The organism is Limnohabitans sp. TEGF005, assembly GCF_055394835.1.
The window spans coordinates 114,675-167,500 of sequence record NZ_AP029226.1 but is presented as its reverse complement, the minus strand read 5'-3'; the positions used below and the strand labels follow the sequence as shown (position 1 = coordinate 167,500).

The 52,826-nt window shown below is 59.8% G+C and carries 46 protein-coding genes (2 of these 46 cut by a window edge); 24 read left to right on the top strand and 22 right to left on the bottom strand.

Going from position 1 to position 52,826, the window contains the following annotated elements; all coding sequences use genetic code 11:
- On the top strand, positions 1 to 1,825 hold the 3' portion of the coding sequence (locus ACZ5RG_RS00735) for an ATP-binding cassette domain-containing protein (protein WP_464447548.1). 101 nt of this gene lie to the left of the window's left edge; the window shows 1,825 of its 1,926 coding nt (coding positions 102-1,926); its start codon lies beyond the left edge, outside the window; the stop codon is at positions 1,823 to 1,825.
- Positions 1,826 to 1,860: 35 nt separating this feature from the next.
- Here ACZ5RG_RS00735 and ACZ5RG_RS00730 read toward each other — a convergent pair whose 3' ends face one another.
- Positions 1,861 to 3,267 carry an aminotransferase-like domain-containing protein gene (locus ACZ5RG_RS00730; RefSeq protein WP_464448223.1) on the bottom strand — a complete coding sequence of 469 codons (1,407 nt, stop codon included), beginning with the start codon at positions 3,265 to 3,267 and terminating at the stop codon, positions 1,861 to 1,863.
- A 112-nt stretch (positions 3,268 to 3,379) separates the two neighbouring features.
- On the opposite strand from ACZ5RG_RS00730, the gene ACZ5RG_RS00725 reads away from it, so the two are divergent.
- The 6 genes from ACZ5RG_RS00725 (at position 3,380) to ACZ5RG_RS00700 (ending at position 9,099) form a co-directional block, all read left to right on the top strand.
- Positions 3,380 to 3,997, top strand: a complete 618-nt coding sequence (locus tag ACZ5RG_RS00725) for a LysE family translocator (RefSeq protein ID WP_464447547.1) — start codon at positions 3,380 to 3,382, stop codon at positions 3,995 to 3,997.
- A gap of 29 nt (positions 3,998 to 4,026) precedes the next feature.
- Positions 4,027 to 4,971: a DMT family transporter gene (locus ACZ5RG_RS00720; protein WP_315138374.1), complete on the top strand. Its 945-nt coding sequence runs from the start codon at positions 4,027 to 4,029 to the stop codon at positions 4,969 to 4,971.
- Entirely contained in the window at positions 4,968 to 6,164 is a 1,197-nt protein-coding gene (locus ACZ5RG_RS00715) for an aminotransferase-like domain-containing protein (RefSeq protein ID WP_315138377.1), read from the top strand. Before ACZ5RG_RS00720 ends, ACZ5RG_RS00715 begins: the two co-directional genes overlap by 4 nt.
- Positions 6,165 to 6,201: 37 nt before the next feature.
- Positions 6,202 to 7,125, top strand: coding sequence for a PhzF family phenazine biosynthesis protein (locus ACZ5RG_RS00710; protein ID WP_464447546.1), 924 nt, complete (start codon positions 6,202 to 6,204; stop codon positions 7,123 to 7,125).
- Positions 7,126 to 7,174: 49 nt separating this feature from the next.
- Positions 7,175 to 7,849, top strand: coding sequence for a histidine phosphatase family protein (locus tag ACZ5RG_RS00705; RefSeq protein ID WP_298600966.1), 675 nt, complete (start codon positions 7,175 to 7,177; stop codon positions 7,847 to 7,849).
- 86 nt (positions 7,850 to 7,935) lie between these two features.
- Positions 7,936 to 9,099, top strand: coding sequence for a hypothetical protein (locus ACZ5RG_RS00700; protein WP_312260282.1), 1,164 nt, complete (start codon positions 7,936 to 7,938; stop codon positions 9,097 to 9,099).
- Positions 9,100 to 9,112: 13 nt separating this feature from the next.
- Here the strand turns inward: ACZ5RG_RS00700 and ACZ5RG_RS00695 are convergent, their stop codons facing one another.
- Complete coding sequence (locus tag ACZ5RG_RS00695) at positions 9,113 to 9,940, bottom strand: creatininase family protein (protein ID WP_464447545.1); 828 nt, start codon at positions 9,938 to 9,940, stop codon at positions 9,113 to 9,115.
- 96 nt (positions 9,941 to 10,036) lie between these two features.
- On the opposite strand from ACZ5RG_RS00695, the gene ACZ5RG_RS00690 reads away from it, so the two are divergent.
- The 3 genes from ACZ5RG_RS00690 (at position 10,037) to priA (ending at position 16,115) form a co-directional block, all read left to right on the top strand.
- Complete coding sequence (locus ACZ5RG_RS00690) at positions 10,037 to 12,421, top strand: protein-disulfide reductase DsbD family protein (RefSeq protein ID WP_464447544.1); 2,385 nt, start codon at positions 10,037 to 10,039, stop codon at positions 12,419 to 12,421.
- Positions 12,422 to 12,500: 79 nt separating this feature from the next.
- Positions 12,501 to 13,619 (top strand): uroporphyrinogen decarboxylase, encoded by a 1,119-nt coding sequence (gene hemE, locus ACZ5RG_RS00685; protein WP_298600954.1) that lies wholly within the window; start codon positions 12,501 to 12,503, stop codon positions 13,617 to 13,619.
- A gap of 399 nt (positions 13,620 to 14,018) precedes the next feature.
- The gene (priA, locus tag ACZ5RG_RS00680) at positions 14,019 to 16,115 is read left to right on the top strand and encodes a replication restart helicase PriA (protein ID WP_464447543.1); all 2,097 of its coding nucleotides are present in this window, start codon (positions 14,019 to 14,021) and stop codon (positions 16,113 to 16,115) included.
- A gap of 25 nt (positions 16,116 to 16,140) precedes the next feature.
- Here the strand turns inward: priA and ACZ5RG_RS00675 are convergent, their stop codons facing one another.
- Positions 16,141 to 17,109, bottom strand: coding sequence for an AEC family transporter (locus tag ACZ5RG_RS00675; protein WP_298600948.1), 969 nt, complete (start codon positions 17,107 to 17,109; stop codon positions 16,141 to 16,143).
- A 157-nt stretch (positions 17,110 to 17,266) separates the two neighbouring features.
- Here ACZ5RG_RS00675 and ACZ5RG_RS00670 point away from each other — a divergent pair, with 157 nt between their 5' ends.
- The 6 genes from ACZ5RG_RS00670 (at position 17,267) to ACZ5RG_RS00645 (ending at position 22,351) form a co-directional block, all read left to right on the top strand.
- Positions 17,267 to 19,354 (top strand): ATP-dependent helicase, encoded by a 2,088-nt coding sequence (locus ACZ5RG_RS00670; RefSeq protein WP_298600941.1) that lies wholly within the window; start codon positions 17,267 to 17,269, stop codon positions 19,352 to 19,354.
- Complete coding sequence (locus tag ACZ5RG_RS00665; protein WP_315236746.1) at positions 19,351 to 19,842, top strand: hypothetical protein; 492 nt, start codon at positions 19,351 to 19,353, stop codon at positions 19,840 to 19,842. Before ACZ5RG_RS00670 ends, ACZ5RG_RS00665 begins: the two co-directional genes overlap by 4 nt.
- Positions 19,843 to 19,937: 95 nt before the next feature.
- Positions 19,938 to 20,615 carry an energy transducer TonB gene (locus tag ACZ5RG_RS00660; RefSeq protein ID WP_464447542.1) on the top strand — a complete coding sequence of 226 codons (678 nt, stop codon included), beginning with the start codon at positions 19,938 to 19,940 and terminating at the stop codon, positions 20,613 to 20,615.
- Positions 20,616 to 20,680: 65 nt separating this feature from the next.
- Complete coding sequence (locus ACZ5RG_RS00655; RefSeq protein ID WP_464447541.1) at positions 20,681 to 21,475, top strand: MotA/TolQ/ExbB proton channel family protein; 795 nt, start codon at positions 20,681 to 20,683, stop codon at positions 21,473 to 21,475.
- A complete protein-coding gene (locus tag ACZ5RG_RS00650; RefSeq protein WP_298600930.1) occupies positions 21,475 to 21,903 on the top strand; it encodes an ExbD/TolR family protein in 429 nt (142 codons plus the stop codon). Before ACZ5RG_RS00655 ends, ACZ5RG_RS00650 begins: the two co-directional genes overlap by 1 nt.
- A gap of 19 nt (positions 21,904 to 21,922) precedes the next feature.
- Entirely contained in the window at positions 21,923 to 22,351 is a 429-nt protein-coding gene (locus ACZ5RG_RS00645) for an ExbD/TolR family protein (RefSeq protein ID WP_464447540.1), read from the top strand.
- A gap of 28 nt (positions 22,352 to 22,379) precedes the next feature.
- Here the strand turns inward: ACZ5RG_RS00645 and ACZ5RG_RS00640 are convergent, their stop codons facing one another.
- The 10 genes from ACZ5RG_RS00640 to ACZ5RG_RS00595 form a co-directional block, all read right to left on the bottom strand.
- Positions 22,380 to 23,747 (bottom strand): MATE family efflux transporter, encoded by a 1,368-nt coding sequence (locus ACZ5RG_RS00640; RefSeq protein ID WP_464447539.1) that lies wholly within the window; start codon positions 23,745 to 23,747, stop codon positions 22,380 to 22,382.
- A gap of 27 nt (positions 23,748 to 23,774) precedes the next feature.
- Entirely contained in the window at positions 23,775 to 25,490 is a 1,716-nt protein-coding gene (locus ACZ5RG_RS00635) for an alpha-glucosidase (protein WP_464447538.1), read from the bottom strand.
- A gap of 48 nt (positions 25,491 to 25,538) precedes the next feature.
- The gene (locus ACZ5RG_RS00630) at positions 25,539 to 26,678 is read right to left on the bottom strand and encodes an ABC transporter ATP-binding protein (protein ID WP_464447537.1); all 1,140 of its coding nucleotides are present in this window, start codon (positions 26,676 to 26,678) and stop codon (positions 25,539 to 25,541) included.
- Positions 26,679 to 26,711: 33 nt separating this feature from the next.
- Complete coding sequence (locus ACZ5RG_RS00625) at positions 26,712 to 28,376, bottom strand: alpha-glucosidase family protein (RefSeq protein ID WP_464447536.1); 1,665 nt, start codon at positions 28,374 to 28,376, stop codon at positions 26,712 to 26,714.
- A 19-nt stretch (positions 28,377 to 28,395) separates the two neighbouring features.
- Positions 28,396 to 29,232, bottom strand: coding sequence for a carbohydrate ABC transporter permease (locus ACZ5RG_RS00620; RefSeq protein WP_298600916.1), 837 nt, complete (start codon positions 29,230 to 29,232; stop codon positions 28,396 to 28,398).
- The gene (locus tag ACZ5RG_RS00615) at positions 29,232 to 30,140 is read right to left on the bottom strand and encodes a carbohydrate ABC transporter permease (RefSeq protein ID WP_464447535.1); all 909 of its coding nucleotides are present in this window, start codon (positions 30,138 to 30,140) and stop codon (positions 29,232 to 29,234) included. Before ACZ5RG_RS00615 ends, ACZ5RG_RS00620 begins: the two co-directional genes overlap by 1 nt.
- 76 nt (positions 30,141 to 30,216) lie before the next feature.
- On the bottom strand, positions 30,217 to 31,497 hold the full coding sequence (locus tag ACZ5RG_RS00610; protein ID WP_298600910.1) for an ABC transporter substrate-binding protein: 1,281 nt from the start codon (positions 31,495 to 31,497) through the stop codon (positions 30,217 to 30,219).
- Positions 31,498 to 31,668: 171 nt separating this feature from the next.
- Positions 31,669 to 32,688: a LacI family DNA-binding transcriptional regulator gene (locus tag ACZ5RG_RS00605; protein ID WP_298600907.1), complete on the bottom strand. Its 1,020-nt coding sequence runs from the start codon at positions 32,686 to 32,688 to the stop codon at positions 31,669 to 31,671.
- 135 nt (positions 32,689 to 32,823) lie between these two features.
- Complete coding sequence (locus ACZ5RG_RS00600) at positions 32,824 to 33,501, bottom strand: hypothetical protein (RefSeq protein ID WP_464447534.1); 678 nt, start codon at positions 33,499 to 33,501, stop codon at positions 32,824 to 32,826.
- A gap of 36 nt (positions 33,502 to 33,537) precedes the next feature.
- On the bottom strand, positions 33,538 to 33,729 hold the full coding sequence (locus ACZ5RG_RS00595; protein ID WP_464447533.1) for a hypothetical protein: 192 nt from the start codon (positions 33,727 to 33,729) through the stop codon (positions 33,538 to 33,540).
- 533 nt (positions 33,730 to 34,262) lie between these two features.
- On the opposite strand from ACZ5RG_RS00595, the gene ACZ5RG_RS00590 reads away from it, so the two are divergent.
- The 4 genes from ACZ5RG_RS00590 to istB are packed head-to-tail and all read left to right on the top strand — an operon-like array spanning position 34,263 to position 38,150.
- Positions 34,263 to 34,913, top strand: a complete 651-nt coding sequence (locus ACZ5RG_RS00590; RefSeq protein WP_298600902.1) for a response regulator transcription factor — start codon at positions 34,263 to 34,265, stop codon at positions 34,911 to 34,913.
- Positions 34,914 to 34,917: 4 nt separating this feature from the next.
- Positions 34,918 to 35,763, top strand: a complete 846-nt coding sequence (locus tag ACZ5RG_RS00585) for a histidine kinase dimerization/phospho-acceptor domain-containing protein (protein ID WP_464447532.1) — start codon at positions 34,918 to 34,920, stop codon at positions 35,761 to 35,763.
- Positions 35,764 to 35,821: 58 nt separating this feature from the next.
- Positions 35,822 to 37,333 carry an IS21 family transposase gene (gene istA / locus ACZ5RG_RS00580; protein ID WP_298596769.1) on the top strand — a complete coding sequence of 504 codons (1,512 nt, stop codon included), beginning with the start codon at positions 35,822 to 35,824 and terminating at the stop codon, positions 37,331 to 37,333.
- Positions 37,326 to 38,150, top strand: coding sequence for an IS21-like element helper ATPase IstB (gene istB / locus ACZ5RG_RS00575; protein ID WP_464446705.1), 825 nt, complete (start codon positions 37,326 to 37,328; stop codon positions 38,148 to 38,150). The genes istA and istB overlap by 8 nt, the downstream gene beginning before the upstream one ends.
- A gap of 304 nt (positions 38,151 to 38,454) precedes the next feature.
- Here istB and ACZ5RG_RS00570 read toward each other — a convergent pair whose 3' ends face one another.
- The 9 genes from ACZ5RG_RS00570 to ACZ5RG_RS00530 form a co-directional block, all read right to left on the bottom strand.
- Positions 38,455 to 38,790 carry a hypothetical protein gene (locus tag ACZ5RG_RS00570; RefSeq protein ID WP_298600896.1) on the bottom strand — a complete coding sequence of 112 codons (336 nt, stop codon included), beginning with the start codon at positions 38,788 to 38,790 and terminating at the stop codon, positions 38,455 to 38,457.
- A 195-nt stretch (positions 38,791 to 38,985) separates the two neighbouring features.
- On the bottom strand, positions 38,986 to 39,972 hold the full coding sequence (locus ACZ5RG_RS00565) for a tripartite tricarboxylate transporter substrate-binding protein (protein WP_298600893.1): 987 nt from the start codon (positions 39,970 to 39,972) through the stop codon (positions 38,986 to 38,988).
- A gap of 133 nt (positions 39,973 to 40,105) precedes the next feature.
- Entirely contained in the window at positions 40,106 to 41,359 is a 1,254-nt protein-coding gene (locus tag ACZ5RG_RS00560) for a phenylacetate--CoA ligase family protein (protein ID WP_315138426.1), read from the bottom strand.
- Between the two features lie 118 nt (positions 41,360 to 41,477).
- Positions 41,478 to 42,287, bottom strand: coding sequence for an ABC transporter ATP-binding protein (locus tag ACZ5RG_RS00555; protein WP_298600887.1), 810 nt, complete (start codon positions 42,285 to 42,287; stop codon positions 41,478 to 41,480).
- 134 nt (positions 42,288 to 42,421) lie between these two features.
- Positions 42,422 to 43,759, bottom strand: a complete 1,338-nt coding sequence (locus tag ACZ5RG_RS00550) for an ABC transporter substrate-binding protein (protein WP_298600884.1) — start codon at positions 43,757 to 43,759, stop codon at positions 42,422 to 42,424.
- Positions 43,760 to 43,812: 53 nt separating this feature from the next.
- Complete coding sequence (locus tag ACZ5RG_RS00545) at positions 43,813 to 44,889, bottom strand: branched-chain amino acid ABC transporter permease (RefSeq protein WP_315138430.1); 1,077 nt, start codon at positions 44,887 to 44,889, stop codon at positions 43,813 to 43,815.
- 11 nt (positions 44,890 to 44,900) lie between these two features.
- Positions 44,901 to 45,830 (bottom strand): branched-chain amino acid ABC transporter permease, encoded by a 930-nt coding sequence (locus ACZ5RG_RS00540; RefSeq protein WP_298600878.1) that lies wholly within the window; start codon positions 45,828 to 45,830, stop codon positions 44,901 to 44,903.
- Between the two features lie 12 nt (positions 45,831 to 45,842).
- The gene (locus ACZ5RG_RS00535) at positions 45,843 to 46,625 is read right to left on the bottom strand and encodes an ABC transporter ATP-binding protein (RefSeq protein ID WP_019429635.1); all 783 of its coding nucleotides are present in this window, start codon (positions 46,623 to 46,625) and stop codon (positions 45,843 to 45,845) included.
- Positions 46,622 to 48,568 (bottom strand): AMP-dependent synthetase/ligase, encoded by a 1,947-nt coding sequence (locus tag ACZ5RG_RS00530; RefSeq protein WP_464447531.1) that lies wholly within the window; start codon positions 48,566 to 48,568, stop codon positions 46,622 to 46,624. The genes ACZ5RG_RS00535 and ACZ5RG_RS00530 overlap by 4 nt, the downstream gene beginning before the upstream one ends.
- Before the next feature lie 155 nt (positions 48,569 to 48,723).
- Here ACZ5RG_RS00530 and ACZ5RG_RS00525 point away from each other — a divergent pair, with 155 nt between their 5' ends.
- From ACZ5RG_RS00525 to htpG, 4 genes are all read left to right on the top strand, one after another.
- Complete coding sequence (locus tag ACZ5RG_RS00525) at positions 48,724 to 49,434, top strand: Crp/Fnr family transcriptional regulator (protein ID WP_298600869.1); 711 nt, start codon at positions 48,724 to 48,726, stop codon at positions 49,432 to 49,434.
- A gap of 119 nt (positions 49,435 to 49,553) precedes the next feature.
- A complete protein-coding gene (locus ACZ5RG_RS00520; protein ID WP_298600866.1) occupies positions 49,554 to 50,462 on the top strand; it encodes a pseudouridine synthase in 909 nt (302 codons plus the stop codon).
- Positions 50,463 to 50,528: 66 nt separating this feature from the next.
- Positions 50,529 to 51,554: an ABC transporter substrate-binding protein gene (locus ACZ5RG_RS00515; protein WP_464447530.1), complete on the top strand. Its 1,026-nt coding sequence runs from the start codon at positions 50,529 to 50,531 to the stop codon at positions 51,552 to 51,554.
- An 81-nt stretch (positions 51,555 to 51,635) separates the two neighbouring features.
- On the top strand, positions 51,636 to 52,826 hold the 5' portion of the coding sequence (htpG, locus tag ACZ5RG_RS00510) for a molecular chaperone HtpG (protein ID WP_464447529.1). It continues 801 nt past the right edge of the window; 1,191 of the gene's 1,992 nt are visible here — the first part of the coding sequence; the start codon lies at positions 51,636 to 51,638; its stop codon lies off the right edge, out of view.

Sequence of the window (52,826 nt, the reverse complement as noted above, 5' to 3'; positions counted from 1 at the left end):
GATTGGTCGAAATGGCACGGGCAAATCGTCTCTGCTAAAGATTTTGGCGGGCATGGAGCGCCCGGATGATGGTGCATTGCACCTGCAGCAAGGCGTTCGCATTGCCTATGTCGCGCAGGAACCGCTCTTGGTCCCTGAGCACACGATCTTTGAGTCTGTGCGCGAAGGCTTGGCCGAAGTGGTGCAGTGGATCGATGATTACACGCACAGCCGTGGGGACCTGGACACTTTGCAGGGTCAAATCGAATCACGCGATGGCTGGGGCTGGGAACAACGGCTGGACGAGACGCTGCAACGCCTGCAGCTGGACCCTAACGCGGTGGTGCAATCGCTGTCCGGCGGTATGCGCAAGCGTGTGGCCTTGGCCCAGGCCTTGGTCACCCGTCCTGATGTGCTCTTATTAGACGAGCCCACCAACCACCTGGACCTGAACGCCATCACTTGGCTGGAAGACCTGTTGATTGACTTCAAGGGCAGCGTGATCGCCATCACGCACGACCGGGCGTTTCTGGACCGCATTGCGACCCGCATTGTGGAGTTGGACCGGGGCAAGCTTCGACCCTATCCCGGCAATTTTGCGCAATACCAAATTCAAAAAGAAGAGCAGTTGGCGCAAGAAGCCGTGATTCAGGCCAAGGCCGACAAGTTGCTGGCCCAAGAAGAAATCTGGATTCGCAAAGGCGTCGAAGCTCGACGCACCCGCAGCCAAAGCCGCATCACACGCCTGCAAAACTTACGTGGCGAACGTGCGGCGCGCCGCGAAAAAGTGGGCAATGTTCGGATGGAAGTGGCTTCAGGCGTGCCGAGCGGCAAGCTGGTGGCCGAGCTGACCGACGTCAGCAAAAGCTTCACCCAACCCGATGGCTCGGTGCGCACCGTGATCCAGAAGTTCACCGGCACCTTGCTGCGTGGCGACAAGATTGGCCTGCTGGGCCCCAACGGCGCGGGCAAAACCACCTTGCTCAAACTGATTTTGGGCGAACTCGAAGCAGACAGCGGCGAAGTGCGCCGTGGCACCAAACTCGAAGTGGCTTACTTTGACCAGATGCGCGATGCACTGGACCTGGACGCCACACTGGAGGACTTCATCAGCCCCGGCAGTGAGTGGATCGAGATCGGCAACAAACGCCAGCACGTCAAGAGCTACCTGGGCGACTTTTTGTTCTCGCCCGCACGCGGCACGTCGCCCGTGCGCTCCTTGTCGGGTGGTGAGCGCAACCGCTTGCTGCTGGCGAGGTTGTTTGCGCGGCCTGCCAACGTGTTGGTGCTGGACGAACCGACCAACGACTTGGACATCGAAACTTTGGAATTGCTGGAAGAACTGCTGCAAACCTACGAAGGCACCGTGTTCTTGGTCAGTCACGACCGCGCCTTCATGGACAACGTGGTCACCGGCATCATCGCCTGCGAAAGCGCACCAGACCAGCCCGGTTTCTGGCGCGAATACGAAGGCTCGGTGCAAGACTGGTTGGTGCAGTCCAAACGCGCCCAAGCCATTCGCGCTCAAACCGCGCAACGCAGTGCAAGCGCACCGCAGGCCACCACAGCCACAAGCACCGCTGCAACGCCCACACCTGCAGCGCCCGCAACCGCCGCACCGGCCCGCAGCAAGCTCAGCTACAAAGAGCAACGCGAACTGGCCGAGCTGCCCGGCAAGATCGAGGCACTGGAGAAAGAACAAGCCCTCACGCGTGCGCAACTGGCCGATGGCAGCGTTTACCAACGCGACCCTGGGCTGGCGCAACAACTGTTCAGGCGCGATACCGAGATCGACGATCTGCTGCTGACCGCGATGGAGCGCTGGGAAATCCTCTCTAACCGCTGAGAGCAAGCGCTGAAATCAGACGCTTAATTTCAGCGTCACAACAGGTCCGCACGCGTCTTGGCCAAGGCGCGCCAGAACCTGTCATCTTGCGTGCTGGCAAAGTTCACCCGCATGAACGAGCCCGGCCTGCGGTCAGCATGGAACAAGGAGCCGGGGGCCAGCAGGTAGCCGGCGTCGTGCATGCGCAAGGCCAGCAGATCGGTGTCCACGCCCACATCGACCCAGCCAAACAGGCCCTGGGGCGGTGCCACAAACTGGCAACCGTGCGCCAGCGCCAGCTTCACGCTGCGGCTGCGGGCGGCGTCCAGCAACTGCGACAAGCGCTCGGTGTGCCGCCGGATGGCACCCTGCTCCAGACACAGCGCCAGCGCCTTTTCAAACAACACGGGCGTGGTAAGCGTGGACAAGAGCTTGGTGTCCAAAAACGCATCCTTCAGATCAGCCGGAGCCGCCAGGTAGCCCACACGCCAACTGGGCGCGAGGATCTTGGCGTAGCCGCTGACGTAAATGGTTTTTTGCAGCCCATCGAGCACCGACAAGCGCACCGCATGCACCGGGGCCATGTGCCCGTAGGTATCGTCTTCAACCACATGAAAGTTGTAGCGGTGCGCCAGGTTCACCAACTGGTGCGCCACCGGCAAAGACAAGCCATAACCCGTGGGGTTGTGCAAAACCGACACGCTGACCATCATCTTGGGCGCATGCATCTGGGCATAGCGTTCCACCACTTCTAAATCGGGGCCCGTCTCGAGGCGCGGCACGGGCAGGATGCGAACACCCAGGTTTTGCAGCCGGGCAAACTCAATGGCCCAGCCAGGTTCTTCGACCATCACACAATCGCCCGGACGCAGCAAAGTCCGGCTGATGATGTCCAGCGCGTGGGTCGCGCCCACCGTGGTGATCAGCTGCCCCGGTGCGGCGTGCAAGCCCATGCTGGCCAGTTTTGTCGACAAGATGTCGCGCAAACCCGTATCCCCTTGCGGCTCGCCGTAGCGCAAAGAGGACTCACGCAAAGCCGGGCTGCTGACCACTTTGCGCAAAGCGGCCGACAAAAAATCGGCGTCCAGCCAGTCCGGCGGAAACACCCCCATGCCCGGCTGCGGCTCGGCACTGGGTTGGTGGAACATGCCCCGAATCAGGCTGGCGGCATTCACAGGCGGCGGATGGGATGCCGCGCCTGCGGCCAGGGACGCTGCAGGCGGCATGCGCTGCGTCCGGTCCCGTACAAAAAAACCCCGGTTCGGGCGCGCCTCGACCCAGCCCTGCGCCACCAGCCAGTCGTAAGCGGCCACCACGGTCGATGCGCTCACCCCGTGCATTTGGGCGCACTGCCGCACCGAAGGCAAACGCGCACCCGAGACCAGCAACTGATCTCGCATGCGCGCCACAAAGCGCTGGGCGAGCTGTTCGGTCAGAGGCTGGCTGGATTCACGGCTGAGCAAAGACATGGGCGGCATTCCAACAAGTGTGCGGTCAGGCAGGGCGATACAGTTTCCAAAATGATCTCACAAACTGTATTGGTACTGTACTCATTTCAGCACTACATTCAAAGCCATGACTTCTTCTGAACTCAGCGCCCTCTTGGTGCTCGCCACCGTGAGCAGCTTCACCCCCGGGCCAAACACCACCCTGTCGACTGCCATGGCCGCCAACCACGGCTTGCGGCACGCCATGCGCTTTGTGCTGGCCGTGCCGGTGGGCTGGGGCATTTTGTTCATCCTGTGCGCAACAGGCCTGGGCGGTTTGGTGGTGGCCTTTCCGCCCTTGCGTTGGGGCATCGTGGTGTTGGGCAATGCTTATTTGCTGTGGCTGGCCTCGCGTTTGTGGCGCAGCGGCAGCTTGCAACAGGCCGACAGCAGCAAACTGCAGGTGGGCTTTGTGCAGGGCGTGGGTTTGCAGTTTCTCAACATCAAGGCCTGGATGCTGGCCCTGGCCATCGTGGCCGGGTGGATCGCCGGTCGGGATGACGGTGCCGAGCGCACGCTGCTGCTTTTGCCCATCATGGTGGCCTATGGTTTTGTCAGCAACTTGGTCTATGCCGTGGCGGGGTCGATGCTGCGGCATTGGCTGGCGCATGGCCGCCGCTTGTTGATGTTCAACCGCTGCATGTCGGCGGCACTGGTGGCCACAGTGCTGTGGATCCTGAACGGCTTGCGCCAAAGCGCAGCCTGAATCGCACCACCACTCACGCCTTGAATCACATGACCGACGCACACACACAACGCGAAAATCGGGGGCTTTGGCTCGGTTTGCTGGGCGTGGTGATTTTTGCCCTCACCCTGCCCATGACCCGCTTGGCCACCGGCACGGTGGACGCACCGCAGCTGTCCCCCTGGTTTGTCACTTTCGGACGCGCGGCGCTGGCGGGTGGTTTGTCGGCGCTGTACCTGCTGGCCGTTCGCGCACCTTGGCCGAAAGCAGCACAACGCGGCTCTTTGTGGCTGTCGTTGGCTGGCAACGTGGTGGGCTATCCCTTGCTGCTGGGCTGGGCGCTGCGCCATGTGACCGCCAGCCACGCCGCCGTCATCACCGCCTTGCTGCCGCTGGCCACTGCAGCGGCAGCCGCCTGGCTCATGCACCAGCGGGCACGCTGGGGGTTTTGGGTGTTTGCCGGTTTGGGCAGCGCGCTGGTGGCGGTCTACAGCGTGTTGCGCGCCATGCAAATGGGCTACGGCGTTGGCCTGAGCTGGGCCGACACCCTGCTGCTGGGCGCGGTGGTGGCCGCATCGCTGGGTTATGTGGCCGGGGCCAAAGTCACGGCCAGTCTGGGGGCCGAAAAAGTCATCAGTTGGGTCTGCGTCATGGCTTTGCCCATCACCTTGCCCGGCGCTTGGCTCACCTGGCCCGAACACGCCATTGCCCCCACCGCGTGGCTGGCATTGCTGTATGTCGGCGTGTTCTCAATGTGGGCGGGCTTTTTTGCCTGGTTTCGCGGTCTGTCGCTGGGCGGGCCGCTGCGCGTCAGCCAGACCCAATTGCTGCAACCTTTCATATCCATCCTGGCCGCCGTCCCTTTGCTGGGAGAATCGCTGGATGCGATGACGCTGGGCTTTGCCCTGCTGGTGGTGTTGACCGTCTTCATGGGGCGGCGCATGGCCAGCACACCAGCCACACCAACAACCACAGTTTCAAGGAGCACAACATGAACTGGACCCTGGCCCAACGTGCCGAAAAAATGAACCCCTCGGTGATCCGCGAGATCCTCAAGGTCACCGAACTGCCCGGCATCATCAGCTTTGCAGGCGGCCTGCCATCGCCCCAGACCTTCCCTATTGATGCCATGCGCGAAGCCAGCGAACGCGTACTCAGCCAGGACGGCAAAGCCGCCTTGCAATATGCGGCCAGCGAGGGCTATGCGCCCTTGCGCGAATGGGTTGCACAAGACCTGCTCAAGCAAGGCATGAACGTCAGCCCCGACCAAGTGCTCATCACCACCGGCAGCCAACAAGGTCTGGACCTGGTGGCCAAGATCCTGATCGACGCAGGCAGCCGCATCTTGGTCGAAACCCCCACCTATTTGGGCGCCCTGCAAGCCTTCACCCCGATGGAGCCCACCGTGGTGAGCGTGGACAGCGACGAGCACGGTGTGGACGCCGCCGATCTGCGGGCCAAAGTCGGCACTGGGGCCGATAAAGCCCGTTTTGTGTATTTGCTGCCCAACTTCCAGAACCCCACCGGTCGCACCATGACCGAAGAGCGCCGCGCTGCCGTGGCCCAGTTGGCCATCGAAACCGGTCTGCCCATCATCGAAGACAACCCCTACGGCGACCTGTGGTTTGACGCACCGCCTGCGCCCTCGCTCAGCTCGCGCCACCCTGACGGCAGCGTGTACCTGGGCTCATTTTCGAAAATCCTGGCCCCCGGCCTGCGCCTGGGCTATCTGGTTGCGCCTAAAGCGCTCTACCCCAAACTGCTACAAGCCAAGCAAGCGGCCGACCTGCACACGCCCAGCTTCAACCAACGCGTGGTGGCAGAAGTCATCAAGGACGGCTTCATTGACCGCCATGTGCCCACCATCCGTGCGCTGTACAAACAGCAGTGCGAAGCCATGCTGGCCGCACTGGACCGGGAAATGGCGGGGCTGGGCCTGACATGGAACCGCCCAGCCGGCGGCATGTTCCTGTGGGTGCAATTGCCAGCAGGCCTGAAAGCCATTCCCTTGCTGGACAAAGCCGTCAAAAAGGGCGTCGCCTTTGTGCCCGGCTCGGCTTTCTACGCCACCCACGAAGAAGGCGGTGCCAACGAAAGCACCCTGCGCCTGTCCTTCGTGACCGCCACTGTGGACCAGATCAACACCGGTATGGCGGCACTGGCCGCTGCGATTCGCGAGTCGCTTTAAAGCGCTCGCCAGCCCAAGATCAACCCAAACCACCGCCATGAAACAACGCGCATTTCGACAAGTCGACGTCTTCACCGACACCGCCTTTCTGGGCAACCCGCTGGCCGTGGTGCTGGACGGTGAGGGGCTGAGCGACGCGCAGATGCAGGCCTTTGCCGCATGGACGCAACTGAGCGAAACCACTTTTGTCCTGCCGCCCACGCCCGAAGGGGCCGCAGGCGGTGCCGATTACCGGGTGCGCATCTTCACGCCCGGCGCCGAATTGCCTTTTGCCGGGCACCCCACACTGGGCACGGCCCACGCCTGGCGACAAGCTGGCGGCCAGCCCCGGCAAAGTGGTCAATTGGTGCAGGAGTGCGGCGTGGGTTTGGTCACCTTGAAATCGGTCGATGGGCGTTGGGCGTTTGCAGCGCCGACTTTGCAACGCCAGACACCCGCGCCAGCGCTGCTGGCCGATGTGCTGGTGGCACTGGGCCTGCATGCCAACGAAGTGCTGGCCGCGCAAGACCTGAACAACGGGCCGCACTGGATGGGCCTGTTGATCGACTCGGTGGACAGTTTGCTTGCACTGGAGCCAGACCATGCGGCGCTCAAACGCCTGAACACCAAGGTCGGCGTGGCGGCCAAGCGCGAAGCCGACGCAGGTGGCCTGATCCGCCGCGCCAACCGCGAAGCCCGCGCCTTTGCCGCTTCAACCCGCATCCCCAACGACCCGACCGGTCTGGAGGTGCGCGCCTTTGCTGCCCCTGTCGGGATCGCAGAAGACCCGGTGACAGGCAGCCTTAATGCATCGCTCGCGCAATGGCTGATCGCCGATGGCCACATGCCAGCGGCGTACAGCGCCCGCCAAGGTACGGTGCTGGGTCGCGCCGGGCAGGTGTTCTTGTCGCAAGACGCACAAGGGCAGGTTTGGGTGGGTGGCGATGTGGTCGGATGCATCGAGGGCTCGGTGACGATCTGATCACCCCAGCGACAGCCGAAAAGGCCCATGCTGCGCACAATGGCAGCCCATGGGAACACTCTATTTGGTCCGCCACGGACAAGCCTCTTTCGGGGCCGATGACTACGATCAACTCAGCCCGCTGGGCCACCAACAATCGGTGCGTCTGGGCGAATACCTGCGGGCCAAATTGCAAGGCCAGCCCATTGAGGCCGTGATGATGGGCAGCCTGAAGCGCCACCGCCAAACCTGGGAAGGCATTGCCGAAGGCGCAGGTCTGCACCACACGCCTTCGGTCTGGCCGGGTCTGAACGAATACGACAGCCACGCCCTCATCGAGGCCATCCACCCCGAACCCCTGGCCAAACCCGACACGCCCGAGCTGTACCGCCACCACTTTCGCCTGCTGCGCGACGCCCTGCAGGCCTGGATGGCCGGGCGCACGCAACCACGCGGCATGCCCAGCTATGCCCACTTTGTGGGCGGCATCGAAGCGGCGCTGGACCATGTGCGACAACACCATTCGGGCGCTGTGCTGATCGTTTCTAGCGGTGGCCCCATCTCGACCGCAGTGGGCCGTGTGCTGGGCACACCGCCCGAGACCACCATCGAGCTGAACCTGCGCATCCGCAACACGGCGCTGACTGAATTCGTGTTCACCCCCAAGCGCCACATGCTGCTGACCTACAACACCCTGCCGCATCTGGACAGCGACGCACACAAAGGCTGGATCACGTTCGCCTGAAACGTGGGGTGCGCTTGCGGCCAAGTGCCTTGCCACAGGTACATTCCCTAGGAAAAACCCCTTCGGTTTGCGGGCACAATAAATCGATGAACAGTTCGACCGCCTGGTTGGCCCTCAAGTCTTTGGAGGGTGGCATCCAGCTCACCACCACACAAGCTGCTGACGCCTACCAGCTGGCGGGTGAGTTGACGGCGCTGCTGGACAATTGGGCGCTGGCCTCGGCGGTTCAAACCTTGGTGGTGCCCATGCAAGGCACCCAAGTTGCCCTGATCTGCAACCTGCGGCCTGAATTTCGACAGCACTGCATGCCCGGGCACGACACCTTGGCCTTGCACGACCGACTCGGCCACAGCCAGAACACCGACAAAGCGTGGGCTTTAGAGCGAGAAATCTGGGTGGCCTTGCTGGGCTCGCCACACCGTTTTCAGTTTGCCAACCTGGCATCGCTGACATCGCACATCCGGGTGCGGCGCAACATGGCGCTGGCCGCCCGAAAAACCACGCTGGCCTTCAAGACCGAAGCGGCCGAACGGCCTCAGGCCTATTGGCAAGATGGCGGTGACGATGCGGGCTTCATTCTCCAACCCGGCCGCTGTTTGGTGGATGCGCTGACCGCAGCCACACAACCCGACGCCACGGGAAAACTCTACGATTTTTCTTGCTACCGGGCCACCGAGTACGTGATCTTGCTGGGCATCGCACAAGAGCTGAAAACAGCGCATCCCGAACTGCTGGCCCAGTTGCAAAGCCTCAATGAAGTCCATGCCGTGCGCTCGGGTCAATTCCATGAGGTCTATCTGATCGAGTACGGCAGCATGGATGCGCCTTTGCCCGCCCGCTTTTATGTACCCGGCGATCGGCTGTGGTTTCGCAACCCGGATGAGCGCTCATCCGACGTCACAGGCTACGAGGGCTCTTGGGTCATGTACATGGGCAGCGGCTTGTTCAGCAACTTCTGGAAGCGCGACACGCCCTTCACGCTAGAGTCCAAAGCCATCGAAATCTTCCACTGGAAAGACGGCGTTTACACCGATGCCCAAGGCGAGCTGCAAATGGATGAATCGGTGGTGGAGGCGCATGTGACCCAAACCCAGGCCAACCCCCAAGCCACCGCCAAAGTGTTGGAGCGCATGCTGCGCATGCGCGACCCTAAAGGGGTTTATGCACAAGGCGGTTGCATCGACACCACCCGCGAATACCCCAAAAGCGTGAGCCGCGACCACTGCGAACTGGTGCCGCCCACATTCTGAGCGCCCGACCCGCTCAGCCGGTCTGATCGGTCAGCGTGTCGGAAGGCAACCGATCAATTTCACCCAACAACTGCGCCAAGGCCCGGCCCGAGGCGTCCAACAATGCCTGGCCTTTTTGCACGGTGGCGGCGGCCGCATTGCCAGCAGCACCGTGGCGGTTGTAATCCTGCATTTGCCAGCCCAGCTTGGCACTTTTGCCGTTGCCCAGAATCTCGAAACGCTCAGCGCGGTCTTGCGAGGTGGAGCGGAAGTTTTGCGCTTGGTCCATGCGCACACACTCGGGGCGCAGCGCCAGCATCATCGAGGTTTCGGTATCCCCCGCGTGCACGCCAAAGCGGTGTTCGTCGGCGCTGAACAGCGCGTTCACATCGCCGCCCTGCGCATCTCGCAGCGGCAAATTGAACCAACTCACGCTGTAAACCAGCATGCCCAACCGGGCCCGCAGGTCACGCGCCACGATGTCCATGACGCTGACTTGTCCACCGTGGGCATTGAGCAAGACCAGTTTGCGGATACCGCTGGCCGCGACCGACTCACCGATGTCGGTCCACAGTCGGATGACGGTTTCGGCCTTCAGCGTCAAAGTGCCGGCAAAGCGGGCGTGCTCAGGACTCAGGCCTACCGTTTGGGTGGGCAAAAACAAGGCGGGCAAGTCGGAGGGCAAGTGCGGCAAGCAAGCCGCCACCACGCCGTTGACCAAGTCAGTGTCGACCGACAGCGGCAGGTGAGGGCCATGTTGCTCGGTCGCCGCGACGGGCAGCACGGCAATGGCCCGGTCCAGCGCCAGCGCTTGGAAATCGGTGGTGGTCCAGTCGGCCCAGAAACGCGAAGGGTTTTGCATGGGGCCATCTTAATTGAGCTTTGGTACGCCGGGGCGGTGTACAGTGCCCTTCTCAGGGCCCCCGCCTGCGGTGATGGGGGCTGAAATCAGGAGTTGATGTTGAAGGTTTTTGTGTTTTTTCGTGACTGGCCCGCTCGCCATGGGGTGGTCGCCTGGCTTGGCTTGACCTTGCTTTTTCTCTTGGCAGGTGCAACCCAGCCCAGCCTGGCTCAAACAAGTTCGCTGTTTTCGTCCAAAGCCGCGTCCTCCAGCGCCCCGGGCGTTTCGGCATTGCTGCCCAAGGCCAGCAACGTGGTCGTCACCGACCAGGTGCGGGCCGAGCTGTTGGTGCATGCACCCCAGGGCATTCAAGCCGGACAGACGTTCTGGCTGGGCCTGCAGATTCAGCACCAACCGCATTGGCATACCTACTGGCAAAACCCCGGTGATTCGGGCTTGCCCACACGTTTGCAGTGGCAGCTGCCTGCGGGCTTGCAGGCGGGCGAGATCGCCTGGCCTTTGCCTAAAAAAATCCCGATTGGCACGCTGGCCAACTACGGCTACGAAGGCAAGCTGCTGCTCGCCGTGCCCGTGACGGTGAGCGCAGACTTCCAGTTTCCGAGCCAGGGTCAGCTGCCGATTCAGCTGCAAGCCGAATGGCTGGTGTGCCGCCAGGAATGCATTCCTCAAGAAGGGCAATTTGCACTGAACCTGCCCTCTGCCGCCTCCCAAGCGCAGCAAGCAGCGCTGTTTGAAGCCACCCGAAAGCTCAGCCCCCAGAGGCTACCCCAGCTGCAACAAGGCAGCACCTGGATCACGGGCGGACAAACCACCGTGTCTGACAACGGCCAGCAACTCAACTTGCGCGTGCACGGCCTGCCAGCGCAATGGCGCGGCCAGCAACTCAGCGCTTTTGCGGTCACGGCCAGCGTGGTGCACAACGCCGCAACGCAGGGCAAAGGCTGGACACAAAGCTGGCAAGGCGCGGTCTGGAACGCCAAAATCCCGGTTTCTGAAGAACGCGGCGACAACCCGCAAACCATGCGCTGGGTGATCGCGCAAGGCCCGGAATCTGCACCCCAGGCCCCGGCTTTTGAGATTGACACGCCCGTGCAAGGCACTTGGCCTGCACGGCCGCCATTGGCGCCTGTCGAAATATCACCTGCGCTGGCCAAAGCCCTGGCCGACAACGCCCGCATCGCCGACAAACCCCTGGCCAGCCAGCCCGCCAACGCGCTCAGCCTGACGCTGGCCATTTTGGGTGCCCTGCTGGGCGGTTTGTTGCTCAACCTCATGCCATGCGTGTTTCCGGTGCTGGCCATCAAGGTGCTGGGCTTTGCACAAACCAACGCATCACCAGACACCGCGCATGCCCAACACCGCGCCGCCGGGTTGGCTTACACAGCGGGCGTGGTGCTGTCTTTCATGCTGCTGGGGGGCCTGATGCTGGGCCTGCGGGCAGCGGGCGAGCAACTGGGCTGGGGTTTTCAATTGCAATCGCCGCCTGTGGTGGCTGGTTTGGCCCTGTTGTTCACCCTGTTGGGCTTGAACCTGGCGGGCGTTTTCGAGTTTGGTCAGATGCTGCCCAGCAGCTTGGCGTCCCTGCAAAGCCGCCACCCCACGGTGAACGCCGGTTTGTCGGGCGTGCTGGCCGTGGCCGTGGCTTCGCCCTGCACCGCGCCGTTCATGGGCGCCTCTTTGGGCTTGGCCATTGCGCTGCCCGTGTGGCAAGCGCTCATGGTGTTTGCCGCCATGGGTGTGGGCATGGCTTTGCCCTATCTGGCGGCCAGCGTGTGGCCTGGCATCGCCCGCGCACTGCCACGCCCCGGAGCCTGGATGGTGGTGTTCCGTCAGGCCATGGCGTTTCCGATGTTCGCCACGGTCATCTGGCTGCTGTGGGTGCTGGGACAACAAACCGGCATTGATGGTGCCAGCGGCCTGTTGGCTTTGTTGCTGACCGTGGCCTGGCTGGCCTGGGCCTTGGGTTTGGCGGGCCGCACCCGCTGGGTCATGGGCGGGCTGGCTTTGAGTGTCTTGGTCTGGCTTGGCAGCAGTTGGTTGCCCTTAGCTTTGCGTGAATCCCCGGTCAGCGCCCTTGAAAGCACTGGGGCGAATACCAGCGCCAGCGCCAGCGTGAACAAACTGGACAACAACACCAGCCCATGGCAAGCCTGGAGCGCCTCGCAACAACAAGCCCACCTGGCCGCGGGTCGCTCCGTGTTTGTGGACTTCACAGCCGCTTGGTGTGTGACCTGCCAGTACAACAAAAAAACCACCCTGGCCCATGCGCCCTTGTTGGCCGACTTTGCGGCCCGCAAGGTGGTGCTGTTGCGGGCCGACTGGACGCGACGCGACCCGGCCATCACCCAAGCATTGACAGACTTGGGCCGAAGCGGCGTGCCGGTGTATGCCTTGTACTCGCCAGACCGAGCCGTTGTGCTGTTCTCTGAGTTGCCCAGCGTGGACGAGGTGCAGGCGGCACTGCAAAAGCTGCCCCAATAGCCGCGCACAGCTGCTGTGGGTGGGGGATGCTCGCGAATGCCCGCGCAGACCTCTGTCCACAGCCTGCGACAATCGGGGCATGAGCACCTCTTCTTTTGCCCCCCTCCAGAACGACACCTTTTTGCGCGCCTGCCTGCGCCAGTCGACCGACTACACCCCCTTGTGGCTGATGCGCCAGGCCGGTCGCTACCTGCCTGAATACCGTGACACCCGCGCCAAAGCAGGCAGTTTCATGGGCTTGGCCACCAATGTCGACTACGCCACCGAAGTCACGCTGCAGCCACTCGAGCGCTACCCGCTCGATGCCGCCATTTTGTTCAGCGACATCCTCACCGTGCCTGACGCCATGGGCCTGGGTCTGAGCTTCGCCCTGGGCGAAGGCCCCAAGTTCGCCAAAAACGTGCGCGACGAAGCCGCTGTGGCCCAACTGGCTGTGCCTGACATGGACAAGCTGCGCTACGTGTTTGATGCCGTCACCAACATCCGCAAAGCACTGAATGGCCGCGTGCCGCTGATTGGCTTTTCGGGCAGCCCCTGGACGCTGGCGTGCTACATGGTCGAAGGCGCGGGCTCGGACGACTACCGTCAGGTCAAGAGCCTGATGTACAGCCGCCCTGACCTGATGCACCGCATTCTGGAAATCAACGCCGACTCGGTCGCGCAATACCTGAACGCGCAGATCGAAGCCGGTGCCCAGGCCGTGATGATTTTTGACAGCTGGGGGGGCGTGCTGGCCGATGGCGCATTCCAGCAGTTCAGCTTGGCCTACACCGCCCGCGTGCTGGCCCAACTCAAGACCGAGCACGAAGGCCAACGCATCCCCAGCATCGTTTTCACCAAAGGCGGTGGCCTGTGGCTGCCCGAAATGGCGGGCCTGAACTGCGACGTGCTCGGCCTGGACTGGACCATGAACCTGGGTCGCGCCCGCGCACAAGTGGGCGGCCAGGTGGGCGGGCCGGGCAAAGCGTTGCAAGGCAACATCGACCCCAACGTGCTCTTTGCGCCGCCCGAGCACATTGCCCAAGAAACCCGCCGTGTGCTGGACAGCTTTGGCGCACCGCACACCGACCCGACCACTACCGGGCCTACGCACATCTTCAATCTGGGCCACGGCATCAGCCAATTCACACCGCCAGAGCATGTGTCGGCCTTGGTCGAGACGGTGCACAGCCATTCACGGGCTTTGCGCCAAAAGTGAGCATGTGGGCTTGACGGCTTCAGGCCCCGCTAGCATAGAAAACCAGCACCTTAGCCCTTTTTTTTGCAAAATAAATGACTTCGGGTGCTTGACTTATGCACAAAAGTGAATCCTCCCCTTTGCCGGCCCGGCATGCTGCACCGTAGCAAAACAGGTGTATTCATGATTTTGCAAGTTGTTGATTTTATTGAACTTTTTATCTTGCCCATTGGATGGGCAATTTGACGGAAGGCTTGATTTTCAAGGCTTCCAGGGCATCCAGATCGAGTTTTCCCCAAAGTTATCCACAGATTTTCTGGATCAAGGCCAAAGTACTGATAAATCAACGACTTACACCTTGTTTCAAGAATTCAGCTAACTTTTGACACCCTCAATTTCATCTAAAACACCGAGAAAAATGTGAGCACCCACCACTGGATCGACGTCGCCGTCCAGACCCCGGCCCACAGCCAAGTGGGGGGGCTATTGAGCTACCGCAGCCCCTTTTTGGTGCAAGCAGGGCAACTGGTGCGCGTGCCTTTTGGCAAACGAGACGTGTTGGGCGTGGTCTGGGCTGTGCTGGACAGCGCGCCGAGCAACATGCCCGCCTCGGCTGTGCGCGACGTGCTGGGGGTACTGGACGGTCTGGCCCCGCTGGACCCGAACTGGCGGCAGCTGGTGCAGTTTTCGGCACAGTATTACCAGCGCTCGTTGGGCGAGGTGGCGTTGTCGGCCTTGCCGCCACAGCTGCGCGACCTGACCCACGAACAACTGGCCCGTCGCTTGAAAAAGCAAAACACCGAACGCGCGGTGCAAACGACGCCCGGACCAGCCCTGTCCGACGAACAGCGCCATGTGCTGGACCAAATGGCCGCAGGCACGGGGCCTTTTTTGCTGTTTGGCAGCACCGGCAGCGGCAAGACCGAGGTGTATCTGCAAGCCGTGGCGCGCATGCTGGCCGCCGATCCGCAAGCCCAGGCGCTGCTGATGGTGCCCGAGATCAACCTCACACCCCAGCTCGAAGAACGTGTGCAAGCGCGTTTTGGCGCAGACGCCGTGGTGTCCATGCACAGCGGCATGACGCCCGCTCAGCGCCTGAAAGGCTGGCTGGCCGCCCACGCAGGCCACGCCCGCATCGTGCTGGGCACGCGCATGGCCATTTTTGCGTCCATGCCGAACCTCAAGCTCATCGTGGTCGACGAAGAACACGACCCCAGCTACAAACAACAAGAAGGCGCGCGCTACTCGGCCCGCGACCTGGCGGTGTACCGGGGCCGTTTGCAAAACGCGCCGGTGTTGCTGGCATCGGCCACGCCCTCGCTCGAAAGCTGGCACCTGAGCCGCCCCGCAGAAGAAGGTGGGCGCTACCTGCGGCTGCACATGCCCTCGCGCATTGGCACCGGCCAGCTGCCCAAGGTGCGCAGGGTCGACATGAACAAACAAGCACGTCATGCCGTGCTGTCTAGCCAATTGGTGGCCGCATTGCAAGAGCGGGTGGAGCGCGGCGAGCAGTGCATGTTGCTGCTCAATCGGCGGGGTTATGCCCCGGTGCTGCATTGCGCCGACTGCGGCTGGAAAAGCGAATGCAAACACTGCAGCGCGTTTCGGGTATTTCACAAAATCGACCGCACCTTGCGCTGCCACCACTGCGGCCTGACCGAGCGCGTGCCGCGAGCCTGCCCCGAGTGCGGCAACGCCGACATCGCCCCGATAGGCCGAGGCACCGAACAGCTTGAAGAGCATTTAGGCGAACTGCTGGCCCATGTGAAGCGACCCGATGGCGGCCCTGTCCGCATCGCCCGCATCGACGCCGACACCACGCGCCTGAAAGGGGCGCTGGAAAGCCAACTGGCCTCGGTGCATTCTGGCGAAGTGGACATCTTGGTGGGCACGCAGATGATTGCCAAAGGGCACGACTTTCGGCGCATCACCCTGGTGGCTGCCGTCAACCCCGACACCGCGCTGTTTTCGAGTGACTTCAGGGCACCTGAGCGCCTGTTTGCCCTGCTCATGCAAGCGGCTGGCCGCGCCGGACGCGACGCCGCCCAAAGCGCCACCAGCGAAATGTGGGTGCAAACCTTTCACCCCCAACATGCGCTGTTTGAAGCGCTCAAAAAACACGACTATCCGGCCTTTGCCGCCAGCGAACTGGCCGAGCGCACCGCCGCCGATCTGCCCCCCATCAGCCACCAGGCCCTGCTGCGCGCCGATGCCCGCACCCAAGAGGCCGCCCAAGCGCTGCTGAACGCGGCGCGTGAAGCACTTGAACTGCAACTGAGCGCCGACCCCGCCACCGCAGATCTGGTCATGCAAGTCAGCCTGTACCCGGCCGTGCCCATGAGCATGCAGCGCGTGGCTGATGTGGAACGTGCCCAGATGCTGCTGGAAAGCCCCACTCGCATGGGGCTGCAAAAAGTGCTGTGGCACCTGCACGGGGTGCTGCACCAGGTGCGCAGCCAGCCGGAACATAAAGGGGTGATTCGGTGGTTGGTCGACGTGGACCCGCAGGCGATCTGATCCACCCTGCCGACGAAACTGGGGCTCAGGGCTTGAGCAAGGCCACTGCCCCTGAAAAGGTCAAAAATGCGGCCGAGGTGGTGACCAAAATGATGCGGGCAATGCGGCCGTTGTCGGCCCCCAAGCGCTCAGCCAACAGCGACACATTGCTGGCGCTGGGCAAAGCCGCCACCAACACCATCACCATCAAGGCAAACGGCGCAATCGGCACCCCCATTTGCACAGCCGTGCCCGCCACCAACAACACCAACACCGGGTGCAACAGCAGCTTGGTCAAAGACACCGGCACATAGTCCGCCCACTTCAACGGGCCATGCGGGCGTTGATGGGCCAGCATTTGTGACCGGGCCAACACCGCGCCAATGGTGAACAAAGCCACGGGCGAGGCCGCATCGGCCAGCAAACCCACGGTTTTGGCCACGGGGCCGATCAACTCAAGGTTCCAGAAAGAAAAAGCGCCGCCCAAAGAAATCGCCCAAGGCATGGGGTTGCGCACCACACCAGCCAAGGCTTTGCGGGCCGCACCGGCCACGCCGTGCTCGCCCGCCGCATCCATGCGTGACAAGGCGACGCACAGCGACGACGTGATCACCATGTCCACCAAAATGGTGACGATGGCCGGGCCAGCGGCCTCAGGTCCCAACAAGGCCACCAACAAGGGCACGCCCATGAAGCCGGTGTTGGGAAAAGCCGCCACCAAGGCCCCCAACGAAGCATCGTTCCAGCGGATGCGTTCATTCAGGCTGATGGCCACACTGAACGCCACCATCAGCAAGGCGCACAACAAATAGGTGAAAAACACCCCGGCATCGAGCAGCTGGGCAATCGGCGTGCTCGCGCCAAACCGGAACAACATGCACGGCAGCGCAAAAAACAGCACAAAACCATTCAGGCCCGGAATGGCCTCCAAAGGCAACAGGCCTTTGCGGGCGGCCGCGTAGCCGCACAAAACCAAGGCGAAAAACGGAAAGGTGACGCGCAAAACTTCAAGCATGTGCCAATTGTCGGGGCATTTGAGGCGGGCTTCGGGTCGCAAGGCTGACAAGCGTTGCATGGGGAGCGCGCCAACTGGCCCGATTGACGGTCACACCATCTCAGGCCGCTATGATGGCCCGCTTTGCTTCGCTTCCTCGATTGCCCCACCCATCCCCATGTCAGCCGGACTCAACAACGCTCAACTCGAAGCCGTGAACTTTGTCTCTGGCCCCTGCCTGGTGCTGGCCGGTGCGGGCTCGGGCAAGACGCGGGTGATCACGCACAAGATCGGGCGTCTGATCGAAGCCGGTCTCGAGCCCAAGCGCATCGCGGCCATCACCTTCACCAACAAGGCCGCCGCCGAAATGCGCGAGCGGGCCAAACAACTGATTGGCCGGGCGGCCAAGGATGTGCTGATTTGCACCTTTCACGCCTTGGGCGTGCGCATCATGCGCGAAGACGGCGCGGTATTGGGCCTGAAACCCCAGTTCAGCATCATGGACGCGGACGACGTGACCAGCATTCTGAAAGACTGCGGCGGCACCACCGATGCGGCCACAGCCCGCCAGTGGCAGTGGACCATCAGCCTGTGGAAAAACATGGGGCTGAACGCCGAACAGGCCGCCGCCCAAGCCCCTGACGACAACGCGCGGGTGATCGCCCGCATCATGGCGCTTTACCAAGAGCGGCTCACGGCCTACCAAAGTGTGGACTTTGACGACCTGATCGGCATGCCTTTGAAGCTGCTGGCCGAGTTTCCCGAGGTGCGCGAGCGCTGGCAGGCCAAGATGGGCCATGTGCTGGTGGACGAATACCAGGACACCAACGCCACGCAATATGAAGTGCTGAAACACCTGGTGGGCGAACGGGCTCGCTTCACGGCGGTGGGCGACGACGACCAGTCGATTTACGGCTGGCGTGGCGCGACGCTCGACAACCTCAAGCGGCTGCCGGTGGATTTTCCGAATCTGAAGGTGATCAAGCTGGAGCAAAACTACCGCTCCACCAGCGCGATATTGCGGGCCGCCAACAACGTGATCCAGCCCAACCCCAAGCTGTTTCCCAAAACGCTGTTTTCAGAGTTGGGCGAGGGCGAGCCGGTGCGCGTGGTTGATGCCGTGAACGAAGAGCACGAGGCCGACCGGGCCATTGCCCGCATCCAGTCGATACGGGGTGGGCAAATCAACCCGTCCAAGCACCGCGAGTTCAAGGACTTTGCCATCCTGTACCGCGCCAACCACATGGCCCGGCCGTTTGAACAAGCGCTGCGCCGCGCCAACATCCCCTACAAAGTCTCAGGCGGGCAGAGCTTTTTCGACAAATCCGAAATCAAGGACCTGTGCGCCTGGTTTCGCCTGTGGATCAACAACGACGACGACCCGGCTTTTTTGCGCTCGGTGACCAGCCCCAAACGCGGCATCGGCCACCAGACACTGGGTCAGCTGGGCACGTTTGCCACCCAGTACAAACTGAGCCTGTTTGAGGCGCTTTTTGCTGGCAGCTTGCCCAGTGCGGTGAACGCACGGGCGGTGGCGGGCCTGCACGAATTTGGCCGCTACATCAATGACCTGGAACACCGCGCCCGCCAAACGCTGGGCAAAGTGGACGCACTGGCGTTTTTGCTGGAGTGGCTGAAAGAAATCGGCTACGAGCAGCATCTCTACGACGGCGAAGAAAACGAAAAAGTGGCATCGGCCCGCTGGACCAATGTACTGGAGTTCTGCGACTGGATGGCCGGGCGTTGCGGCGGCGAGATCGATGACACCACGGGGGCACAAAGCACCGAGACCAAAAACCTGCTCGACGTGGCACAAACTATTTCCCTGATCTCAACCCTGAGCGAGCGCGAAAAAGACCAGAACGTGGTCACGCTGTCGACCTTGCACGCCTCCAAAGGGCTGGAATGGCCGCATGTGACCTTGGTGGGGGTGAACGAAGGTTTGCTGCCCTTCAAGCTGGGCGATGATGACTCGCACTCGGCCCGCAGCGAGGGCCCAATGAGCGAAGGCATTTTGCTGCGCCTGCAAGAAGAACGCCGCCTGATGTACGTGGGCATCACACGCGCCCAACGCAGCCTGGCCGTGAGCTGGACCAAGCGACGCAAAAAGGGCCGTGAAACCGTGGCGGCCTTGCCCAGCCGCTTCATCGCCGAAATGCGACTGGATGAAAACACCATCAAGGAAGACCCGCGCGAAAAACTCAAGGCGCTGCGGGCCGAATTTGCCAAGCGCGCAGCCGACGCGGCGGCAGAGGCCAAACCATGACACCCACACCGCATTCACCGCCCTCTCAGCGCATCGCTGCCCTGACGCATCGCGCCTTCGCCAAGTCGACCCTGTGCATGCCCCTGTATATGGGCCTGTGTGGCGCCCTCAGTTTGGTCCTGAGCGCCTGCCAGCAGCTGCCCACGCGCAACGCCTGCCCAACGGGTCAAGACCTCACGCCCGAGATGCTGCACGGCCAATGGACCGCGCAAATCGCTGGCGAAGCGCCCTGGACATTGACCCTGGGGCCACACCCAGAGCATGCGGGCAGCCTGCGTGGTGAACTGACGCAAGGCCCGCAGCGCCATGCGGTGGTGGCCGACCTGGACGATGGCGAATTCACGCTGGAAGAAACACACGATGGACAACGCATTGCCGCCACCTGGTTGGGCAGCCTGACAGCGTCAAGTTGTGGACGCCAAATTCAAGGGCAAAGGGCCTTGATGGGCCAGAGCAGCCGCGACTTCCTGATCAGCCGCACCCCTTGAGCACCCGGCTGGCCCGGGTGAATTGCCCGGTCGAAGCCGTGAACACCGCTTTTCTCACGCAAAATACAGACCTCCACTTTCAGGCCATTTGACCGATGAACGCGTCCACTTATCTTCAAGCACCACCGAAGCGAAAGCTCATCGGTCTGGCTGGGGTGGTGGTTTTGCATGCCCTGCTGTTTTGGGCCATTCAAGCGGGACTGACCCGCACGGTCTTGCAAAAAATGCCCACGGTGGTGCAAGCCCTGTTGCTCGAAGAAAAGCGGCCTGAATTGCCGACCGTGTTGCCCGCAGCACCCCGGCCACCGGCAACGCCAGCGCCCCCCAAAATGCCGCCTGCGGTCTATGTGCCGCCCGCCGACACCCCCGTCGTTTCTGCCCCCCCCAACGCCATCGCGGCGGTCAGTGCCACACCGCCGCCAACAACGGCCACCACTTCGCCTGCGCCCACAGCAACCGCAGCACCTGCCGCGGTGCCGCGTGCATCGGCCCCGGTGCGCACAACAGCAGGCGTCAACATCGCACAATGCGACAAGCCCGAATACCCCCGCGCCTCTCGGAGCATGGAAGAAGAAGGCACCGTGGCCTTGCGCTTTTTGGTCGGGACGGATGGCAAAGTCTTGCAATCCGAAGTCGAAAAAAGCTCCGGATTCAAGCGTCTTGACGAGGCAGCACGGGCCGGTTTGTCAAAATGCCAATTCCGTCCGGCCACGGTCGACGGCAAGCCTGAACAAGCCTGGACAACCATCCGATACGTCTGGCGTCTGGAATGACACGACTCGCTCTGCCCTTCTCGCCACGGCACCGGCCCACGACCCAACACACAGAAAGTTCTTTCATGTTCAACGCTCTCAAAAAGTCCCTGATGGGCGCCGTTTTGCTGATCAGCCTGGCCCTCACCAGCCACAGCCTGGCAGCCCCCGCCAACGAGGCCCCCCCTGCGCCAGTGACCGCCTTGGCCACGGCCACAGCGGCCGAAGACAACCCCTACGGTCTGGGCGCTTTGTGGGCACAAGGCGATGCCGTGGCCAAAGGCACCCTGCTGATTTTGGTGCTCATGAGCATGGGCAGCTGGTACGTGATCTTCAGCAAATTCACGGCGCAAGCCAAGATGCAAAAATTTGCCAAGGCCGCACAGGCGGACTTCTGGAACTCCGGCTCGGTGCGCCAAGCCACCGATGCACTGGACCCCGCAAGCCCTTTCCGGTTCATTGCCGAAAAAGGCCTAGAGGGCGCTTCCAAACATGGGGGTTTGCTGGGCTCGGTGGACTTCAACACCTGGGTCACCATGAGCATCCAGCGGGCCATGGGCACGGTGCAAAGTCGCCTGCAAGACGGCTTGGCGGTGCTGGCCACCGTGGGATCGACCGCGCCCTTTGTGGGCTTGTTCGGCACCGTGTGGGGCATCTACCATGCCTTGGTCAAGATCGGCATGTCGGGCCAAGCCAGCATCGACAAAGTGGCTGGCCCGGTGGGCGAGGCGCTGATCATGACCGCCATAGGTTTGGCCGTGGCCGTGCCTGCGGTGTTGGGCTACAACTGGCTGGTGCGCCGCAACAAAGCGGTGATGGAAGAGGTCAACGCCTTTGGCGCTGACTTGCACGCCGTGCTGCTGGCTTCGGCCCCCAAATAATGGCCATGAACCTCGGCCCCACGCTGGGCACCCAAGACGATGACGAGGTGATTGGCACCATCAACACCACGCCGCTGGTGGACGTGATGCTGGTGCTGCTCATCATTTTCTTGATCACCATCCCCGTGGTCACCACCTCCGTCAAAGTGGACCTGCCCAAAGAACAAAATGTGGTGCGCCAAGCCAAGCCCGAGACCGTGGTCATCTCGGTCAACCAAGCTGGGCAGATTTACCTGTACGACACGCCGGTCAAAAGCCCGGCAGAACTGATCGAACGGCTGAAGAAGTTTGCCGCCATGAAGCCGCAGCCCGATGTGCAAATCCGGGGCGACGCCCAAAGCGCTTTCGAGTCTGTGGGGCGCGTCATGTACGCGGTGCAACGTGCGGGCATCACCCAGGTCGGTTTCATCACCGACCCGGCCCGCTGAAACCGCCAAGGAGCCCAACATGGCCATGCACCTGAACACCGGCAGCAGCGACGAACCCGAAGTGATGATGGACATCAACACCACGCCCCTGATCGACGTGATGCTGGTGCTGATCATCATGCTGATCATCACCATCCCGGCGCAATTGCACTCGGTCAATCTGGACATGCCGGTGGCCACGAATGCGGCGAAAAACACCGAACCCATGGTCGTCAAAATCGACATCGAAGCCGACGCCCGTGTGCTCTGGAACGGACAGGCGCTGGCCAATCGGCAAGCGCTGGACGCCAAGCTCTCCGAGGCCGCCGCCTTGCAACCACAACCCGAGCTGCACATCCGCTCGCACGCCAAAGCCAAGTACGAAGCGGCCGCTGCCGTGTTGGCCGGGGCGCAGCGCGCGGGCTTGACCAAGCTGGGCATCGTGGGCAGCGAACGGTTCGCTCACTGAAAAAGGCACCGCTGCCACGGCAGGCGGCTCAAACGGCCTTTTTTCGGCGCATCGTTCGCAGGGTTTGGCTGGCATGCGTGAGCCAGCCACGGCGATGCCAGCGCCACCACATCAAACCGCCGCGCAAACATTCATCGACGATGTAGGCCAGCCAAATGCCGCTCAGGCCCCAGTGCCGCCCCATCCAATACGAGCCCCCACCCAAGATCAAGAGCAAAGACAATGCGCTGGCCAACACAGGGTAATGCACATCGCCGCTGGCCCGCAAAGCGCCAATCACCACCAGATTGAAGACACGCCCCAACTCCAGGGCCACCGACATCCACAGCAAGGTGCTGGCCATCGCGATGATGACCGGGTCGCGTGTGAAAACCCGCATCAACCACGGCGCACTCGCAGCGGCCAAGACCGCCAAGCCGCCACTGGCCAACAAGCCCACGCGCACCCCTTTGCGAACCACCGCATCGGCCTGCGCCAATTGCCCAGCCCCCACCAAGCGACCGACCATGATTTCGCAGGCCCAGCCCACCGACAAGCTGATGAGCAGCACGTACTTGAGGATTTGCAACAAATAGGAATGCGTGGCCAAGGCCTCGACCCCTAAACGCGCTGTGGCCGCCAAGGAGACCATGAAGCCCATGCGGTAACAAAACTCCAAGGCCGCGCCGGGCAAACCAATGCGCAGCACCGGCGTCATCACCCGCACCGGCACACGCCACCAATGCCGCCACTGGGGCCTGAGCCCCAGGCGCAAGCGCCAAAACCGCAAATGCAAAGCCACGCCTACAGCGCGGCTGAAAAACCAGGCCACCGCATAACCATTGAGGCCCCAACCGGCCCAATCGCCCAAGCCGCGCATCAGCAACCAAGCCCCCGCCAAATGGCTGCCATGCATGACGAGCATCACCATCAGGGATTCGCGGGCCAACAAATGCGCCCGCAGTGTGGCCGCCATGCTGAGGTTGTACACCTCCAGCACCATCGCCGGGGCCAACAGCATCATGTAGACCGTGGCGATGGGCCGCACCGCTTCAGGGGCATTGAGCCCGTCGAGGGTGATCTGCGGGCCCGCCAGCAACCACAACGCCGCCAGCACCCCGACCCAGGTGCTGGCCCCCAAGCCCGCAAAGGCGGTTTCACGGGCCTCGTCGTGCCGCTGACCACCCAGATACTGGGTCAGCAGCACGCCCAAACCGATGGCCAAGATGCGGAACAAAACAGCCAAACTCTCTTGCACCTGCTGCGCGAGGCCAAAGGCCCCCGCAGCCGCATCGGAGGTATGCGAGGCCAAATACAGGCCCGCCATCGCCACGCTGATGCCCAGCAAGAACTCGCCCACGATGGGCAATGCCACCTTGTTCAAACTGGGCCGAGAAGGGCTGTGGCTGTCGTTCATGGTGCTCCCCTCAAAGGCCCAAGCGGCTCATGTGCAAAGCAGCATCAAGGCCTCGAACGGCTGCAAGTGCAGCGCCCTGCCCCACACATGATCGGCATGGTCCAGGTTGGACAGCAGGCACTGCACCTGCGTGCAGGGCAGGCCCTCGGGCCATGGGGCTGTGGCGCTTTGGCCGCTCATATTGCTGACCACCAGCAAAGTCTGCGCTGCGCCAAGCCGCGCATAGCCGCACACCTGCGGGTCTTCGGCCCAGAGCAATTGGAAACGCCCATCGCGCAACACCGGCCATTGCTGCCGCAATGCGATCAATTGCCGGTAGTGGTGAAAAACAGAATTCGGGTCGGCCTGCGCCGCTTCGGCGTTCACCTGCGGATAGTCGGGGTTCAAGCCGATCCAGGGCTGGCCAGTGCTGAAGCCCGCTTGCGGGCCGCTGTTCCAGGGCATGGGCGTGCGGGCATTGTCACGGCCCACCGAATGGATGGAGGCCATGACGTCGGCGTGGCTTTGGCCGCTTGCAGTGGCCACGCGGTGGTAGTTCAGAATTTCAATGTCGCGATAGTCTTCAATGCGGTCAAACGCGACATTGCCCATGCCCAGTTCTTCGCCTTGGTAGATGTAGGGCGTGCCCTGCATGCCGTGCAACCAAGTTGCCAAGGCTTTGGCCGACCTTTCGCGCAGCGCACCCATGGCGCCAAACCGAGAGACCGAACGGGGCTGATCGTGGTTGCAAAAATACAGGCTGTTCCAGCCCGTGTCGTGCAAGGCTTCTTGCCAACGGGCCATGCACGCTTTCATGTCGCGCCAGTCAAGCGCTTTGCGAGCCCATTTGCCATTGACATGACCGCCCACGCTGTCCAAGTCCATGTGTTCAAACTGAAACAGCATGTTGAGCGAACCGGTTTGCGGGTGCGTGATGTCGCGCCCTTGCTGCACCGTGGCCAGCGGGGCCTCGCCCACGGTGAGGGTGTCGTAATGGTCCAGCACTTGGCTGCGCATTTCACGCAAAAATTCGTTCAGGCGAGGCCCGTTGCAGGTCATGGCAAATGAGGGCTGCAAAAACCCATCGCGCACCACCGGGGCCTGCGGCAAACGGCCCTGGGCATCCCAGGGCTTGCTGATCATGTTGATCACGTCCATGCGGAAACCATCAACGCCTTTGTCCAGCCAAAAGCGCATCAGCGCATGGACTTCTTGGCGCACTTTGGGGTTTTCCCAATTCAGATCGGGTTGCTTGACGCTGAACATGTGCAGGTAGTACTCGCCCGTGGGCTCATTCCATGTCCAGACCGAGCCCTGAAAAGCGGCTTCCCAATTGGTGGGGGGAGAACCATCGGGCAAAGGGTCTGCCCAAATGTAATGGTCGTGAAAGGGGTTGCTTCGGCTGCTGCGGGCCTGCACAAACCAAGGGTGTTCGTCAGAGGTGTGGTTGACCACCAAATCCATCATCAAGCGAATGCCTTTGGCATGCATGCCCGCCAACATGACATCGAAGTCGGCCATGGTGCCGAACTCGGCCATGATCTGGCGGTAGTCGCTGATGTCGTAGCCGTTGTCGTCGTTGGGCGAGGCGTAAATCGGCGACAACCAAACCACTTGCACGCCCAGCGCCTGCAAATAATCCAGGCGCGAGGTGATGCCGGGCAGATCCCCCACGCCATCGCCATTGCTGTCGCAAAAGCTGCGCGGGTAAATTTGGTAAACGACGGCGTTGCGCCAGTCGGCTCGTTCAGCAGCGAAGTACATGGTGTCAGCAGCTTGGGGATGGGCCAAGGGGAGAAGGGGTCAAGAAACTCAAACTGGCAGCGTCACCGTCCGCTCGTAGGCATCGCCCTGGGCATTGAACAGGTGCAGCAATTCAGGCGCTATGTGCACGCACACCGCGGTACCGGTTTGCTCGGTGGTGGTGCCTTCGACCTTCAGGGTCACCAGCTCGTTGTGCCCTTCGGGTTGGATGTAGAGCATGGACGACTCGCCCAGTTTTTCGATGTGCGCGATGGTGCCTGCGAAGGTGTTCGCTTGCTGGCAGTTGGACACCAAGCGCATGTCTTCGGGGCGCAGCCCCAGATGAACCGCTTGCCCGGCATTGCCTGTGGCGGCATCGACCGCTGCGCTGAACACTCGGCCCGCCACCGACACCTCGGTGCGCTGCCCGTCTGACGACACCCACTGCGCGGGCAGGATGTTCATCTTGGGCGAGCCAATGAATTCGGCCACAAACAGGCTGTTGGGACGGTAGTACAGCGCCATGGGCGAACCCACTTGCGCCACGCTGCCGTGCGTGGCAATGCGGTCACCGGTGTTGAGCAAGACGATCTTGTCCGCCAAGGTCATGGCCTCCACTTGGTCGTGCGTCACATAAATCATGCTGGCCGTGCCGATGTCGTGGTGCAGCTTGGCGATCTCAAGGCGGGTCTGTACGCGCAGCGCAGCGTCCAGGTTGGACAACGGCTCATCGAACAAAAACACGCGTGGCTCTTTGACGATGGCACGGCCAATGGCCACACGCTGGCGCTGACCACCCGAGAGGGCTTTGGGCAAGCGGTCGAGCAAGGGCGTGAGCTGCAAAATTTCGGCCGCTGCACGCACCTTTTTGTCGATCTCGGCGGCATTGGAGCCCAACACCTTGAGGCCAAAGGCCATGTTCTCGCGCACTGTCATGTGCGGGTACAGCGCATAACTTTGGAACACCATAGCCACCCCACGGCGTGCAGGCGGCAAGTCGTTGACGCGTTCGCCACCGATGAACAAATCACCCGAAGTGATGTCTTCCAAGCCAGCCACCATGCGCAGCAAAGTCGATTTGCCGCAACCTGAGGGGCCGACGAAGACGCAGAACTCACCGTCTTCGATGACGAGGTTGGCGTTGTTGATGGTCAAAGCGGCAGCGGCGTTGTAGCGTTTGCTGACGTTGCGAAATTCAATTTTGGACATGTCAGGCCTTGGGTCGTGTCGGTGAAGTGGGTTTCAAAGGCCCTTGGATGGGCTCAAGAAGGCGCAGCCCCAAGGTTCAAAGCGCAGACGCTGGGCATCGGTGTGCACGCCGCTGGTGCCGCTGTCGGTCAAGGCTTGGGCACCCACCCAGTCTGCGGGCAGACTCAGCTCGGCAGCGCGATCGCTGAAGTTGAAGGCACACAGCACCCGCTGGCCCGCGTGCTCGCGCACAAAGACCAAGGTTTGTGCGTGTGCGTCCCACAGATGCATGTCGCCGTGGATGAGTGCGGGCTGGGTTTTGCGCCAAGCAATGATTTGCTTGAAATAGCCCAACAAACTGTCTGGGCCAGCTTGTTGATCCACCGCCAAGGCGGTGTGGCGTGCGTCCACGGGCAGCCAGGTTTTGGCCGCACTGGAAAAGCCCGCGTGCGGCGCAGCGGCTTGCCAAGGCATGGGGGTGCGGCAACCGTCACGGCCTTTGAATTCGGGCCACATGGTGATGCCATACGGGTCTTGCAAATCCTCAAAGGCCACTTGGGCTTCGGGCAAGCCCAGCTCTTCGCCTTGGTACAGGCAGACGGTCCCGCGCAAGCCCATTTGAAAGGCCGCCGCCAAACGCAGCAAGCGGGCATCGGGCTGGGCACCGGCCCAACGCGTGGCCGAGCGCACACAGTCGTGGTTGGACAAAGCCCAGCAAGGCCAGCCATCGCCCACCACTTGGTTGAAACGTTGCAGCACACCGTGCAAGAACGGGGCGCTGTGGGCTTCGCCCAAGAAGTCAAAGCAGTACGCCATGTGCAAACGGCGCTGCCCTTGCGGGCCGCTGCTGGTGTATTCGGCCACACGGGCCAAACCGTCGTCGTCACCGATCTCGCCGACCATGGTGGTGTCGGGGTATTGGTCGAGCAAAGCACGCAAGGCTTCCAGAAAGGGCAGGTTTTCCGGGCGGCTTTTGTCGTAGACGTGGGCTTGCCACGCGTAGGGGTTGAAGGGGTTGACCGCCGGGTCGGGGTTGTCGCGGCCAGGGGCGCCCTTGCCCGGGTTATCCCGCAGCAAAGCGTCGTGGAAGTAAAAGTTGGCGGTGTCCAGACGGTAACCGTCCACACCCATGTCGAGCCAGAATTTCACGGTTTGCAGCAATGCCGCTTGCACCTCCGGGTGGTGAAAGTTCAGATCGGGTTGGCTGCTCAAGAAGTTGTGCAGGTAGTACTGGCAGCGACGCGTGTCCCATTGCCATGCGCTGCCCCCAAAGATGGACAACCAGTTGTTGGGGGGCGTGCCGTCTTCGCGTGCATCGGCCCAGACAAACCAGTCGGCCTTGTGGTTGTCGCGGCTGGCGCGGCTTTCCACGAACCAAGGGTGCTGGTCGCTGGCGTGCGAGAGCACTTGGTCGATCATGACCTTCAGGCCCAAGCTGTGCGCGCGTGCGAGCAAGGCTTTGAAGTCGGCGATGGTGCCAAACATCGGATCGACGTCGCAGTAATCGCTCACGTCGTAGCCGAAGTCTTTCATCGGGCTTTTGAAGAAAGGCGAGAGCCAAATGCCGTCGGCCCCCAGCTCGGCCACATGGGTCAGGCGCTCGGTGATGCCGGGCAAATCGCCAATGCCGTCCCCGTTGCTGTCTTGAAAGCTGCGAGGGTAGATTTGATAAATGACGCCACCGCGCCACCAGCCATTGTTGATTGCTTTTTCAGTCATGGGTATGAACAAAGAGGGTTTAACCTTTGACCGCACCGGCCGTCAGGCCAGAGACGATCTTTTTCTGGAACGCCAGCACCAAGGCCAGCAGTGGCAAGGTCACGAGCACCGAAGCGGCCATGATGTTGCCCCAAGGGATTTCGTATTTGCTAGCACCCGAAATCAATGAGATTGACACCGGCACCGTGCGCTCGTTGTTGTCGAGCACAAAGGTCAGTGCGAACAAAAATTCGTTCCACGCGGCAATGAAAGCCAGCAAACCTGTCGACACCAAGGCGGGCCACAGCAGCGGCATGAACACGTCTTTGATGATGCGCCACGGGCTGCAACCGTCCATGATGGCGGCCTCTTCCAGCTCTTTGGGCAATTGCTTCATGAAGGTGGTCAGCACCCAGACGGTGAAGGGCAGCGTAAAGATCATGTAGGGCAGCACCAAGCCCAGCGCCTTGTTGTACAGGCCCAAAAACCGGATCAACTCAAACATGCCGGCCAGCACCGCCACTTGCGGGAACATCGACACACCCAAGATGGCGGTCAGCAAAAGGCCACGCCCTTTGAAGGTGATGCGGCCCAGGGCATACGCGGCCGAGATGCCCAAAAACAACGAGAGCGTGACCACCACGATCGAGACCATCACCGAGTTCAAGATGTGGCGGCCAAAGGGTTGTTCGGCCAGCGTGAACAGCGAGCTGTAGTTGCGCCAAGACACGCTGCTGGGCAGCAAGCTGCTGTCAAACAGCGAAGCGCCGGTTTTGAACGAGGTGGCCAAGGCGTACAAAAAGGGGAACACCGAGACCAACACCAGCACGGTGGCGGCTGCGTAGAGCGCAATGCGCCCGAGCAATGGGGTTTTCATCAATCGTCTCCCAACTTCATGCGACTGGCTTTGATGGCCAACACAGTGCACAGGCCAATGATGAGGAACAGCGCGGTCGAAGCGGCAGAGCCGTAGCCCATATACCCGTTATCGATCATTTCGCGGCGCACAAAGCCCGACATGGAAATGGTGGTGTTGTTGTTCGAGGTCAGCACATAGATCAGGTCGAACACGCGCAAGGCATCGAGCAAGCGGAAGATCATGGCGACCATCAACGCGGGCTTGATCAGCGGCAGTGTGACTTTCCAAAACACGCGCAAGGGGTGCACACCATCAACTTGCGCAGCTTCGTAGCAGTCTTTGGGCAAGGTTTGCAATGCAGCCAAGATCAGCAGGGCCATGAAGGGCGTGGTTTTCCACACGTCCACCGCCACCACGGTCCACATGGCGTATTCGGGTTGGGCGGTCCATGCGATTTTTTCGGCAATCCAGCCCAGGTCAACCAGCCACTGGTTGATCACGCCAAACTGGTCGTGAAGCATCCAGCCCCACATCTTGGCCGAGACGATGGTGGGAATGGCCCAAGGCACCAGCACGGCGGTGCGCACCAAGGTGCGGCCTTTGAATTCTTGGTTGAGCAGCATGGCCACAGCCAGGCCCAACAGGGTCTCAAGGGTCACCGAGACGATGGAGAACTTCAAGGTATTGAGTATGGAGATACCCCAATCGCCGGCAAAAAATCCATCGGTGTTGTTGGGGTTGGCAAACAGGCCAAACTCACCAAAGTAGTTTTCTAGGCCAATGAATTGGCTGGCTTCGAGGTTGTTGATGTTGGCGTCGGTGAAGCTGAACCAAATGGTTCGCCCCAAAGGCCAAACAGCCACCAACAACAGCACCACCAACATGGGGGCCAAGAACAGCCAGGCTGTGCGCGTCTTGTTGTTCATGAGGTTCCAAGAGGGGTCGTCAAACGATAAGGTCCGGATGCAAAGCACCCGGACCTTGGCGGGCGCTCAGGTCAAATTACCACTGGTTGCGCTTGACTTGCTTGAGCTTGCCGTCCAGGCGCTTCAGGCTGTCTTCGGCGGTGGCTTTGCCCGACAACACGTCGTGCGTAGCGTTCCAAAAGGCAGCGCTGACTTCGGGGTACTTCAGGCCAGTGGCGGTTGCCGGACGGGGCACCGCACTGGTGAACACATCAAACAAGCTGCCAAAGAAGGGGTTGGCGGCCAACACTTCTTTGTCTTTGTACAAAGCAGCGATGGTGGGGTTGTAAGAGCCTTTGATGGCGCGCTCTTTTTGCACTTCAGGGCTGGTCATGTACATCACCAAAGAAGCGGCGGCATCAGGGTTCTTGGAGTACTTGGAAACAGCCAACTGCCAGCCACCCAAGGTGGCGGCGTTTTGACCGTCAGCGCCACCTTTAGGCAGTGCAGCCACACCGATCTTGTCTTTGATCTTGGAGTCGGCGCCATTGCCCAGCGACCAGGCGTAAGGCCAGTTGCGCATGAAAGCGGCATTGCCGTTTTGGAACACGCCACGGGCTTCTTCTTCGGCGTAGTTCAACACGCCTTGAGGTGCGATGGTGCCAATCCAAGAGGCAGCGGTCTTCAGTGCCTTGACAGCATTGGGGTTGTTGACGGTGATGTTGCCTTTGTCGTCAACGATGTTGCCGCCTTTGTAGCTGTGGATCCACTCCACGGCGTCGCAGGTCAGGCCTTCGTAGGCTTTGGCTTGGAAAACAAAACCTTGGAAATCTTTGTTGCCAGCGGCACGCTCGCCGTCTTGGATTTTCTTGGCAGTCGCGGCCAGATCTTCCCAAGTGGCAGGGGCTTTAGCGCCGTATTTTTCGACCAAGTCTTTGCGGTAGAACAGCAAGCCGGCATCGGTGAACCAAGGCATGGCCAGCAGTTTGCCGTCAGCGCTGTTGTTGGCAACGATGGCAGGGAAGTGGGCCTTTTCCGCGCCTTTGCTGTAGGGCTTGAGGTCCAGCAAGTGGTCTTTGATCACACCAGGCCAGACCACGTCAACGTTGATGACGTCGAGGTCAGTCGATTTGGCGGCGAACATTTGGCGGAACAAAGCCAAGATGTCGGTGGTGCTGTTGGGGATGGTGAAGAGCTTGACTTCGTTGCCGGTTTTCTGAGCCCACTCGGCTGTGTGCTTTTTGCAGAATTCAAAGTCTTGACCGACTGAACCGCAAGAAATGGTGATGGTCGCTGCTTGAGCCGAAACGGCCATCAAGGGCGCTGCGACCAATGCAGCAGCCAATTTAACCGCTGTGCTTCGTGATGTGAATGTCATCTGATTGCCTCTGTAAATTTGGGTTGTACACATCGCCCCCGTTCCCTTTCAGCGGTGAGCGCAAGCGTATTTGAACATTCGTGCAATCGATTGCATTAGCGGGTTTTCCCTAAAAGGTAGTCATTTGATTGCGGTACGTAACTTCGGCGCGTGCGGTCGCGCTGGATCTGTTCAGCGCGTGCTCTCGCGTTCGATCAGCTCGGTAGGCAAAATCACCGAGCGTTTCGGCATGCCCGCTTGCGCCTCGTTGAGCAATGACACCAGCGCATGGCCGGCCAGTTTGGTCGGCTGCCTGATGGAGGTGAGGCTAGGAAAAACGTGCCCCGCCATGTCGATGTCGTCATAGCCGACCACCTTGACGTCTCGCGGCACATCGATCCCGCGGGCATTGAGCGCGCTGATCAAGGTAATGGCAGCCACATCACTGGTGGCAAAAACACCATCGAACGCCAAATCTTGCGACAGCCACTCTTGCACCACATGGAGCAACCTGGGCTCGCCAAACAACACCGATTGCCGCAGCCGCTCGTCGGGCGTGACACCCGCCTCACGGTGCGCACGCAAATAACCGGCGAAGCGCAAACCCGCCTCTGGGTGGTTGATGTCGCCGAAGAAGGCAATCTTTTTGCAGCCTCGCGCAAGCAAGTGCGAAGCCGCCAAGTAGCCGCCTTGCTCGTTGTCGCCCCCCACCACAGGGTAAGCGGCATCGGGCAAAGCAGCCCCCCAGACCGAGAACTTCAGACCCGAATGCTGCAAGCGGTTGAGGTGTTCGTGCCAGGTAAGCTGGCCAATCACCACCAAGCCAGAAACTTGTCCGCTTGTGACCAAGGTTTGCATGCTGGCGTTGCGTGTTTCGTGCAGCCTTGTCAGCAGAACACTGCTGCCCTGTTCATCCAGCGCATCGGCCACGCTGCCAAACAGATTCAAAATAAAAGGGTCCGAAATGGATTGCATGCTGTCGCCCAGCACCACCACACCCACCGTTTGCACCGAGCGTTTGCGCAAATTGGCCGCCCCCACATTGACCTGGTAGTTCAGCGAGCGCGCCAACTCCAAGATGCGCTCACGCGTGGCTTCGGGGATCAAGGTGCTGCCACTCAAGGCCCGCGAAACGGTGGATGAGGACACCCCGGCCATGCGGGCAATGTCGATCATTTGGGTGCGGCGCGGGACAGATGAAGCGGGACTCATGGCTTTGATTATTTCACGCGCGCTGGCGCTGTCATGGCCAACAGGAGACAGCCATCAAAAACCCATAAAAAAACCGCCCAAAGCTTTGCAGCTCTGGGCGGTGTCAATGAAACTTTGAAGAAACGATTACAACGTTCAGAAAGCGTAGTTCAAACGCACTTTGAATGCATTCAGGTTGTCCACGCCAGTGGCTTTGGATGTGCTGAGAGCAGGGGTGATGGTTGCACCCTTGACGCCCAACAAGGGGAAGCTGTAAGCCGCGTAGTAAGTCGTGGCTTTGTTGGCGCCTGTTTTGTCTTGGACCATGCCAACGCCTGCATCACCGAAAACGGCGTTCAGACCCACCGAGGTAGAGTCCAGATCGCTGTTTTTGCCGTAGTTCGCATTCACCGAAGCGCTGCTGCTCAATGCATAACCCACCGACACGCCGGTACCGGAGTAGCTGACGTTGTTCTTTTTGTAAGACTCAACACCAGCACGCACAGTCAGGGCACCCGCGGTGTAGACCAAGGTGGGGCGCAGGCCATAAGCATCGGTTGTAGAACCCGATTTTTCAGTCACCAAACCCAATTCAACGCGCAAACCAGGGGCTGCATTCAAACCAGCCACTGCATGCAACTGGCCTGTCTTGAAGCGACCGCGCAAGGCATTGGTACGGTAGCCGTAGGCACCTGCAGCTTCAACCACCACATCTTTGCCCAGTGGGAACAAATCGGCGGCTTCGTGGCGGCCAATTTTCAGATCGGCGGCACTGTTGCCAAACTGAATCCAGGCGTCATCAATGCCGACGCTGTCGCCACTGCCTGTGGGCACGATCAAACTGGCTTTGGCGTTGACAAAATTGTCACCCTACTTGACCAAGGCGGCATTGGCATTCAATTCCACACGGCCACTGTTGGATGTCGCGCTGCTGGTAGCGCCTTGCTTTCCCTTGAACAAAACATCGTGTTCCAGGTTGGCATCAAAAGACACACCAGCTTGTGCTGCACCAGCGGCAAGCAATGCAGCAGCAACGGCCACGAGACGAATTTGAGTTTGCATGTTTTTCTCCAAAAATTGAGGATGTGATCAGGTTTGATTGACCCGCTCCGATGGACTCTTCACGGTGTTCAACGCCTCCAATTAAACAAATCATGCAAACGTTTGCAGACTATGGAAAACCCTATTTTTGGTTACCAAACAAGAACGAAACATGTTTTTTGGCGCAAAAACAACAAATCCCCCAAACGCTAGCAAATTAAAAACTGATTTTTTGCGTTGCGCCGTCCAGCAAGGCGTCCCTTGCAAGGTCCAGACGGGCATGAAAAAAACCCGATGGGTCACATCGGGCTTTCATCGCAGCCTTGATCTTTGGTCATATCGGCGGCCTCAGACTGCTTGTGATGAGTCGAATTGCTGTGGTTGTCCGTCACCACCATACAAAGAAGCCGCGGCCGTGTTGGCCGGAGCCCAACGCGTGGGCTTGACCAAGCTAGACCTTGTGAGCAGCGAAGGTTTTACGCATTGATCTCACCCTCTGTCTACAACCTAAGTTCCATTGAAATTAACCCTCACAAGAGTAATATTCAACGCATATGAATGCTTCAGCCACAAGTCAACATGCATTGCTCATCATTGACGATCACCCTGTGTACCGCGAAGCATTAGGCGAAGCCCTTGCCAAAGAGTTCAGCACTTTGGGTGTGGCCGTGAAAACCGCCAGCAACGCCAGTGAAGGCATGACTTTGGTCGACGAATCCAACCATTCCTGGATTGTTTTATTGGACATGCTGATGCCGGGCTTGAGCGGATTGGCCGGCATCAAAGTGTTCAGTAGCAAACCCAACGTTGCGCACGTCGTGTCCATTTCTGGGCTGGACTCCGATGCATGGGAACCACGGTCCGTCTCCGCAGGCGCTGCCCTGTTTTTATCAAAGAACAATACGTCAGCGGCCATCTTCAAAAGAATCAAAACGCTTTACAACGAAACCCAATGGCATGAACCCCAAAGCCCATTGAATACCACCAGTGAATACCGGCTAACACAGCGGCAACTGGAAGTTTTGACTTTGATTTCGATGGGGCACCCTAACAAGATCATTGCCGATCTTTTGGAAATCAAAGAGCAAACGGTCAAAATACACATCAATCAAATTTTCAAAGAGTTGCGGGTTTTTAACCGAACCCAAGCCGTCTTGAAGGCTCAAAAACTCTTGATTCCGACCGTTACCCCTCACGACTCATGATGGCATGAACCCTTCTGAGCATGGCCGTATACCGATGAATGAAGGGCATCGTGAGCAGCAATTGATTGCCATTGAAAAATTGCAATACATGCTCGATTACTCCAAATCCAGCACGATTGCGACGGTATTGGCGCCGCTGTTGTGCATCCCTTTGTATTTGGACGTCACAGAACTACTTCGCTTCAGCGCATGGTTTGCGGCCATGACCGTGGCAGTCATCACACGGTATGTCTTACTCCGATCGATCCGCGCTTTATCTAACCCACCCCAAAATGCGAACGTCCTGAACATCGCCATTGGCTTGGTCACGCTCATGTGGGGAATGGGTTGGTTTGTTTTTGTGGAGCCCGCCGACATGGTGAGCTATTTGCTCTATCAAATTATCAGTCTCACTGTCCTGTTTGTCGGGATGGTCGGCTATTGCATCAACTGGAAAACCTTTTTTGCTTTTGTCGTGCCCCTCAAGGCGCCTGAACTCATTTTTATAGCTCTGAATTTCAGCCAAATCGTTTGGCCAATTGCCCTGGGCTCCATGGTTGCTTTTTATTTGGCTTTGAAAATGGCTTTTCTGTTTTCTAAGTCTTGGGAAAAATCATTTGCACTGCGGATGAAAAACGATGCCCTCATTGACCAGTTAACCGAAGAGAAAAATGCCTCCTTGGCAGCCAACGTCGCCAAGTCAGAGTTCATCGCTACCGCCAGTCATGACTTACGCCAACCGATGCAGTCCATCAACATTTTTATTGAAATGATTGACGCCGGGCAGCTGAACGAAAGCTACAGCGCCATATTCTGTTGCCGCCGACCGAAAACTGACCATCTAAACCTAGGAGTGCCGACTCAAAATTGACCAGGGTGTTCAACTGGCCTGCTGAAATATTCAGCAGGAGAGATAGAAGGTGATCACCATGGAAATGATAGGTAAGGTCAGGCGCATGAAGTTGCGCGAGCAACTCTCCAACAGCGAGATTGCCAAGCGCACGGGACTGTCGCGCAACACGGTCAAAAAATGGCTCAAAGCCCCTGGCGACCAGGCTCCCAAGTACAAAAGGCAAAGCGGATTCACCAAGCTCAGCGCGTTTGAGGCGACGTTGGTGCAGGCACTCAAAGCCGATTCCCATCGACCCAAACATGCCCGGCGCAGTGCGCGGGCGCTGTTGGCGCAGTTGCAGGCGCAGGGCTATCGGGGCGGCTACAGCCGATTGACGGATTTCATTCGGGGTTGGCGCGAGCAAGAGGGCAAGGCGGCATCCAAGGCGTATGTGCCTTTGAGTTTCGAGCTGGGCGAGGCGTTTCAGTTTGACTGGAGCGAGGAAGGGTTGCTCATTGGCGGGGTGTACCACCACATGCAGGTCTCACATCTCAAGCTGTGCGCCAGCCGGGCGTTCTGGGTGGTGGCTTACCCCAGCCAGGGACACGAGATGTTGTTTGACGCGCACACCCGCAGTTTTGCGGCGCTGGGCGGTGTGGCGCGCCGGGGCATTTACGACAACATGAAGACGGCGGTGGACAAGGTCAAGAAAGGCAAAGGTCGCATCGTCAATGCCCGCTTCAATGCGCTGTGCAGCCACTACCTGTTCGAGCCGGACTTTTGCAACGTGGCCTCGGGTTGGGAGAAAGGGGTGGTGGAGAAGAACGTGCAGGACAGCCGCAGGCGTATCTGGATAGAGGCTGGCACCAAGCGGTTTGGCTCGTTTGCTGAGCTCAATGCTTGGTTGGCTGAGCGCTGCCGCTCGATCTGGGCCGAAACACCGCACCCTGAGCAAAAGCAGTTCACGCTGGCCGAGATGCTGGATTTGGAGCATGAGCACTTGATGAGCATGCCCGAGCCGTTTGATGGGTATGTGGAGAATCCGGCCCGGGTGAGCAGCACCTGTTTGGTCAATGTGGCGCGCAACAAATATTCGGTGCCGTGCGAGTGGGCTGGGCAGATGGTCAGTACAAGGCTGTATCCGGGCCGAGTCGATGTGGTGGCCCAAGACGCCATCGTGGCCAGTCACGCAAGGCTGACCAACCGGGCGCAAATCAGCTACGACTGGCAGCATTACATCGACCTGGTGCAACGCAAGCCGGGGGCGCTGAGGAATGGCACACCGTTTCTGGACTTGCCGCCTGCGCTGTTGAAGCTGCGGCAATCGCTGATGCGCCATGCTGGAGGTGACCGGGTGATGGCCCAGGTGCTGGCCGTGGTGCCGCAAGCGGGGCTGGACGCTGTATTGGTGGCGGTGGAGGTTTTGCTGGAAGGCGCCACCCCCAACGGTGGCATCAGCGTGGAGCATGTGCGCAACGTGTTGGCGCGCTTGAGCAGTCCACCGATGCCGCAGCAAGCCGAAACATCGCTGCAGCTCAGTGAGGTGCCGATGGCCAACACGGCGCGCTACGACGGCCTGCGGTCCAGCGTGGAGGTGACGCATGACTGAGTACAAGCCAACACAGCGGGACATCCAGGCCGAACTTAAAGGGCTCAGACTGAGCGGCATGGCCATGGCATGGGCGGATCTGGTGGAGCAAGGTGGCAATGCCGAGCTGCAGGCATCTCGCTGGCTGATCGAGCACTTGCTGCAAGCCGAAGCAGTCAACCGCCATATGCGATCGATTGCGCATCAAACCAAGGCCGCGCGGTTCCCGGTGCACCGGGATTTGGCGGGCTTCAACTTTGAGGCGTCACAAGTGGACCGGGCATTGGTGCACAAACTGGCCGATCTGTCGTTCACGCAGGATGCGCAAAACGTGGTGCTCATAGGGGGGCCGGGGACGGGCAAAACGCACCTGGCCACGGCGCTGGGCATCTCGGGGCTGACGCAACACGGCAAAAAGGTCAGGTTCTACTCGACGGTGGACCTGGTCAACGCGCTGGAACAAGAGAAGGCTCAAGGCAAGGCAGGTCGGCTTGCGTTGAGTTTGTCGCGCATGGACTTGGTGGTACTCGATGAGTTGGGGTATTTGCCGTTCAGCCAAGCCGGAGGGGCACTGCTGTTTCACTTGCTGTCCAAGCTGTATGAACGGGTGAGCGTGCTGATCACGACGAACCTGACGTTTGCCGAATGGTCTAGCGTGTTTGGGGATGCCAAGATGACGACGGCGCTGCTGGACCGGTTGACGCACCACTGCCACATTGTGGAAACGGGCAATGAGTCCTACCGATTCAGGCACAGCTCCAATGAGGCGAGGGGCCGAATTAAAGCCAGGGAGCAGGCAAGAAAAGCGGAGAGAAAGGGGATGCGGGACGACAATTAAACTTATAGTTATCCACAGCCAGCGGAGATAAAAGCTGGCTCAAGCCCCTGGTCAAAATTCAATCGGCACAGGTGGTCAATATTGGATCGGCGTCAACAATCCAGCAATTGCGCGAAGAATTTAATCACGACATCCCTGCGTGCATCGTCACAGCAGACACGTCTCCTCAACATTTGGAATTATTCAGTCAGCACAACATCGATGTCATGTACAAACCCATTGATATACAAACCGTTGAGAAATTCATTGCAACCCACATGTGACCATGTGACGGACTGCCTGACTTCTACACTTGTGCAGTGCGTTAATGCTCATCACTTGCAATTTCGGCCAAGGCAATGCATACCCGGCTGGCCATAACTTTGGGGACTGTTTTTGTTTTGACCGTGCCCGCCCCGACAGGTCCTTGGTAGTCATAAAAGGACTTCCACAACCCACTCACCTGTTTTTCATAGGAAACCAGGCGAAAAGCATCTCCATTACGGCATAACCCCGTCATAGTGATGCCCCCATCTGAATGGGTGGATACCTTCTCGACAGAATCGCCAATCTGTGAAGCAGCCAATGACGTAGCGGCCATAACCAAGAACAGGGCTGTCATCCCATAGCGAGCGGGTGAATGGTTCAAAATGTTGCGCATGGTGTTTGTTGAGTTGATCCAAATCCTGCTCAATCAGAACAAGTGCGCTTATCCTAGGGTTGCCACAGCGCCTGTTCAATAACAAATTGGGCCTAGAACAAAAGATCAAACGATGCAAACTTGACGGGTGCGTGGCGTTACAGCCAAAGAAAAAGCCGCTACATGGAGCGGCTTTTTCATGGGGCTGACTGATGGTCAGTCGGCGTACTTGCCTGCTGCATCCACGGCAGCCTTGATCTTGATCATCTCGGCGGCCACAAACTTCTTGTGTTCAGCCGGATCGGTGCGGTTGTCTGTCACCACCAAAGCGCCCAAGCCTTCGTTCTTTTTGATGAACTCAGGATCTTTCAAGGCTTTCTTCAAGGCATCGTTCAGTGTCTTGGTGATCGCAGCTGGAGTGCCTTTGGGGGCATACAAACCGTGCCAGATGGTCAGGTTGAAGCCCTTCAAACCCATCTCTTGCAAGCTAGGGTAATGTTTGAGCACAGGGTGACCTGCCAACGGCTTGGCCGTGGTCACGGCAAAAGCCTTGACACGACCGCTTTCGATCTGGGATGTGGTGTTGGTGGTCTGGTCACACATAACGTCGACCTGACCGCCGATCAGGGCAGTCATGGCAGGCGCAGTACCGCCGAACGGGATGGTGGTCATCGCGTCTTTGGTCTGCAAGGTGGACTGCCACAGCAAGCCGCAGATGTGCGACGCAGAACCCAAGCCTGCGTGGGCAATGTTCAACTTGCCCGCGTTGGTACGGATGTAGTTTTCAAAATCGCGGTAAGTGTTGGCGGGCAACTGGGGCTTGCCGATCAAGGTCATGGGGACATCGTTGACCATGCCCAAGAACTCGAAGTCTTCGAGTGGCTTGTAAGCGATTTTGCGGTACAGCGCAGGCGTCGCGGCCATGCCGATGTGGAACAGCAAGAGCGAGTGGCCATCGGGGTTGGCTTTGGCCACTTTGGTGGCACCGATCGTGCCGCCAGCACCTGCGGCGTTTTCGACCACAAAATTGCTGCCAGGAATTTGCTTGCGCATGGCTTCAGCCAAGTCGCGGGCCACGCGGTCGGTAGGCCCACCGGCCGTGAAGGGCACGACGATGGAAATCGGCTTGCTGCCGGGGAAAGTCTGGGCCTGAGCCCCCAACGATACGGCAGTCAATGCAGCCAAGACAAACAATTTTTTCATTTCTAAACCCCAAAAGTGACTTCTAGTCTAGAACCAAAGTTGAGGCTTGCCATGGCGGAAAATACTTAGACGATTTCCCTAATTTCCCCGACTAAAACAAGGTCATAGGCCAACTTCAAGGCCCAATCACCCTTTACTGGTAACTGCGAGCGTCCTCGATCACCTTGCCATCATTGGCCAAGCTGCCGGGCACCAGCAAATGCACCTCGCCGCGCAACTTGGTGACATCGCGCACGGCATCAGACAAACGCGTCTTCAGGCCCACATCCGTCAAGGCCGTGGTTTCGACGTGCAAAGCCATCTGGTCGTTGGCCATCTCTCCGGTCACGACCAAACGCGCTTTGGTCACTTCAGGAAACCGTTTGACGATCTCGGCCACCTGACCGGGGTGCACAAACATGCCCCGGATTTTGGTGGTCTGATCGGCCCGGCCCATCCAGCCTTTGATGCGCTGACCGGTGCGGCCTGTAGGGCAGGTGCCAGGCAAGATGGCCGACAGGTCGCCTGTGCCAAAACGGATCAGCGGGTAGTCGGGGTTGAGCGAGGTGATGACCAGCTCGCCGACCTCGCCTTCGGGCACCGGGTCTCCGGTGCCAGGGCGCACGATCTCGACAATCACGCCTTCGTCAAGCACCAGGCCTTCACGCGCCGCGGTCTCATAAGCAATCAACCCCACATCGGCCGTGGCATAGCACTGATAAGCATCCACCCCCTTCGCCGTCATCCAGTCGCGCAAGCTGGGCGGAAACGCCTCACCCGAGACCAGCGCCTTGCGCAGACTGGGCAGGGCCACACCCATCTCGGCGGCTTTTTCGATGATGATTTTCAAGAAACTGGGCGTGCCAATGTAGCCTGCAGGCTGCAACTCGGCCATCGCGCCCACTTGCTGCTCGGTCTGTCCAATGCCCCCCGGAAACACGGTGCAACCCAAGGCATGGGCACCGGTTTCCATCATGGAGCCCGCGGGCGTGAAGTGGTAGCTGAAGCAGTTGTGAATCAATTCGCCCGGGCGAAAGCCAGCCGCAAACATGGTGCGCGCCATGCGCCAGTAATCAGGACGGGTGCCTTCGGGCTCGTAAATGGTGCCGGGGCTGGCAAACACGCGAGGCATCGCTTTGCCAAAGCCCAGGGTACTGAAACCACCAAACACATTGCCACCTGCCGCACGCGAAGCCTTTTGGCGCTCCAGCAACTCGTATTTGCGAATCACCGGCAGCTTGGCCAGCGCGGCGCGGCTGTTGACACTGGCCGCATCCACGTCTTGAAGCGACTCGGAAAAGGCGGGCGCATGGGCTTTGGCATGTGCAACTTGCGCGGGCAAGGCGGCCATCAAGGCGGCTTCGCGGACTTCAGGGGCACGTGTTTCGAGGGCGTCGTAGTGCTTCATGGGTGGTGGACTGATCGATGAGGACGCGCGCCCCTGCGCACGAAAAACGGGTGTGAGGGTGACTCATTCGCGTGCAGGGGCAAGCGACCACCCTGATCAAGCTTTGGCTGGTTGGCCTTCAAGCCAACCAGCGCTTGCGGCGCTTGTAGCTTTTCACATCCTTGAAGCTCTTGCGCTCGCCGCCACCCATGCCCAGATAAAACTCTTTCACGTCTTCGTTGGTGCGCAGGTCTTCAGCCGCACCGTCCATCACGATGCGGCCCGACTCCATGATGTAGCCGTAGTCGGCGTACTTCAGGGCCATATTGGTGTTTTGCTCGGCAATCAAGAAGGTGACTTTTTCCTTCTCGTTCAAGTCCTTGACGATGTTGAACACCTCTTCAACAATCTGCGGAGCCAAGCCCATCGACGGCTCGTCGAGCAACACCATATTGGGGTTGGTCATCAGGGCACGGCCAATCGCGCACATCTGCTGCTCACCGCCCGAGGTGTAGGCTGCCTGCGAGGTGCGGCGGGTTTTGAGGCGAGGGAAATAGGTGTAAACCTTGTCCAAATTGGCCGCCACCTCGCCCTTGTCGGTGCGGGTGTAGCTGCCGGTCATCAGGTTTTCTTCGATGGTCAAGTGGGCAAAGCAGTGCCGCCCTTCCATCACCTGCACCACACCCCGGTTGACCAAGTCGGCGGGCGAGAGCTTTTCGATGCGCTCACCGCGCAGCTCGATGCTGCCCTTGGTGACTTCACCGCGCTCGCCCTGCAGCAAGTTGGAGATGGCACGCAATGTGGTGGTTTTGCCCGCCCCGTTACCGCCCAGCAAAGCCACGATGCCTTGCTCAGGCACCTGCAGGGAAACCCCTTTGAGCACCAAGATGACGTGGTTGTAAATGACCTCGATGCCGTTGACGTTCAGAACAATGTTTTTGTCGCTCATGGACTTTGCCTTTTAAAACTCTGGGTTCAAGCCAAACCAAACCGCTGCACGCAAGGGTTTGATTTGACCGCTGCAGACGGGCCGTGGCCCGTTGCAGCGACAGCCCACCGCTTGCGCGGCAGGCTTGGCAACGATCAGGACTGGCAATCCGCAGCGGAGCGGCGTGTCAGTTTCTTCTCGGCGGCGTACTTGTCGGCAGCCGCTTTGACCATGGGCTTGATGATCTGCTCATCGGCCTGGTACCAGTCGCTGGAGAACTCCCACTTGCTGCCGCTCCATGTGTGGATACGGGCCCAGTTGGCACCCATGTGGTCAGCGCACGAAGTGGACACTGGACGCAACACACCCTTGAAGCCCAGAGCATCGAGCTTGGGTTGGGTCAGGTTCAGGTTTTCATAACCCCAGCGCGCTTGCTCGCCAGTCATGACTTTGCCCTTGCCGTATTTTTCTTGCGCTTGGCGCACGCCTTCAACGGCAAACATGGCGCTGAACAAGCCGCGCATGTAAAGCACTTCGCCCACTTCGTCCTTAGGACCTGTGCCCTGGCCTTTGGCGTGCAACTTGTCCAACACTTCCTTCACGACAGCAGAACCTTTTTCGACACCATGCTGCATGGTGATGGCGTTGTAGCCTTTGGCGCCCATGCCCACGTCTTTCACGTCAGGCTCGGCACCGGCCCACCACACGCCATAAATGTTTTCGCGGGGATAGCCTGTGGCTTGTGCTTCCTTGAGCAAGGTGGAGTTCATCACGCCCCAGCCCCAATTGACCACGTAGTCAGGGCGGTCGCGGCGAATTTGCAGCCAAGTGGACTTTTGCTCCACACCAGGGTGCGTCACAGGCAGCAGGCTCAGCTTGAAACCGTGCATGGCCGCACGCTCTTGCAAAATGGGGATGGCTTCTTTGCCGAATGGACTGTCGTGGTAGACCAGCGCGATGTGCTTGCCCTTGAGCTTGTCAGCACCACCGGCTTTTTTGGCGATGTCCTGGATGATGACGTCACCAGCCACCCAGTAAGTGCCTGCCAAGGGGAAGTTCCACTTGAACACGCCGCCGTCAGCCGATTCGCTGCGGCCATAGCCTGCGGTGATCAATGGAATTTTGTCACCGGGTGCTTTTTCGGTCAGCGCAAAAGTGATGCCCGTCGACAAGGGCTGGAACACGGTCGCGCCGCCGTTCTTGCCCTTCAGGCGCTCATAGCACTCCACGCCGCGATCGGTGGCGTAGCCGGTTTCGCACTCTTCAAAGCTGAGCTTGACGCCGTTGACGCCACCACGCGCATTGACCAGCTTGAGGTAGTCGACATAGCCGTTGGCAAAGGGCACGCCATTGGGGGCGTAAGCGCCTGTGCGGTAAACCAGAACAGGGAAAAACTGTTCTTTGGTTTGAGCCGTGGCCATGGTGCTGACCAAGGCGCTGGCAAGGCCGGCAGCAGCCACTGTCGTGGCGAGTGCAAGTTGACGAAGTTTCATGGTTTGTCTCCTGTTAAAAATAGTTGAAAGCACTTGGGAAAATCGATTTGACATCAATGCGGGAAGGGCCACAGACGCAGCTTTTGCTTGGCCACCGACCAGAGCTTGGCCAGGCCGTGCGGCTCCACGATCAGGAACCACACAATCAGGGCGCCAAAGATCATGAATTCGGTGTGCGAGACCGTCGCAGTCGAAATAGGGACACCGACCAGATCACCCGCCCAGGGCAGGAACTGATTCAGAAAAATGGGCAAGATCACGATGAAAGCAGCGCCAAAAAAGCTGCCCATGATGGAGCCCATGCCGCCAATGATCACCATGAACAGCAGCTGGAACGAGCGGTCGATCGAGAACGCAGCGGGCTCCCACGAACCGAGGTGCACAAAGCCCCACAGGCCACCGGCCACGCCCACAATGAAAGAGCTAACTGCGAAAGCGCTGAGCTTGGCGTACATCGGGCGAATGCCGATCACGGCTGCTGCCACGTCCATGTCGCGAATGGCCATCCACTCACGGCCAACGGCCGAGCGCACGAGGTTTTTAGCCAACAAGCCAAACACCAGCAGAAAAGCCAAACAGAACAGGTATTTTTGCAGCGGCGTGTCGATGGACCAGCCAAAGACATTCAGGTTGGACACCGAGACGGAGCCCGAGGCGTTGTTGTTGGTGAACCAGCCGATGCGCAGAAAAGCCCAGTCGCAAAAGAACTGCGCCGCCAAAGTGGCCACCGCCAGATACAGACCTTTGACCCGCAAACTTGGAATACCGAAAAACACCCCCACCAGGGTCGCAAAAAAGCCACCCGCCAGCAGTGCAACGATCAAGGGCATGCCCTCGATGCGGATGTAGGTGTTGTAAGCCATGTAGGCCCCCACCGCCATGAACGCGCCCGAACCCAGTGAAATCTGGCCGCAATAACCCACCAAGATGTTCACACCCAAAGCTGCGAGGGCCAGTATCAGGAAAGGAATCAGGATGGCGCGGAACATGTATTCATCGGCCAGCAGGGGCACACCGATGGCGGCGAAGGCGATGAGTGCAAGGATGGCCCAACGGTCTTGCGCAATGGCGAAGATTTGCTGGTCACTGCGGTAAGAGGTCTTGAATTGACCGTTTTCTCTGTAAAACATGTTTTATCTCCTTACACGCGGTCGATGATTTTTTCGCCGAACAGACCCTGTGGCCGGAACAACAGGAACACCAGCGCCAGCACGTAAGCAAACCAGATTTCGATGCCGCCGCCCACATAAGGGCCCAGATACACCTCTGACAACTTCTCACCCACACCGATGATCAGGCCGCCGATGATGGCACCGGGCACCGAGGTCAGTCCGCCCAAAATAATCACAGGCAAAGCCCGCAAAGCCACCGTGGTCAGCGAAAACTGCACACCCATCTTGGAGCCCCAAATGATGCCGGCCACCAAGGCTGTGATGCCCGCCACAAACCACACGATCACCCAAATGCGGTTGAGCGGAATGCCAATCGACTGGGCGGCCTGATGGTCATCGGCCACCGCACGCAAAGCCCGACCGGTGCTGGTTTTCTGGAAAAACAGCGACAGCACCACCACCAGCAAGGCCGCAATGCACGCGGCATACACGTCTTCCAGATTGACCAAAACACCACCAGGAAAAATCGAGTCAAGCAAGAACACAGGATCCTTGGGCATGCCCACATCGATCTTGTAAATGTCGCTGCCAAAAATCGTTTGACCCAACCCGTCCAGAAAGTAGGTGATGCCCAGCGTGGCCATCAGCAAGGTCACGCCCTCTTGGTTGACCAGGTGGCGCAACACCAAGCGTTCGATCAGCCAGGCCAGCACAAACATGACGCTGGCCGACAGCGCAAAGGCCAACAGGTTGCCCAAAAACTTGTCCTCCAGACCCAACCAGCCAGGAATCCATTCTGAAAAACGCGCCATGGCCAGAGCGGCAAACAGCACCATCGCGCCTTGCGCAAAGTTGAACACGCCAGACGCCTTGTAAATCAGCACAAAGCCCAACGCCACCAGCGCGTAAAGCATGCCGGCCATCAGTCCACCCAAAAGAGCTTCCAGGAAAAATGCCATGTCTTTTTCTCCTTAGTGACTGGTGCCCAGATAGGCACTGATCACTTCTTCGTTGTTGCGCACTTCTTCGGGAGTCCCGTCGCCGATTTTTTTGCCGTAGTCCAGCACCACCACGCGGTCCGAGATGTCCATCACCACGCCCATGTCGTGCTCGATCAACACGATGGTCGAGCCAAATTCATCGTTCACGTCCAGGATGAAGCGGCACATGTCCTGCTTTTCTTCCATGTTCATGCCGGCCATGGGCTCGTCGAGCAACAGCACTTGCGGCTCCATGGCCAAAGCGCGGCCCAAGTCGACGCGCTTTTGCAAGCCATAAGGCAGCTGGCCCACAGGCGTCTTGCGGAACGCCTGGATCTCCAAAAAGTCGATGATGTGTTCGACGAATTCGCGGTGCTCTTCTTCCTCGCGTTGGGCCGGGCCAAGGCGCAAGGCCTGCATGAACAAATTGCTTTTGATGCGCAGATTGCGACCGGTCATGATGTTGTCGATCACGCTCATGCCCTTGAACAGCGCCAAGTTCTGGAACGTACGGGCAATGCCCATCTCGGCCACTTGGCGGCTGTTCATGTGGTCAAACTTTTGGCCACGGAAAGTGATGCTGCCTTCTTGCGGCTGGTACACACCGTTGATGCAGTTGAGCATCGAGCTTTTACCTGCACCGTTGGGGCCGATGATGGCGCGGACCTCGTGTTCGCGCACGTTGAATGAAATGTCGGTCAGCGCCTTCACGCCACCAAACCGCAAACTGATGTTGCTGACGTCCAGAATGACGTCGCCGATTTTTTTGGTCATGCTGCTGCCTTCACGGGTGTGAATGTTTTGGCGTCGGAAATTTTGAGCGTGGCGCTCACGCTGCCGGTGCGGCCGTCTTCGAACTTGACCACCGTCTCAATGAACTGCTCGGTTCGGCCTTCGTAGAGGCCATCGACCAACGGTTTGTATTTGTCGGCAATGAAGCCACGGCGGACTTTGTTGGTGCGGGTCAACTCGCCATCGTCGGCGTCCAGCTCTTTGTGCAGGATCAGGAAACGGGACACTTGGCTGCCGGCCAACATGCTGTCTTCGGCCAGATCGGCGTTGACCTTTTCCACGCACTCTTTGACCAGTTGGTACACCTCGGGCTTTTGCGCCAGGTCGGTGTAACCGGCATACGGCAGGTTGCGGCGCTCGGCCCAGTTGCCCACGGCGTCAAAGTCGATGTTGATCATCACGCACACTTTTTCGCGCTGGTCGCCATAGGCCACCACCTCTTTGATGTGTGGGAAAAACTTGAGCTTGTTTTCAACGTATTTGGGCGCGAACATCGCGCCATCGTTGGCACCGCCCTGAATACGGCCCACGTCTTTCACGCGGTCGATGATCTTGAGGTGGCCATGGCTGTCAATGAAGCCTGCATCACTGGTGTGGTACCAGCCATCGGCCGTCAGCACTTCGTCGGTGGCCTTTTGGTTTTTGTAATAGCCCTTGAGCAAACCCGGTGACTTGACCATGATTTCGCCGTTGTCGGCGACCTTGATTTCCACACCCTTGCAAGGCACACCCACGGTGTCGGCACGCGCTTCGTTGTCGGGCTGCAGGCACACAAACACAGCGGTTTCTGTGGAACCGTAGAGCTGTTTGATGTTCACGCCAATGGACCGGAAGAAGGTGAACAAGTCGGGCCCAATGGCCTCGCCTGCGGTGTACGCCACACGCACGCGGCTGAATCCCATGTTGTTGCGCAAGGGGCCATAGACCATCAAATTGCCCAAGGCGTAGCTCAAGCGGTCTTTCAAGCCCACCGATTGGCTGTCCATCAAGGCTGGGCCCACTTTTTTGGCCACACCCATGAAGTAGTGAAACAGCTTGCGCTTGAAGCTGCCCGCGTCTTCCATGCGGATCATCACGCTGGTCAGCATGCCCTCGAACACGCGGGGCGGCGCGAAATAATACGTCGGGCCAATCTCTTTCAAATCGATGGTCACGGTGGCCGCCGACTCGGGGCAGTTGACCACGTAGCCACACACCAACCATTGGGCGTAGCTGAAGATGTTCTGACCAATCCAGGCGGGCGGCATGTAGGCCAGCACGTCCTCGGCGCTGGTCAGCTTGTCAAACTCGGCCCCGGCATCGGCCCGGTCAATCAAGGAGCTGTGGGTGTGCACGACACCCTTGGGGTTGCCCGTGGTGCCCGAGGTGAAAAACATCGCCGCCACATCGGTGTACTGCGCTTTGGCGACCTCTTCGCTGAAAAACTGGGGATGCTGCTGGGCGAACACGCCCCCAGTGGCGATCAGCTCTTCGAGCGAACCCAAGCCATCTTCGATGTACTTGCGCAGACCGCGCGGGTCGTCATAAAAAATATGGGTCAACTGCGGGCACTGCTCGCGCACTTCCAGCATCTTGTCGACCTGCTCCTGGTCTTCCACTACGGCAAACCGCACTTCGGCGTTGGTAATGGGGAAGACGCATTCGGCCGCAGCCGCATCTTGGTACAACGGCACCGGAATTGCACCCAAGGACTGGGCTGCCAGCATGGTGGCATACAGCCGTGGCCGGTTGGAGCCCACCACGATCAGGTGCTCACCTCGCTGCAAGCCGGCCTGGTGCAAACCGCAAGCCACGGACTGGACCAAGCGGGCCAGATCAGACCAGGTGGTGGTCTGCCAAATGCCATATTCTTTCTCTCGCAATGCGGGCGCTGTGGGGCGCTCGGCAGCGTGCGTGAGCATCAAACGGGGAAACGTTGTTTGCATGACCTGACCTGTCTCCAAAACGGTGCATTGAATGCAATGCGACTGAACTTGGGCAGATCGTAGGGAGTCATTTGACGTTGAGTTGTCATTTGGACGACAATTCAGGGAAGACCCCTAGCGTGACTGACCGCAGCCTGACAAGCCCCCAACACCCCATGCCCAAAGAAATCAGCGTTCACCAACGCCGCCGCGCCCCCACCGGAGCCGAGCTGCAAGAGATTCCGTGGTTGGGCTTGTTGAGCGATTCAGAACGTCAGCAAATCGTGCCGCAACTGGTGGTGAGTGACCCCCAAACAGGCGACTATGTTTGCCGCGTCGGACGGCCCGTGACCTATTGGTTTGGGGTGATTTCGGGCTTGCTCAAAATGAGCAGCGACAACGAAAGCGGCCAGACCATGACCTTCACCGGCGTGCCGCCCGGTGGCTGGTTTGGCGAGGGCACCGCGCTCAAACGCGAGATCTACCGCTACAACATCCAGGCCCTCAGGCCCAGCGTGGTGGCGGGCATGCCGCTGGACACTTTTCACTGGCTCATTGACCACTCGCTGGGCTTCAACCGCTTCGTCATGCAGCAGCTCAACGAGCGGCTGGGCCAGTTCATCGCGGCGCGAGAGATGGACCGCATGACCAACCCCGAACTGCGCCTGGCCAGGCACCTGGCTGCGCTGTTCAACCCGGTGCTGTTTTCGGGTGTGGGCGAAGTGCTGCGCATCACCCAGCAAGAGCTGGCGTATCTGGTGGGGCTGTCACGCCAACGGGTAAACGAGGCGCTCAAAGTATTGCAAGCTCAACAACTGATTCGCATCGAATACGGCGGCCTGCGCATCCTGGATTTGCAGGGCCTGCGCACCGTGCAATTCAAGTGAGGCACTTGCGGACCTTGGACGCCTGTCGGAGCGGAAGCCACCGACCCACCTTGCCAAATGACGCGCCAAGGAACAAAAACAGCGGACAATTGGGCAACTTCTTTTCACCCCCTGAACCCATGACCCAGCCCCCGGCTTTCAAACGTGCCCCCCGCCCCGAAGGCAAAGGCGATGCCGCCACACCCAGCGGCACCTCGCGCCTGAACAAACGCATGGCCGAGCTGCGCATGTGCTCGCGCCGCGAAGCCGACGCCTGGATCGAGCAAGGCTGGGTCCAGGTCAACGGCCTGCCCGCCAGCATGGGCCAGCAAGTCACGCTGTCTGACCGCATCACCATCGACAAAGCGGCCGAACAGCAACAAGACCGCCAAGTGACCATCTTGCTGCACAAGCCCATGGGCTATGTGAGCGGCCAGGCCGAAGACGGGCACGAGCCCGCCATCACCCTCATCAACCCGCGCAGCCACTGGATGGGCGATCCGTCCAAAATGCGCTTCACGCCACCGCACCTGCGCGGCCTGGCCCCAGCAGGGCGGCTCGACATCGACTCCACAGGTCTGTTGGTGCTGACGCAAGACGGCCGCGTGGCGCGTCAGCTGATCGGCGAAGACTCGGAGATGGAAAAAGAGTACCTGGTGCGCGTGGCCTACACCGGCCACGAAAACACCGCCGCCGCCTCTGCCGCATCGGCCACCTATGGCGGCAAAGCCAACCAACTGACCGTGATTGGCGACTTTGACCGGGTGAGTGCCAACGTCCAAGCCGTGTTCCCGGCAGCCCAACTGGCGCGCTTGCGCCATGGCCTGAGCCTGGACGGCAAACCGCTCAAGCCCGCCAAGGTGGAGTGGCAAAACCCTGAGCAGCTGCGCTTTGTGTTGACCGAAGGCAAAAAACGCCAGATCCGCCGCATGTGCGAGCAGGTCGGCCTGAAGGTGGTCGGCCTCAAACGCATCCGCATGGGCGGCGTGCAACTGGGGCAAATGCCTGCGGGGCAATGGCGCTATCTGGGGCCTAACGAATCGTTTTGACAGCGATAGCTGCATGTCGTAGTTGAAACCTCCGACAAGCTCACCCATCAACTCTGGAGACGCCAAATGCCCCTGAAGTTCACAGTCAATTTTGTCATGGCAGCCGCTCTGGCTGCCGGTGCCGCATCGGCCCAAACAGGCAGCCTCAACGCGATTTGCAGCACCGACCAAAGCTGGTGCGAAATGGCCGCCCAAGAATTCACCAAGGCAACTGGCGTCACCGTCAACCAAACCCGCAAAGCGACCGGTGAAGCCCTGGCCCAATTGCGTGCCGAAGCAGCCAACCCCAAGACCGATATCTGGTGGGGAGGCACAGGTGACCCGTTTTTGCAGGCCGCAGAAATCGGCCTGTTGGCCCCTTACCGACCCGACTACCTGAACGACCTGCACAGCTGGAGCGTGCGCCAATACGCCATGACACAAAACATGGTGGGCGGCTTTTACACCAGTGCCATCGGCTTTGGCTGGAACACCGAGCTGCTCAAGAAAAAGAAATTGCCCGAGCCCAAGTGCTGGTCGGATGTGGTCAAGCCCATCTATAAGGGCGAAGTCGAAATTTCGCACCCCGCATCCAGCGGCACGGCTTACACCATCCTGGCTGGGCTGGTGCAGATGATGGGCGAAGACGCGGCCTTTGATTACATGAAGGCCCTGCACAAAAACGTGACCCAATACACCCGCAGCGGCACCGCGCAAGCGCCCAACGTCGCCAAGGGCGAAGTGGCGGTAGGCATCAGCTTTATTTTTGGTTTTGACGGCTGGCGACACAACAAATACCCGGTGGCCACCGCAGCACCTTGTGAAGGCACCAGCTATGAAATCGGTGGCATTGCGCTGGTCAAAGGCGCACGCAACACGGCCAACGCCAAGCGCTATTACGACTGGCTCATGAGCCCTGCAGGCCAAAGCATTGGCGCCAAAGCCGACAGCCTGCAGAGCCCGGCCAACAAGACCTTCAAGCCTGATCCACGCATCCCGTCCATGGACAACGTGCGCCTGATCAAATATGACTTTGAAAAATACGGCAAATCCGCCGAGCGCCGGCGTTTGCTGGAGCGCTGGAACAAAGAAGTCGGCAGCTTGTCAAAATAAACCCCCTCTTGAAATCCCGCCTCAACGCCCCAAACTGTGGGGCGTTGTTGTTTTTTGATCTTTTTTACACCTCGAATCGATATGAGCAAGCAAACCCATGCCTTTCAGGCCGAAGTCGCACAACTGCTGCACCTGGTCACCCACTCGCTGTATTCCAACCAAGAGATTTTCCTGCGCGAGCTGATCTCCAACGCCTCTGACGCCTGCGACAAGCTGCGCTTTGAAGCACTCAACAACACCGCCCTCTACGAAGACGCGCCTGAATTGCAAGTGCGTTTGTCGTTCGACAAAACGGCCAAGACACTGACCATCACCGACAACGGCATCGGCATGACGGCGCAAGAAGCGATTGACCACTTGGGCACGATCGCCAAGAGCGGCACCAAAGACTTCATGAACAAGTTGAGCGGCGACCAAAAGTCAGATGCCCAGCTGATTGGCCAGTTCGGCGTGGGCTTTTACTCTGGCTTCATCGTGGCCGAAAAAATCACTGTCGAAACCCGCCGCGCAGGCGCACCAGCCGTAGAAGGCGTGCGCTGGATCAGCGGCGGCACAGGCGACTTTGAAGTCGAGACCATCAACCGCGCCGAACGTGGCACCAGCGTGATCCTGCACCTGCGCGAAGAAGCGCTGGATTACGCCAACAGCTGGAAATTGAAAGAAATTGTCGGCAAATACTCCGACCACATCAGCCTGCCCATCCTGATGGAAAAGGAAGAGTGGAAAGACGGCGAACTGATCGAGCCGAACAACGAAGAAGGCGGCCGCCAGCCCGGCGCCATGGTCAAGACCGGCGAGTGGGAAACCATCAACAAGGCCAGCGCCCTGTGGACCCGCCCCAAGAAAGACATCACCGACGAGCAATACGCCGACTTCTACAAACAAATCAGCCGCGACTTTGAAGCCCCGCTGACCTGGACGCACAACCGCGTCGAAGGCAGCACCGAATACACCCAGCTGCTCTACATCCCCAGCAAAGCCCCGCAAGACCTGTGGAACCGCGACAAAAAAGCTGGCATAAAGCTGTACGTCAAGCGCGTGTTCATCATGGACGAGGCCGAAGCGCTGATGCCCAGCTACCTGCGATTTGTCAAAGGCGTGGTGGACTCGGCCGACCTGCCCTTGAACGTGAGCCGCGAGCTGCTGCAAGAAAGCCGCGACGTCAAAGCCATCCGCGAAGGCTGCACCAAGCGCGTGCTGTCGATGCTCGAAGACCTGGCCAAACACGACAAAGCGCCTGAAGCCAGCGAAGGGGCTAGCGACGCGACGACC

What these genes read in the sequence shown, in the direction of transcription:
- ACZ5RG_RS00725 (WP_464447547.1), top strand. Translation starts at nt 3,380, where the DNA reads ATGACTTCTTCTGAACTCAGCGCCCTCTTGGTGCTCGCCACCGTGAGC.
- ACZ5RG_RS00720 (WP_315138374.1), top strand. Translation starts at nt 4,027, where the DNA reads ATGACCGACGCACACACACAACGCGAAAATCGGGGGCTTTGGCTCGGT.
- ACZ5RG_RS00715 (WP_315138377.1), top strand. Translation starts at nt 4,968, where the DNA reads ATGAACTGGACCCTGGCCCAACGTGCCGAAAAAATGAACCCCTCGGTG.
- ACZ5RG_RS00710 (WP_464447546.1), top strand. Translation starts at nt 6,202, where the DNA reads ATGAAACAACGCGCATTTCGACAAGTCGACGTCTTCACCGACACCGCC.
- ACZ5RG_RS00705 (WP_298600966.1), top strand. Translation starts at nt 7,175, where the DNA reads ATGGGAACACTCTATTTGGTCCGCCACGGACAAGCCTCTTTCGGGGCC.
- ACZ5RG_RS00700 (WP_312260282.1), top strand. Translation starts at nt 7,936, where the DNA reads ATGAACAGTTCGACCGCCTGGTTGGCCCTCAAGTCTTTGGAGGGTGGC.
- ACZ5RG_RS00695 (WP_464447545.1), bottom strand. Translation starts at nt 9,940, where the DNA reads ATGCAAAACCCTTCGCGTTTCTGGGCCGACTGGACCACCACCGATTTC.
- ACZ5RG_RS00690 (WP_464447544.1), top strand. Translation starts at nt 10,037, where the DNA reads ATGTTGAAGGTTTTTGTGTTTTTTCGTGACTGGCCCGCTCGCCATGGG.
- hemE (WP_298600954.1), top strand. Translation starts at nt 12,501, where the DNA reads ATGAGCACCTCTTCTTTTGCCCCCCTCCAGAACGACACCTTTTTGCGC.
- ACZ5RG_RS00675 (WP_298600948.1), bottom strand. Translation starts at nt 17,109, where the DNA reads ATGCTTGAAGTTTTGCGCGTCACCTTTCCGTTTTTCGCCTTGGTTTTG.
- ACZ5RG_RS00670 (WP_298600941.1), top strand. Translation starts at nt 17,267, where the DNA reads ATGTCAGCCGGACTCAACAACGCTCAACTCGAAGCCGTGAACTTTGTC.
- ACZ5RG_RS00665 (WP_315236746.1), top strand. Translation starts at nt 19,351, where the DNA reads ATGACACCCACACCGCATTCACCGCCCTCTCAGCGCATCGCTGCCCTG.
- ACZ5RG_RS00660 (WP_464447542.1), top strand. Translation starts at nt 19,938, where the DNA reads ATGAACGCGTCCACTTATCTTCAAGCACCACCGAAGCGAAAGCTCATC.
- ACZ5RG_RS00655 (WP_464447541.1), top strand. Translation starts at nt 20,681, where the DNA reads ATGTTCAACGCTCTCAAAAAGTCCCTGATGGGCGCCGTTTTGCTGATC.
- ACZ5RG_RS00650 (WP_298600930.1), top strand. Translation starts at nt 21,475, where the DNA reads ATGGCCATGAACCTCGGCCCCACGCTGGGCACCCAAGACGATGACGAG.
- ACZ5RG_RS00645 (WP_464447540.1), top strand. Translation starts at nt 21,923, where the DNA reads ATGGCCATGCACCTGAACACCGGCAGCAGCGACGAACCCGAAGTGATG.
- ACZ5RG_RS00640 (WP_464447539.1), bottom strand. Translation starts at nt 23,747, where the DNA reads ATGAACGACAGCCACAGCCCTTCTCGGCCCAGTTTGAACAAGGTGGCA.
- ACZ5RG_RS00635 (WP_464447538.1), bottom strand. Translation starts at nt 25,490, where the DNA reads ATGTACTTCGCTGCTGAACGAGCCGACTGGCGCAACGCCGTCGTTTAC.
- ACZ5RG_RS00630 (WP_464447537.1), bottom strand. Translation starts at nt 26,678, where the DNA reads ATGTCCAAAATTGAATTTCGCAACGTCAGCAAACGCTACAACGCCGCT.
- ACZ5RG_RS00625 (WP_464447536.1), bottom strand. Translation starts at nt 28,376, where the DNA reads ATGACTGAAAAAGCAATCAACAATGGCTGGTGGCGCGGTGGCGTCATT.
- ACZ5RG_RS00620 (WP_298600916.1), bottom strand. Translation starts at nt 29,232, where the DNA reads ATGAAAACCCCATTGCTCGGGCGCATTGCGCTCTACGCAGCCGCCACC.
- ACZ5RG_RS00615 (WP_464447535.1), bottom strand. Translation starts at nt 30,140, where the DNA reads ATGAACAACAAGACGCGCACAGCCTGGCTGTTCTTGGCCCCCATGTTG.
- ACZ5RG_RS00610 (WP_298600910.1), bottom strand. Translation starts at nt 31,497, where the DNA reads ATGACATTCACATCACGAAGCACAGCGGTTAAATTGGCTGCTGCATTG.
- ACZ5RG_RS00605 (WP_298600907.1), bottom strand. Translation starts at nt 32,688, where the DNA reads ATGAGTCCCGCTTCATCTGTCCCGCGCCGCACCCAAATGATCGACATT.
- ACZ5RG_RS00595 (WP_464447533.1), bottom strand. Translation starts at nt 33,729, where the DNA reads ATGCAAACTCAAATTCGTCTCGTGGCCGTTGCTGCTGCATTGCTTGCC.
- ACZ5RG_RS00590 (WP_298600902.1), top strand. Translation starts at nt 34,263, where the DNA reads ATGAATGCTTCAGCCACAAGTCAACATGCATTGCTCATCATTGACGAT.
- ACZ5RG_RS00585 (WP_464447532.1), top strand. Translation starts at nt 34,918, where the DNA reads ATGAACCCTTCTGAGCATGGCCGTATACCGATGAATGAAGGGCATCGT.
- istA (WP_298596769.1), top strand. Translation starts at nt 35,822, where the DNA reads ATGGAAATGATAGGTAAGGTCAGGCGCATGAAGTTGCGCGAGCAACTC.
- istB (WP_464446705.1), top strand. Translation starts at nt 37,326, where the DNA reads ATGACTGAGTACAAGCCAACACAGCGGGACATCCAGGCCGAACTTAAA.
- ACZ5RG_RS00570 (WP_298600896.1), bottom strand. Translation starts at nt 38,790, where the DNA reads ATGCGCAACATTTTGAACCATTCACCCGCTCGCTATGGGATGACAGCC.
- ACZ5RG_RS00565 (WP_298600893.1), bottom strand. Translation starts at nt 39,972, where the DNA reads ATGAAAAAATTGTTTGTCTTGGCTGCATTGACTGCCGTATCGTTGGGG.
- ACZ5RG_RS00560 (WP_315138426.1), bottom strand. Translation starts at nt 41,359, where the DNA reads ATGAAGCACTACGACGCCCTCGAAACACGTGCCCCTGAAGTCCGCGAA.
- ACZ5RG_RS00555 (WP_298600887.1), bottom strand. Translation starts at nt 42,287, where the DNA reads ATGAGCGACAAAAACATTGTTCTGAACGTCAACGGCATCGAGGTCATT.
- ACZ5RG_RS00550 (WP_298600884.1), bottom strand. Translation starts at nt 43,759, where the DNA reads ATGAAACTTCGTCAACTTGCACTCGCCACGACAGTGGCTGCTGCCGGC.
- ACZ5RG_RS00545 (WP_315138430.1), bottom strand. Translation starts at nt 44,889, where the DNA reads ATGTTTTACAGAGAAAACGGTCAATTCAAGACCTCTTACCGCAGTGAC.
- ACZ5RG_RS00540 (WP_298600878.1), bottom strand. Translation starts at nt 45,830, where the DNA reads ATGGCATTTTTCCTGGAAGCTCTTTTGGGTGGACTGATGGCCGGCATG.
- ACZ5RG_RS00535 (WP_019429635.1), bottom strand. Translation starts at nt 46,625, where the DNA reads ATGACCAAAAAAATCGGCGACGTCATTCTGGACGTCAGCAACATCAGT.
- ACZ5RG_RS00530 (WP_464447531.1), bottom strand. Translation starts at nt 48,568, where the DNA reads ATGCAAACAACGTTTCCCCGTTTGATGCTCACGCACGCTGCCGAGCGC.
- ACZ5RG_RS00525 (WP_298600869.1), top strand. Translation starts at nt 48,724, where the DNA reads ATGCCCAAAGAAATCAGCGTTCACCAACGCCGCCGCGCCCCCACCGGA.
- ACZ5RG_RS00520 (WP_298600866.1), top strand. Translation starts at nt 49,554, where the DNA reads ATGACCCAGCCCCCGGCTTTCAAACGTGCCCCCCGCCCCGAAGGCAAA.
- ACZ5RG_RS00515 (WP_464447530.1), top strand. Translation starts at nt 50,529, where the DNA reads ATGCCCCTGAAGTTCACAGTCAATTTTGTCATGGCAGCCGCTCTGGCT.